The organism is Citrobacter sp. Cy070 (assembly GCF_030332245.1).
GTDB lineage: Bacteria > Pseudomonadota > Gammaproteobacteria > Enterobacterales > Enterobacteriaceae > Citrobacter > Citrobacter youngae.
In genome coordinates this window covers 1-57,671 of sequence record NZ_JAOWIG010000035.1, presented here as the reverse complement: position 1 = coordinate 57,671, position 57,671 = coordinate 1, and the positions used below count along the sequence as shown (strand labels likewise).

The window sequence follows — 57,671 nt, the reverse complement described above, 5'->3', positions numbered from 1 at the left end:
GAATCGTTAACAGTCAGTGGGAAGTGGTGCACAATTTTTGCAGATAAAATGAAGGTCAAAGGTGGGGTTGGAATAACACCATACACGCCGGGATGAAACTGAGCCTGTAGGCCGGATAAGGCGTCTGCGCCGCCATCCGGCAATGCCAAAATGCTGCAATGTTTTGCCTGATGGCGCTGCGCTTATCAGGCCTACAAAGCAAAAAAACCCTGCTCGCTGAGCAGGGTTTTGAATTTGGTCGGTGATAGAGGATTACTCGCCACTGCGTGGCTCGCCCTACGGGCCGTTGCTGACGCAACGTTCTCTCGCTCCGCTCGAGTCGAACCTCTTGCCCCCGGAGGTTCTCATCCTCGTGGATTCCGGAAAGCAAAAAGCCCGCTCAAAGAGCGGGCTTTTCTAATTTGGTCGGTGATAGAGGATTACTCGCCACTGCGTGGCTCGCCCTGCGGGCCGTTGCTGACGCAACGTTCTCTCGCTACGCTCGAGTCGAACCTCTTACCCCCGGAGGTTCTCATCCTCGTGGATTCCGGAAAGCAAAAAGCCCGCTCAAAGAGCGGGCTTTTCTAATTTGGTCGGTGATAGAGGATTCGAACCTCCGACCCCTTCGTCCCGAACGAAGTGCGCTACCAGGCTGCGCCAATCACCGAATGCGGGGCGCATCTTACTGCTCAGCTGCGCGCCCGTCAATCCCTTAGTATCAAAATGCCATTCGATCGGCGAGAAAGTCAGCAGCCCATTACTGGGTTACAATCTTCTTGTCGTCCGGGACATGACACCAGTTGTTATTCTCATTTATACCGCCGTTTGGCGAGGTATATCCAAGGCAACCGAGAATGGTGTCGTACAGTTCAACATGGCGACGCGGAATCTTCATATCAGCCTCCTGCTTAAGGTGGGCGAAGGCTTTCGCATGATCGGGGTCTTCCAGATACTTATCAGACATCCACACCATCATAGGAACGCGGAACTGCTCTGGCGGTGCCATTTTACGTGGCGTACCGTGCAGATGCTCACGCTCGTTGATCGACTCACCGTGATCGGCAGCATAGAACACAATCGCTTTCTTATCGCGCAGCTGGTCAAACACTTTGGTGATAAAGTGGTCAACATAGGTTACCGAGTTATCAAATGAGTTAATCATCTGCGCTTTCGAACAACCGCTATCAACATTGACACACTCCGGCTTCCACTGGGCGTACTCACGGGTATAGCGCTGCGTGTAGTTAAAGTGCGAGCCTTTGGTATGCAGGATAATCAGGTGTTTACCATTATCGTCCGGTTTGATTGATTGCTGCATCTCAGAGATCAGCAGCATATCGTCAACCGTTTTGCCACGGTTACGCGGCTCAGCGCCAATCTGCTCACGATATGCGATGTTCTCCGCCATCGTGTTGCTGTAAAACCACATCTCACTTTGCATCGCGTAGAGATCGGTATTAAAACCTAGCTGGCTGAGTACGGAAAAGACGTTTTGTTCTTTCAGCGTACGCTGCGGGTTATCGCTCGCCCCACCTTCACGAACAAACATACAGCGTAGCGAAAGTTTGGTTGCCGTATCACACGAATATCCGCGGAACGCGGCCAGGTTTTTTTCCTGAGCCAGCCTTGGCGTAGTATTTCTCTCGTAGCCAAAAATGCCCATATGATCCCAGCGGGTCGTTTCGCCGATAATAAACACGACGTAGGTATCATCAATATTCTTGGGGGCGACGTAGGTAAATTTCTTCGCCGGATTCATCAACGAATTGTTATCTGAAGATTCATCCACCTGCGCCCAGGCATACAGACCCAGCGCGGACAGCCAGTTTGAAGGCAAATATGAATTTGCCACTACGCCACCGTAGCTGGGCAAATCAATACCCGTTTCCCGTTCAACTGATTTCTGCTGTATTCCAAGTAAACGAATCGGCGCCCACACCATCAAGCCAGCCAACAGAACAACGGCCACACTACGCCATCTCATACCTGGCGTACGTATTTGTTTTAGCAGGGTATAGCGGCAACGGTTACTCCAGATAAGCAGCAGCGGCAAAATGCTGACCGACACCAGCCACACGATAAAATGCCAGCCCACGACTTCCTTTGATAAATCAATATCGGTTGTCATGACCGAGGCAATAATGCCGTAGCCAATGACCACATTCAGGAAGGTCATGTAATAGCTGGCACCAGCGGAACACAGCACCACCAAGGTAGCCAGTACGCGCCAGGCCCGCCGACCAAACAGAGACAGAAGACGAAGTAAAAAGAAGGTAACCAGCACGGTGCCGGCCAATTCAACAACCGCAGAGATTCCTTTCAACGCGGTAAATTCCTGCACATAGCTGCCGAAGCGGCGATAAAAAACTGCGCAGTTCATAAACAGACCGATATAGATCGCAAGCAAGAAGCTAAGCTTTTGCTGCGTCATCGATTTAATGTATCTCATGCAAAAAAACCCTGGGAATCGGGATAAAAACACCCTGTGAAGTGGTCAATCGACCAAACAGGGGAAAATGCGACAACAGCAGAGATGAAATGTCTACGGGCGCGGCTAAGTAGACCACAGGAGGGGAGAAAAGTGCTTATGGTGAATGCAAACGGCGCATATATTTTTGTAAATATATGCGCCGGGTATTAATCAGACCGCTAATAGATTCAGGCGTGAGCCTCAGTAAATACGCTACGTTGCGGCTGGCGAATGGTGGTAGAAAGCGCCAGCGAGATGATTAACAGCGCAAAGATAACGCAGAAGGTGACATAGAACCCACCAAACAGTGAAGCGATAATCGAACCACAAATACTGCCGATACCAAAGCCAAGATAGATAACACCGTAGTTTTTCGCCAGGTTATTCAGGCCGAAGAACTCACTCACCAGTGACGGGAAGACCGTAATGGTGCCACCGAAGTTGAAGGCAACACAGGCAATGGCTGCGAAGAATGTCACTTCATTCAGCGGGGCAAAAAGCAGCGCCGCCATGCCCACCAGCGAAACAACCTGACCAATGGTGATAACGCGAATACGGGAAATTTTGTCGGACAGAATACCCAGAACCAGACGACCTGACAGGTTCGCGATAGAAATAACGGTTACCGCATTCGCCGCTGTTGCCACATCCATTTTTGCCAGGCTTTGGGCGATATCTTTCGCGACACCAATCACGTAAAGCCCGCTCATGCACGCCGTCAGGAACATCACTGCCAGCATCCAGTACTGTGGTTTACGCATGGATTGTGCCAGCGTGTAGTCATTCTCTACCACGCCATTTACGGCTTTAACTTCCTGGTTTGGCGCATCTTTCATCAGCGTGGAGCCAAAGACAATCATCACCAGTACGATCGCGCCCCAAATCATAAAGGTCTTTTCCAGACCCACAGCGCTCAGCAGTTGGCTGTCGATAAATTTAAAACCAAGGCTACCCAGGCCGTAAGAACCGATCGCAAAGGCGGAAATCAGCCCTTTACGCTCAGGGAACCATTTTACACAGTTGGACAGGGTTAACAGGTAGCCTGCGCCATCCGCCAGACCAACCAGTACACCGGCACTCAGCCACAGCATAATCAGGCTGTCAGAATGCGCGGTTAAGAAGAAGCCCACACCCAGTAAGATACCCGATGCCATGGTGACGCGTTTCACACCGAAACGTTCCTGAAGCTTCCCGGCGACGGAAGAAGAGATCGCCAGACCCAGACTCAGCAAACCAAAGGAAAATGCAACCTGACTCACCGGCGCATCAAGCTTAGAAGAGAGCGCACCGTTAAACAGGCTCCAGGTATAAACAGAACCTAATGCAAATTGGGTAATGATGGTGCCGATCAGTGTCAGCCACCGGGTACGCTGATAATCAGAAGTTTTCATGGCAGTCTTCCTGCATAAACAAAATGGGAAATTCTCTGCCGACAACCATACCGAAGTGCTTTTATGACCAGGAGAAAACGGCATGAAATGCCATCAGGACGGAATGAAATGCCTGGATTGCGGAATGAATGACGAGACAAAAAGTCGGGTTACTGAATTTTATTGCCGGAGTTAGTGCACGCTATCGCTGGAATGCGTGTGATTATTGATCCCGATATGTAACGTAGATGTTTTATCCCGGCTTTCTTTCGTTAAAATTTAGCGCTCACTCCCATGGTGTACAGATAATCGCTGTTATTCGTACTATTTTCTGCCTGAGAAAGTGCCGCATAGGCAGCCATATGCTGATTCAGCAGCATATCTGCACCGACAGTGACATCGACCCAGTTACCATCCTGACTCGCCGCCGCCATACGATTGAGACCCGATTGCGCCTTCCAGATATTCTCGCCAAACTGCTGGTTATAGCTGATTTGCGCCCATGACCGTACATCGCCAAACTGCGAGTCGACCCGCCAGCCCAGGGTACTGACGCTGGCATGCCACATCGGATCGGTCAGCGTTAGCGAAGTCACACTGTCGCCAAATTCGTTGTAGGTAGAGGTGGCTGAACCATCATAATGCAGGGCTGCGACGGGTCCCGTCGTCACCTTACGGGAAAGGGGAAAATTCCAGCCCACGCTCATACCGCTGGTCGCATCCAGAGCCGTTTGGTCCGCCAGATTCACCACCGGCCCCGCCACGTTCTGGGTGGAGCGAATGCGCTCTTCCAGAATGTCGTTATAACGTGGTTGGTGATCGCTGTCCCATGTATAGCGTTCCGACGTATGACCGGACAGCGCATCAACGATATATTCTTGTTGCCAGCCATATGCCGTATTGGCAAACAGCGCACAGACGATGACGTTCGCCAGAGTTAACCTCTGACGACCACTACTGTTTCTTATAATCATCAACGCGACTCCAGAAAAGAGCCGAATACGGCGATATTATTGTCATTGTTTAAAGGATATCGGGCACATGAGGCCCTGTATTAAATATTGTCTTTTTAGCGGGCGCGTCAAGGCGGGCCGAATGAAATTTTTACGCCAGTAAAAACAGCGAGGAAGAGTATGCAACGTTGCGGCTGGGTCAGTCAGGATCCACTATACATTGCCTATCATGACAAGGAATGGGGCGTCCCGGAAACCGATGGTAAAAAGCTGTTCGAAATGATCTGCCTTGAAGGCCAGCAGGCTGGGCTGTCGTGGATAACGGTGCTGAAAAAACGGGAAAACTATCGCCAGGCATTTCACCACTTCGATCCTGCCACCGTTGCGGCGATGACCGAAGAGGATGTAGAAAGGCTGGTACTGGATGCCGGTATTATCCGCCATCGGGGAAAGATTCAGGCCATTATCGGCAACGCCCGCGCATGGCTGGCAATGGAGCAAAACGGTGAGCCGTTTAGCGAGTTCGTCTGGTCATTCGTCGATAACCAACCGCAGTTAACCCGTGCCGCCAGTCTGAGCGATATCCCTACTTCAACGCCCGCCTCTGACGCACTTTCTAAAGCGTTAAAAAAACGTGGATTTAAGTTTGTTGGCACCACTATCTGTTACTCCTTTATGCAGGCATGCGGTCTGGTCAACGACCATGTCACCGGCTGCATCTGTTACCCAGGAGAACAACATGATTCGTGAATCCAACGCTGACGATCTGGCACCAATTCTGGCACTGTGGATGGAAAGCACCATTTTTGCCCATCCTTTTATCGAAGAACGCTACTGGCGCGAGAGTGAGCCTATCGTACGTGATGTCTACCTGCCCGCTGCGCAAACCTGGGTGTGGGAAGAAAACGGTGTGCTCAAAGGTTTTGCCAGCGTGATGGAAGAGCGCTTTTTAGGCGCGCTGTTTGTCGCGCCTGCCGCCATCAGAAGCGGTATCGGTAAAGCGCTGGTGCAACATGTGCAGCAGCGCTTTTCGTTGCTCAGCCTGGAGGTCTACCAGAAGAACCAATCAGCGGTAAACTTCTACCACGCACTGGGCTTTCGCATTGAAGACAGCGCATGGCAGGAAGAGACTCACCATCCAACCTGGATTATGGGCTGGCAGGCGGATCAAACGCGGTAAGTGTCAGCGTGGGCCCACTGTACTTCTCCAGCCACGCCAGCGCAGTATTGCCCGCACAGCCGTTCCCCAGCTTCGAGCTGGGGAGATCTTTGGTCAGCACGTTGACAGCACCATTTTTACAAATCCCGTCGGCGGCCGGGTCCAAATCAGGCCAGGCCCCCTCATGAATACAAATCACGCCAGGTTTGATCCCTGTCGTCACGACAGCACCCGCCAGGATATGCCCGCGGTGGTTCCACACTCTGACCGTATCGCCATCGGTAATCCCCCGCGCTTGCGCATCCTGCGGATGAATTGTTACCGGCTCCCGATCCGCCACCGCATACTGTTCGCGTAACGCACTGTAGTTGAGCTGGCTGTGCAAACGGTGAGCCGGATGGGCGGAGAGCACCTGCAGTTGGTCGGGTTCGGCATTGCCGAACCACTCATCCGGCTCCAGCCACATCGGGTGTCCTGCACAATCCGCATAGCCGTAACCTGCAATTTTTGCAGAATAGATTTCAATTTTTCCACTGTCCGTTTTCAGCGGATGCGCCTGTGGATCACGGCGAAAATCAGCAAAACGGATGAACTGCGCATTGGCGGCGTTTTCCGGCATTTCGATCAGTGCATTCTTTTGCCAGAACTCAGCGAATGGCGGCAGTGTAACCTGCTGGCTGGCACCACGCTGCGCGGCAATGTCGTAAAAAGTTTCCAGCCACGCCAGCTCGCTTTTACCTTCGGTGAATCGCTCGTAACCGCCCTGTTCCCAGCGCTCGCTAAGCTCGGCAAAAACATCAAAATCGTTGCGTGCTTCAGCCTGTGGCGGCACGACCTGCTTCATCGGCACCAGATGCTGGTTGCTGTAGTCTCCGGTCATGGTCAAATCGTTACGTTCAAAAGAGGTTGTCGCAGGTAACACAATATCGGCATGCTTCGCCGCAGCGGTCCAGAAACACTCAGAGATAACCACCAACTCCGGTTTTTGCCAGGCGCGAATCAGACGGTTGGTATCCTGGTGATGCGTGAAGTTGGCGCCGCCCGCCCACCACAACATGCGGATGTCCGGGAAATGCCGATCCATACCGTTATGCTGATAGAAACCGCCGGGGTTTTCCAGCGCCTCAACGATACGCGCCACCGGGATTTTATCCACCGCGTCGGTACCGCCTTTGAGGCTCCCTTGCATCGAAGCCAGTACCGCTGCACGACGTGTCGGGTTCCCGCCGTTGGCAAAATGGTACGACAGCCCAAAGCCACCGCCGGGCGTGCCAATTTGACCGAGCATGGCGGCCAGCGTGACGATCATCCAGTGTTTTTGCTCGCCATACTGCTGACGCTGCATCCCCCAGCCGGCCATCAGCATGGTGGTATTTTGGTGAAATATTGCCGCAAGTTCGCGTATTTTCGCTGCCGGAATACCACAAATTTCAGCAGCCCATTCTGCCGTTTTCGCTATCCCATCGGATTCACCCAGTAGGTAGTCGGCGAACGAATCATATCCGGTTGTACAACGGGCGAGAAAATCCTCGTCGTGCCAGTCGTTTTCCACCAGCGTATGCGCGATACCCAGCATCAACGCTACATCGGTTCCCATATGCGGGGCGATCCATTCCATTTTGTCGCCAAAGAACGCCACACTTTCCGATCGCATTGGATCGATGCAGATCAATCGCTTACCGCTATCGCGCAGCGCTTCAAAGTAAGCAATACCCTGTTCGTCAGAAGCATTCCAGGCAATTTTCAGTGTATTCAGTGGATTAGCGCTCCACAGCACCACCACATCGCTATGCTCCAGCACCATCGGCCAACTGGTCTGCTGCTGGTAAACTTCGTTGCCCCCCACCACATACGGCATGATGGCCTGTGCAGCCCCCGTCGAATAATCCCCCAGGTGTCCGGTATACCCCCCTGCCAGCGCCATATAACGCTGTAGCAGGGTCGCCGCTTTGTGTAACACGCCATTAGATCGCCAGCCGTAGGAACCGGCAAAAATCGAGGCCGGACCGTAGCTGTCACGGATACGTTTATGCTGCGTATGGATAAGATTCAGCGCGTCGTCCCAACTAACGCGAACAAATTCATCCTGCCCACGCACGCCTTGCGGATTCTCCGGCGAGGCAAGGAATCCTTTACGCACCATGGGAAAACGTACCCGCGTTTTACTGTGAACCTGGTCGCGCACCACGGTTTGCAAAGAGTTGGGATGGGAAGTGGGCAGCGCGCCACGCGAGGAGAAAACCGTCTCACCATCGGTGTCGACGAGAATTGGTCCCCAGTGGGCGGCGGTTAACACCGAGTAATGTGCGGGTGAATTAGCCAAGATGGCGCTCCTGAATGCGATGTGACGGCTTATTTATTATGCCGTTCAATGTTACTTACAAATTTCAGAGTCTTCCCTGGAATTTTCTTCATGTTCACACGTCATAATCAACCGCCACGGTCGCTGTGGCAAAGAAGAAAAAGTCATTAAGGAATTAAGATGAAGAAACGTGTTTTTGTTATTGCTGCCATCGTGAGCGGCGCCCTGGCGGTTTCTGGCTGCACAACAAACCCTTACACCGGCGAACGCGAAGCGGGTAAATCCGGCATTGGCGCGGGTATTGGCTCTCTGGTCGGCGCGGGCATTGGCGCACTCTCTTCTTCGAAGAAAGATCGCGGCAAAGGCGCGTTGATTGGTGCAGCGGCAGGTGCGGCTGTGGGTGGCGGTATCGGTTATTACATGGACGTGCAGGAAGCCAAACTGCGCGAAAAAATGCAGGGAACGGGCGTCAGCGTGACGCGTAGTGGCGATAACATCATTCTGAATATGCCGAATAACGTCACCTTCGACAGCAGCAGCGCCAACCTGAAACCTGCTGGTGCCAACACCCTGACCGGCGTGGCAATGGTACTGAAAGAGTACAATAAAACAGCCGTCAACGTGCTGGGCTTCACCGACAGCACGGGCAGCCAGGATTTGAACATGCGTCTGTCACAGCAGCGTGCCGACTCCGTCGCCAGTGCATTGATTACCCAGGGCGTAGCAGCGAACCGCATTCGCACTCAGGGTATGGGTCCGGCGAACCCCATCGCCAGCAACAGCACGGCGGAAGGTAAAGCGCAGAACCGTCGCGTAGAGATTACGTTGAGTCCTGTGCAGTAATCGTTGAGCCGGGTGGCGGCTTCGCCTTACCCGGCCTACGTTCGACATGTAGGCCCGGTAAGCGCAGCGCCACCGGGCAAATTACTTGCTTCGTCAGATTTTCCCGCTAAGGTATTCACACGAAATTCAGGGAAATCAGCGATGAGCAAATCAACACGGGCAACTATCAGCGATGTGGCAAAGGCCGCAAAAACCGGCAAGACCAGCATTTCACGCTACCTCAACGGTGAAAAGCATCTGCTATCCGACGCGCTGTTAGCCCGCATTGAAAAAGCCATTGCCGAACTCGACTACCGTCCCAGCCTGATGGCAAGAGGCCTGAAGCATGGGCGTACCCGCCTGATTGGCCTGATCATCGCCGATATTACCAATCCCTACTCCGTCAACGTGTTAAGCGGCATTGAAGCCGCCTGTCGCGATAAAGGCTTTACTCCACTGGTGTGCAACACCAACAACGAAGTGGATCAGGAACTGCATTATCTCGACCTGCTGCGCAGCTACCAGGTCGAAGGGATTGTGGTCAACGCCGTCGGGATGCGCGAAGAGGGGCTGAACCGCCTGCAACAGTCTGCGCTGCCGATGGTGCTGATTGACCGTAAAATTCCCGATTTCGCCTGTGATATGGTCGGGCTGGATAACACTCAGGCGGCAACAGTTGCCACGGAACATCTGGTCGAACAAGGTTTTGAAGCCATCTTGTTCCTCAGCGAACCGCTGGGCATGGTGAATACCCGCCGCGAGCGCCTGAGCGCTTTTCGCGCCACCCTCGCACAGTACCCCGGCGTTATCGCGCAAAATGCCGAAGTCCCGCTCACGGACAATACGCAACTCGATGACACCCTGCGCCAGTTCCACCAGCAGCACCGGGGAATGCGCAAAGCCGTTATCTCAGCTAATGGCGCTCTCACACTGCAGGTTGCCCGCGCCCTGAAACGCATTGGCCTTAACTGGGGCAGCGATATCGGCCTGCTCGGTTTTGACGAACTGGAATGGGCCGAACTGGCGGGCGTTGGTATTACCACGTTGAAACAACCTACCTGGCAGATTGGCTATACCGCCGTTGAGCAGGTTGTACGCAGGATCGATGGCGGCTCTGCTGCCATTCAGGAACAGGTCTTCTCCGGCGAATTGATCGTTCGCGGCTCTACCGCCCGCTAAATTTCCTTCGTGATGGTGATCATAAATTCAACATCACAGCCTTTTCTTTGGAACCGGTTCCATCTAGCGTTATAGAAAGAACGCTAGTTTTGGAGTTTCCATGAAAAGAAAAATTATGGTGGTCACTGCCGCTTACGGCTACGACCAGGTACGCGCCGCAGGTGGGCAAACCGCCCTGCTGCCTATCATTGCCGAAGCCGGTGCTGACGGGGTTGAAATCCGTCGCGAGATGCTGACCGACGCCGAGCTGCAAACGCTGTCTACGGTGGCCTCTGCTATTGAAATTTTCGGTCTGCTGGCCTGTTACTCAGCACCTGAGCCGTTGTTCCTTGAGGACGGTAGCCTCAATCCCCAACTTCCTGCGCTACTTGAAGAAGCACAGGCCCTGCAGGCGCTGTGGCTAAAAGTCTCCCTCGGCCATTTCTCCCATACCGAACAGTTCAACGTGTTACGCGAATGGCTGGACAATAGCGGGATGGAGCTGGTTGTCGAAAACGATCAAACTTCCTGTGGGCGCCTGCAACCAATGAAGCGCTTTAATGATGCCTGCCAGACGCAAAATCTGCCGATATCTCTGACCTTCGATATGGGCAACTGGCTGTGGGTAGGCGACGTTCCGGAAGAGGCTGCACAGCAGTTGGGCTCAAGCGTTGGATACATCCATGTGAAAGCCGCCACATCACATCGCGACAGTTACCGTGCCGTGCCGCCTGATCACGCGGAACCACGCTGGCTGGCGCTGTTGGACACGTTGCCCGCAGATGTTCCACGCGGCATTGAGTTTCCCCTGGAAGGGCAGGATTTGGCGGCGGTTACCCGTCACTACGTCGCTCTGTTACGCAAGGAGTAACACATGAAAAATTCACTGGATGTGGTCACTATTGGTGAAGCGATGGCGATGTTTGTCGCCACGCAAACCGGTGATTTGGCGGACGTGGAGCAGTTTATTAAACGCGTTGCAGGCGCTGAACTTAATGTCGCAACCGGACTTGCTCGCCTGGGTCTGAACGTAGGCTGGGTAAGCCGCGTGGGTAACGACAGTTTTGGCCGTTTTATTATTAAGTCGCTGGAGAAAGAAGGGATTAATGCGCAGGGAGTTACTCTGGACGGGCGCTACGCTACCGGCTTTCAGCTTAAATCTAAGGTCGAAAATGGAACCGATCCCATTGTGGAATATTTCCGCAAAGGTTCTGCTGCCAGCCATCTCAGCGTTGAGGATTATCACGATGGGTATTTCTCCAGCGCACGCCACCTGCACCTGAGCGGCGTTGCAGCTGCGCTGTCTGCCAGTTCATATGAACTACTGGCGCACACCGCCCGCACGCTAAAAACACAAGGGAAGACCATCTCGTTCGATCCGAATTTACGCCCAGTGCTGTGGAAAAGCGAAGGCGAGATGGTGGAAAAACTCAACCGACTGGCATTCCAGGCTGACTGGGTACTGCCGGGGTTAAAAGAGGGCATGATTTTAACCGGTCAGCAGACACCAGAAGCCATTGCCGACTTTTATCTGCGCCATGGCGTGAAGGCCGTGATTATCAAAACCGGGGCTGATGGGGCCTGGTACAAAGCAGCGAGCGGCGAGCAAGGCTGCGTCGCACCGGTGAAAGTCGACAATGTGGTCGATACCGTCGGTGCGGGTGATGGCTTTGCCGTCGGCGTTATCAGCGCCCTGCTGGAAGGGCGCTCGCTGCATCAGGCGGTGACCCGGGGCAATAAAATTGGCGCTCTGGCCATTCAGGTCCAGGGCGACAGCGAAGGATTACCCACACGTGAACAATTAGGGGAATAAATTCCCGGCCAACTCTGTCTCTGTACCCTACATTCAGAGGCGGCGTATCAGCATAACCAGAGGGCAGTCTATGAATAGCTCAACCAATGCAGCAAAACGCTGGTGGTACATCATGCCAATCGTGTTTATCACGTACAGCCTGGCGTACCTTGATCGCGCGAACTTCAGCTTCGCTTCCGCAGCCGGCATCAACGAGGATCTCGGTATTACCAAAGGGATCTCTTCCCTGCTGGGGGCTCTGTTTTTTCTTGGCTATTTCTTCTTCCAGATCCCAGGCGCAATTTACGCCGAACGCCGCAGCGTACGTAAACTGATTTTTATCTGCCTGATTCTGTGGGGCGCCTGCGCGTCACTGACCGGGATGGTCAGCAACATTCCAATGCTTGCCGCCATCCGATTTATTCTTGGCGTCGTTGAAGCCGCGGTCATGCCCGCAATGCTGATTTATATCAGTAACTGGTTTACGAAGTCCGAGCGTTCGCGTGCTAATACCTTCCTGATCCTCGGTAACCCCGTCACCGTCCTATGGATGTCCGTCGTGTCCGGATACCTGATTCAGGCGCTGGGCTGGCGTGAAATGTTCATCATTGAAGGTTTTCCGGCCATCATCTGGGCGTTCTGCTGGTGGGTACTGGTAAAAGATAAACCGTCGCAGGTAGGCTGGTTGTCAGAATCCGAAAAAGCCGCGCTGCAGGCCCAGTTAGAAAAAGAACAGCAGGGTATCAAAGCCGTGCGTAACTACGGCGAAGCGTTCCGTTCACGTAACGTTATTCTGCTGTGCATGCAGTACTTTGCCTGGAGTATTGGCGTCTACGGTTTTGTTCTGTGGTTGCCGTCAATTATCCGCAGCGGCGGTGCCAACCTGGGTATGGTAGAGGTCGGCTGGCTTTCGTCCGTTCCGTATCTGGCCGCAACGGCGGCGATGATCCTGGTTTCATGGGCTTCCGATAAACTGCAAAACCGTAAGCTGTTTGTCTGGCCACTGCTGCTGATTGCCGCTTTCGCCTTTATTGGCTCCTGGGCCGTTGGCGCAGACCATTTCTGGATTTCTTACACACTGCTGGTTATCGCCGGTGCGGCCATGTACGCTCCTTATGGCCCCTTCTTCGCCATCATTCCTGAGATGTTGCCGCGCAACGTCGCTGGGGGAGCAATGGCATTAATCAACAGCATGGGCGCATTAGGCTCATTCTTTGGTTCCTGGTTTGTCGGCTACCTCAATGGCACCACCGGCAGCCCGTCCGCCTCATACATTTTTATGGGGGTAGCGCTTTTTGTCTCAGTATGGCTAACTCTGATCGTTAAGCCTGCTAATAATCAACAGCTACCTATTGGCGCACGCCACGCTTAAATTTTAACTTACGGAGATTCGCATGAAGCCGTCCATTATTCTCTATAAAGCGTTACCTGACGATTTACTGCATCGCCTGGAAGAGCATTTTACTGTCACTCAGGTGCCTAACCTGCGTTCAGAAACCGTAGCACAGCACGCCGAAGCCTTTGCCAGCGCGGAAGGCCTGCTGGGCTCCAGTGAAGCCGTCAATACCGCCCTGCTGGAGAAAATGCCGAAACTGCGCGCGACCTCCACCATTTCCGTAGGCTATGACAACTTCGATGTCGATGCCCTTAACGCACGTAAGGTGCTGCTGATGCACACGCCAACGGTGCTGACAGAAACCGTGGCAGACACGGTAATGGCGCTGGTGTTAAGCACCGCTCGCCGCGTGGTGGAAGTCGCCGAGCGCGTGAAGGCAGGCGAATGGACAAAAAGCATCGGAGCCGACTGGTTTGGTACCGATGTTCACCACAAGACGCTGGGCATTGTCGGCATGGGACGCATTGGGCTGGCGCTGGCGCAACGCGCGCATTTCGGCTTTAGCATGCCGATTCTCTACAACGCGCGTCGTCACCATCAGGAAGCGGAAGAACGTTTCAACGCGCGCTACTGCGACCTGGATACGCTGCTGCAGGAAGCGGATTTTGTTTGCCTGATTCTGCCGTTAACGGACGAAACCCACCATCTGTTCAGTACCGAACAGTTTGCCAAAATGAAGTCTTCTGCCATTTTCATTAACGCTGGGCGTGGCCCGGTGGTGGATGAAAACGCACTGATCGCCGCACTGCAAAGCGGGGAGATCCATGCCGCGGGCCTGGATGTGTTTGAACAAGAGCCGTTGCCGTCAGACTCACCGCTGCTGTCGTTGCCGAATGTGGTGGCGGTACCGCATATTGGTTCAGCCACGCATGAAACGCGCTATAACATGGCGGCTTGTGCTGTGGATAACTTAATTGACGCACTGCAGGGGAAAGTTGAGAAGAACTGCGTGAATCCGCAAGTGGCCAAATAACACAAAAGGCCGGGTAGCATTGATGCTCACCCGGCCTTTAATGTGTCTTACCGTTCGACGATTACTGCGCGGCATTCACCGCAGCAGTCCATGCCTGATTAAATGCCTGATGCTGCGCCGCCAGCGGGCCAATCAGCGTATTGTACTGACTGGCCTGTTGTGAGGTTGGGAACTGGATGCCGTTGGCGACAAAGCTCACCTGCGTATCCTGCTGCGCGATAAAATCGCCTACCTGCACCAACTGCTGCGTGAAAACTTGCGCGGCTGGGATCAGCGGCTGTAACGCCTCTGCCGGTGCGGTCACGACTTTGCTGTAAACCTGATCAAAGACAGGTTTCAGGTCATCACCCTGCTTCAGCGCGCCATGGGCAGCATCTGCCTGTAGCTTCGCATTCTGCAACTGTTGTCCTAACACACCCAGCGCGCCATTTGCCTGACGCAGCGGTTCACGCTGAGTCATATAATCCTGAGGAACACGGATTGCATTTACGCTATCAACAACCGGGCGCAGACCGGAGTCCATTGCCTGATTAACCTGCTGTGAATAGCCATAAAGAATCGCGTAATCGGACACAAACGGGCCAAACTGTTTTTTCTGATCGGCAGTCAGCGTCGGTAAACGCTCTCCGCTACGCATTGCAGTATTCTGCAGAAAATCGATAAACGCTTTGCGTTGATCGCCTTCTTTATCAAAACACCCACTCAGGCCAACTACCATTAAGAGCGCCAAAACAGGCGCAAACCAGCGAGAGCAGGACTTACCTGTCGCCATTTTAATACTCCTTTCACCCAAAAATGCGCACAACGACACCCGCGTGCCTGACGTTGACAAGGATAGTCCAGGTCAGCCCCGCAAGATACCCTTTCCGCGTAATCTTGTGGGGGAAAATAACGGTTTCCGCCGCCCTGTGTTTTGCTCAACAATGCTCCCTTCACATAGCGGCACTCTATTTTAGTCATCTTTACAATTGGAATGGTTCGATCGGAGATCCCGACCTTTATCAGTTCGTTAGCCAACTAAAGGTTGTCACCCGCGATTCGCTGAAACGAATCCACAACGCATACCTTAAATTCGCCTTCATTTTTTCCGACTACGCTTAATGAGCTTCGATGAAATTCACGATCCCGCTGTGTGATTTATAGGAGTTCTCAATGGAATACAAAGATCCTATGTTTGAACTGCTAAGCAGTCTGGAGCAGATTGTTTTTAAAGATGTATCGCAGACGGTTACCCAGACGCAAAAAACCAACCCTTTCGCTGAATTTGAACAACTACGACGAGGGACAGGTTTAAAAACAGATGATTTCGCCCGGGTGATGGGCGTAACGGTCGCGATGGTTCATGAATGGGAGTCTAAACGAGTGAAGCCATCCAGTACCGAATTGAAGTTGATGCGCCTGATTCAGGCAGACCCACGATTAAGTAAGCAGTTGATGGATTAAGTTATTTTCAAGTTTGACATAAGAGCGGTCCTGCAGAAGGGCCGTTCCTCCACTGCCAATATCCGCAAAAAAGAAAATAGTAGTTGCATCCACCTGCGTAAAATGAGTTAATGCCCTCAACGGTTTGACGTACAGACCATTACAGCAGTTAGTAAGGCAAGTCCCTTCAAGAGTTATCGTTGATACCCTCGTAGTGAGCATTTCCTTTACTGTTAAAAAATCTGTAAAGCACGCCATATCGCCGAAAGGCACACTTATTTTTTAAAAGGTAATACACTATGTCCGGTAAAATGACTGGTATCGTAAAATGGTTCAACGCTGACAAAGGCTTCGGCTTCATCACTCCTGACGATGGCTCTAAAGACGTGTTCGTACACTTCTCTGCTATCCAGAACGATGGCTACAAATCTCTGGACGAAGGTCAGAAAGTTTCCTTCACCATCGAAAGCGGCGCTAAAGGCCCGGCAGCTGGCAACGTAACCAGCCTGTAAGCTTAAAAAGCTCAAAATTCTGAATCCCTGCCCAACGGCGGGGATTTTTTTTATCTGTACTTCGAAAAACGCCTCGCCCACACGCGTCTTTGCATTACTTTACCCGCCGCCCCTTTGACCTTTCCCTAAGGGCAAGCTTTATAGTGAGCCAGTCTGTATTCCACAACGTTCACAAGGAATTGAAGCTATGTCGAAATCCTCATTGCTGCTGGTTTTAGGTTTACTCACCACCGGTAGCGCGTTCGCCGCAACCCCTGAAGCCACTTTTTTGGCGGAACACGGGCTCAGCGGGAAATCCGTCGAGCAAATCGTCGAGGCCATTGACCAGTCTCCCCAGAGCCGCCCACTGCCCTACTCGGCATCCGTCACCAGTACCGAACTGAAGCTCTCTTCGGGCGATCAGATCTATACCCTGCCGCTCGGTGACAAGTTCTATCTGTCATTTGCCCCTTATGAATGGCAAACACATCCTTGCTTCAACCACAGCCTTTCTGGCTGCCAGGGCGAAATGCCGGAGAAGACATTCAATGTCAAAGTGACGGATAACAAGGGTGATGTAGTGCTACAAAAAGAGATGAAGAGCGGTCGAAATGGCTTCGTCGGGGTTTGGCTACCGCGCAATATGGCAGGCACCATCGCAGTAAGTTACAACGGCAAAACGGCGGAATATCCCATTAAAACCATGGAAGACAGCCAGACCTGTCTGACTAAATTGCAGCTGCGCTAACAACATAAAAAAATGCCGGATGGCGCAATGCTTATCCGGCCTACTGGTGTTTATCTCGTAGACCGGATAAGGCGAAGCTGCCATCCGGCATTTTCTAAGTCAGCTCAGGACCGTTACTGCAGCAGCGAAATATCCGCCACGCGCAGGAACAGTTCACGCAGTTTTTCGAGCATAGACAGACGGTTAATACGCAGATCTTTATCTTCCACGTTAACCATCACTTTCTCGAAGAACGCATCGACCGGTTCACGTAGCGCAGATAGCTCAACCAGCGCTTCCTGGTAATGACCGGCAGCGAAGACAGGCTCCAGCTTATCGCGCAGCACCACAACCTGCATCGCCAGCGCAATTTCTTCCGGCTCTTTCAGCGTTGCCGCATTCACACGGTCATTCAGCGTTTCTTCAGACTTCGCCAGAATATTTGATACGCGCTTGTTCGCGGCAGCCAGTGCAGAAGCAGCTTCCAGCGTACGGAAGTGTGAAACCGCCTTCATACGTGCGTCGAAATCAGCCGGACGAGTCGGACGACGCGCCAGCACGGCCTGAATGGTATCGACGGTGTAACCTTCGTCCTGATACCAGGCGCGGAAGCGACCAAGCATAAAGTCGATAACGTCATCAACCACTTTCGCGTTGGTCAGCTTATCGCCATACAGACGAACAGCCTCTTCCGTCAGCGTTTGCAGATCCAGATTCAGGTTCTTCTCAACGATGATACGCAGCACGCCCAGCGCAGCACGACGCAGCGCAAACGGGTCTTTGTCGCCTTTCGGATGCTGACCAATACCGAAGATACCCGCCAGGGTGTCCATCTTGTCAGCAATCGCCACGGCACAAGCCACCGGGTTAGACGGCAGGTCATCACCGGCAAAGCGCGGCTGATACTGCTCGTTCAGCGCCACAGCAACATCTTCCGCTTCGCCATCGTGACGCGCGTAGTGCATACCCATCACGCCCTGGGTGTCGGTGAACTCGAAGACCATGTTGGTCATCAGGTCGCACTTGGACAGCAGGCCAGCACGCGTTGCGTGGTTAACGTCAGCGCCAATTTGACCAGCAATCCAGCCCGCCAGCGCCTGGATACGGTCAGTCTTATCGCGCAGCGTACCCAGCTGCTGTTGGAACAGCACGGTTTGCAGACGCGGCAGATGATCTTCCAGTCGTTTTTTACGGTCGGTATTGAAGAAGAATTCGGCATCCGCCAGACGCGGACGAACCACCTTCTCGTTACCGGAGATAATCTGGGTCGGATCTTTCGATTCGATGTTGGCCACGAAGATAAAGTTCGGCAGCAATTTGCCGTCGTTCGCGTAAACCGGGAAGTACTTCTGGTCACCTTTCATGGTGTGTACCAGCGCTTCAGACGGAACCGCGAGGAATTTCTCTTCGAACTTCGCGGTCAGCACGACCGGCCATTCTACCAGCGAGGTGACCTCTTCCAGCAGGCTTTCGCTCAGGTCAGCGTTGCCGCCAATCTTACGCGCCGCTTCTTCAGCATCGGCTTTGATTTTCGCTTTACGCTCGGCGTAATCGGCAATCACCTTGCCGCGCTCACGCAGGATTTCCGGGTACTGATCGGCAGTATCAATAGTAAATTCAGGCTCGCCCATAAAACGATGACCGCGGATCACGCGATCGGAGTGAATTCCCAGAATCGTTGCCGGAATGACTTTGTCGCCCAGCAGCAGGGTCACGGTGTGAACCGGACGCACGAAGTGAACGTCAGACGCGCCCCAGCGCATCAGTTTCGGGATCGGCAGCTTCGCCAGCGAAGTGGCGATCATGTTCGGCAGCAGCGTTTCAGCGCTTTCGCCTTTCACATGCGCGCGATACAGCAGCCACTCGCCTTTGTCGGTGGTCAGACGCTCAGCCTGATCAACCGTGATACCGCAACCGCGCGCCCAACCTTCTGCCGCTTTACTCGGTTTACCTTCAGCATCAAACGCCTGGGCAATGGCCGGCCCGCGTTTCTCAACTTCACGATCGGGTTGAGATTCTGCCAGGGCAGCGACTTTCAGCGCCAGACGACGTGGAGCGGCAAACCACTCAACATTGCCGTGCGCGAGGCCAGCGTTGTCCAGTTCCGCGGTAACGTTCGCAGCAAAGGACTCAGCCAGGCTGCGCAGTGCTTTTGGTGGCAGCTCTTCAGTGCCGATTTCCACCAGAAAAGTTTTCTCAGACATGGCCGCCTCTTATTTGTCTTTGTTGCACATCGGGAAGCCAAGGGCTTCACGGGAAGCGTAGTAAGCTTCTGCCACTGCTTTGGTCAGGGTGCGAATGCGCAGGATGTAGCGCTGACGCTCGGTGACGGAGATGGCTTTACGCGCATCCAGCAGGTTGAAGCTATGGGCGGCTTTCAGAATACGTTCATACGCAGGCAGCGGCAGCGGGTTTTCCAGCGCCAGCAGCTGCTGCGCTTCTTTCTCGTACTGCTCGAAGCAGGTGAACAGGAAGTCCACATCGGCGTATTCGAAGTTGTAGGTGGATTGCTCCACTTCGTTCTGATGGAACACGTCGCCGTAGGTTGTTTTGCCCAGCGGACCGTCGCTCCAGACCAGGTCGTAAACGCTGTCTACGCCCTGAATGTACATGGCCAGACGTTCCAGACCGTAGGTGATTTCCCCGGTAACTGGCTTACATTCCAGACCACCAACCTGCTGGAAGTAGGTGAACTGCGTGACTTCCATGCCGTTCAGCCACACTTCCCAACCCAGACCCCAGGCGCCCAGTGTTGGGTTTTCCCAGTTATCTTCCACGAAACGGATATCGTGAATGGTCGGGTCCATACCCAGCTCTTTCAGAGAACCCAGGTACAATTCCTGAATATTGTCCGGTGACGGCTTAATCACCACCTGGAACTGATAGTAGTGCTGTAAGCGGTTCGGGTTTTCGCCATAGCGCCCGTCGGTCGGACGACGAGAAGGCTGCACATAAGCAGTCGCCATCGGTTCCGGCCCCAGTGCACGCAGGCAGGTCATTGGGTGAGATGTCCCCGCGCCGACTTCCATGTCCAATGGTTGAACGATGGTGCAGCCCTGGCGAGCCCAGTAATCCTGTAAGGTCAGGATCAAGCCCTGGAAGGTCCTGGTATCAAACTTTTGCATATTATTTCGTGCTGGATACGTGTGGATTTAAAGGAAGCGATCAGTATACCCGCTGGCTGCAAGATATACAGTACGAAACGGGAAAAAGGGGGAACTTAGCGCATGGAAAGGTGCAAAAACTGCCCGTCTGCGTCAAATGAGCAGACAAAACTCTCTTTGCGGAAGGTAGAACCGCGCATCTCATAGCTACCCTGAAATTGCTCAAGACCGGTGATAGCAATTTTCTGGGCACCCGTATTATAAAGCTCCGATGCTTCACTTTTGCACAATGACTCCATATCCAGCGAACGCGTGGCAGTAATTTTGCCCTTTTGCGCTTTCTGCACGGGTGTTGACGATTGTGGATCGGCGCATCCCACCAGCAGCAGCGTGAGGATTGCGGGAAAGAAATACTTCATCATCATTTTATTACCGCCTGGTTTGCTGGTCAGTCTTATTATTAGTGTCTGGGAACGGATCCTATTGTGAGAATCTCCCCAGGCCATCACAAGCTTTAGCGTAATAACTCGGATTAATCCAGTGAGCGATGTTCGCAAATACTGGTCAGACTTTTTTTAATGAAAACAGAGGAACTGATGCAGCCCAAAATTTACTGGATTGATAATCTGCGCGGGATCGCCTGTTTAATGGTTGTGATGATTCACACCACGACCTGGTACATCACCAATGCGCAAAGCGTCAGCCCGGTAAATTGGGATCTGGCCAACGTGCTCAATTCCGCCTCTCGCGTCAGCGTCCCGCTGTTTTTTATGATCTCGGGTTATCTCTTTTTCGGCGAACGCAGCGCCAAACCGCGCCATTTCACGCGCATCGCGCTCTGCATTCTGTTTTACAGTAGCGTGGCGCTGGCCTACATCCTGCTGTTTACCTCGATCAACGCTGAGCTGTCGCTGAATAACCTGCTGCAAAAGCCGGTGTTCTACCACCTATGGTTTTTCTTCGCTATTGCCGTTATCTACCTGGTATCCCCGCTTATTCAGGTGAAAAATGTCAGCGGAAAAATGCTGCTGGCATTGATGGTGGTGATAGGCGTGATTGCCAATCCCAATACCGTCTCGCAAAAAATTGGCGGCTTTGAGTGGCTTCCCATCAACCTGTACATCAGCGGCGATACGTTCTACTACATTCTATACGGCATGCTGGGCCGGGCAATTGGTATGATGGAGACACAAAAGCGCTCACTCACCTGGCTCTGCTCAGCGTTGTGTATCGTCGCCGTGTTTGTTATTTCCCGCGGGACACTGCATGAGCTCCAGTGGCGAGGCAATTTTGCCGATACCTGGTATCTCTACTGCGGACCAGCGGTATTTATCTGTGCCGCCTCACTTCTGACGCTGGTCAAAAATACGCTCAGCACGCGCACTTTGCCGGTACTGGGCCTTATTTCCCGCCACTCATTGGGCATCTATGGCTTTCATGCGCTGATCATTCACGCGCTGCGCACCAACGGCATAGAACTCAAGAACTGGCCGCCGCTGGATATATTGTGGATTTTTAGCGCCACGCTGGCAGGAAGTTTACTGTTGTCCATATTGTTGCAGCGCATCGATACGCGCAGGCTGGTAAGTTAAAATGAAAAACCCCCGCTCGTTACCGAACGGGGGGCTACCGATTATTCCGTAAACTCTTCTGCAATCGCCACAGTTTCTTTTGAACGTTCAAAACCACCATCGCGAATGTTTTTCTGCACGGCAACTGCGCCAAACAGACTCAAAAAGAAAGCCAGACCGTAAAACCCTTTCTCACTAAGTAACAGGGTGGCGTTCCACAAACCAACAACCAGTAATGCTACCGCGATAACAAACGCGGCCAGGCAGGTTACATAGTAAATCGGCGTCGTAGGGATACCTTCATATTTATCCCGTACCGTCTTTTGATACGACGCAGCAGAAAACAAACCAAGCACCAACACAGCAAAGTAATAGCCCTTTTCATTCAACTGCATATCCGCATTCCACAGCCCCAGCAGATACGTCGCAATGCCGCCGAAAAGCGCTATCCATGACACAATGCTAAATGCGGGAGAATACGTTGAAGTTCTGTTATCCATTCAGAGTTCCTGTCCTTTAGGTGTATTTTCTGATGAGCGCAACAATAAAATTTGCCCCCATAAACAAATAAAGAATGCCGCCGGGTACAGCGCCTTTTCAATGGGCGCTAATGGAGCGTTCCACACACCCACCAGTAGCAATCCTATCGTGATGAGTGCCACCATCTGACACACAGAGGCGAAGCGTTCGTCGCTCTGATTGAGATTTTCACCACGCTGATAAACATATGTCACAAACATTCCCGCCATCAGCACGCCGAAAAAATAGCCTTTGCCACTCAATAACGGGCATGCTAGCCAAAAGCCAATAACGTAAATCAGCGCGCCAAAGAGGAATAATATCCAGGGCAACAGCCTTGTCGTCTTCATTGGGATCTCCTTATCCATCATGGATACAATATGAATAACCCGCTAAAGACAACACAGAAAAATGCCACTACGCCGGACTTTCAGAATAAATTCATGCACGCCAATTATTTATTAGATTGAAATATATATTTGATAAATCCCCTCTGTTTACCAGAGGGGATTTAGGGTCAGGACATCAGTGGTTGTAATTGCTGATAGATTCGGCGGAAGGTTTCTCGACGCTGTTGGTAAAGAGCATGACGCCCGGCGTCAGGATAATGCGCCTGCTCCAGCGTAAGCTGAGGCAACAGGTCAGATAATGGCCGTTGCGGATTGATGGCAATTTGCGCCAGGCGCGCCGCACCGAGTGCAGGGCCGACATCACCGCCGGTACGGTAATCCAGCTGCAATCCGCTGATGTCAGACAGCATTTGACGCCAGTATTCACTGCGCGCCCCACCGCCAATCAGTGTAATGCTGGCGGGCTGCACGCCACAGGCATGTACCACATCCATACCATCGGCTAAGGCAAATCCCACACCTTCCAGTACCGCTCGCGCCAGTTCTGCCGGACCATGCTGATGCGTCAGACCAAAAAAGACACCCTTCGCTTGCGGGTTGTTGTGCGGCGTACGTTCACCTGAGAGATAGGGTAAAAACCAGACCGGTTCAGCCTGCTCATTTGCCTGCTGTGCGGCATCAATCAGCGCAGGTACGCTTGCCATCCCGGTTAGTTTTGCCGCCCAGTCCAGGCAGGATGCCGCACTTAGCATCACGGACATCAGGTGCCATCTTTCAGGTAGAGCATGGCAAAAGCTATGGACAGCGCTTTCCGGTTTGCTGAGAAAACCCTCGCTGACCGCAAAATAGACCCCGGAAGTCCCCAGCGAGAGCATAGCCTGACCGGCATTCATCATGCCGACGCCAACCGCCCCCGCCGCGTTATCACCGCCACCCGCCACTACGGGAATCTCTGACATGCCCCAGGATTGCGCGACACCAGGCAACAGCGTTCCAGTAATCGCACTGCCCTCGTACAAGGTCGGCATATGTGCGCGAGTCAGTTGACACGCAGACAACATGACGTCACTCCAGTCACGTTTCGCGACATCCAGCCACATCGTACCTGCGGCATCCGACATATCGCTGGCAAACTCTCCGGTCATACGCAGACGCAGGTAATCTTTCGGCAGCAGAACTTTATCAACCCGGCTGAAAATGTCCGGTTCGTGGCGCTGCACCCACAGCAATTTAGGGGCGGTAAAGCCAGGCATCATCAGGTTGCCGGTGATGGCACGCGATTGCGGAACCCGCTCCTCAAGCATGACGCACTCTTCAGCACAGCGACCATCGTTCCACAGGATTGCCGGACGCAGAACCTTCTGTTGCTCATCCAGTAGCGTCGCACCGTGCATCTGTCCGGCAATCCCCAGCGCTTTCACCTCGCGAAGCGAATGTTGCTGACCCAACGTTTTCACAGCCCGATCCGTCGCCAGCCACCACTGTTCAGGATCCTGCTCCGACCATAACGGATGCGGGCGCGAGACGGTCAGTTTCTCCGTGTGCGAGGCCACCACATCGCCCTGCTCGTTGAGCAGAATGGTCTTTACGCCTGATGTACCAAGATCTATCCCGATATACATAGGGTATCGTTCCTTAAAGAAAGGCCCGGTAGCGAATCGCTATCCGGGCTTACGGACGTACTCAGCAGTCCGTTATTTGTCGAACAAATAATGGTTTACCAGATTTTCCAGCAATTCCTGATGACCGCTCTGGTGCACCGGTGCCAGGTTATGTTGTTCAGCGTACTGCGCAATTTCCGTCAGCGTCATCTGACCTTTCAGAATTTGCTGGCCCAGCTCACCATTCCAACCGGCATAACGTTTTGCCACGCGCTGATCCAGGCCACCGTCTTCAATCATACGGGCCGCAATTTTCAGCGACAGCGCCATGGTATCCATCGCACCAATATGACCATAGAACAGATCGTATTTATCAGTACTCTGACGACGGACTTTGGCATCAAAGTTCAGGCCACCAGTGGTAAAACCGCCCGCTTTCAGGATTTCGTACATGACCAGCGCATTCTCTTCTACGCTGTTCGGGAACTGGTCAGTATCCCAGCCCAGTTGTGCGTCGCCACGGTTCGCATCGACGGAACCAAATAGCCCCAGAGCAATCGCCGTAGCGATTTCGTGGTGGAACGAATGGCCTGCCAGCGTGGCATGGTTTGCTTCAATATTCAGTTTGATCTCTTTTTCCAGACCGAACTGCTTCAGGAATCCGTAAACAGTCGCGGCATCGTAGTCATACTGATGTTTAGTGGGTTCTTGCGGCTTCGGTTCGATCAGTAAGGTGCCCTGGAAACCTGTTTTGTGTTTATGCTCGACCACCAGTTGCATAAAGCGGCCAATCTGCTCACGTTCCTGACGCAGGTCGGTATTAAGCAGCGTTTCATAACCTTCACGGCCGCCCCACAGGACGTAGTTTTCGCCACCTAACTTATGTGTGGCATCCATGGCAGTCACGACCTGCGTAGCCGCCCAGCTGAAGACTTCCGGATCCGGGTTAGTCGCCGCACCCGCGCCGTAGCGTGGGTTGGTAAAGCAGTTTGCCGTACCCCACAGCAGTTTCACGCCGCTCTGTTCCTGTTTTGCCGCCAGCACATCCACCATCTGGGCAAAGTTATTTTTATACTCTTTCAGTGACGCGCCTTCAGGCGAGACGTCAACATCATGGAAGCAGTAGTAAGGCACATTCAGCTTATGGAAAAACTCAAATGCCACATCCGCTTTACGTTTTGCCAGCGCCAATGCTTCACCCGGCTGTTGCCACGGACGGTCGAATGCCCCCATACCGAACATATCCGCGCCGTTCCAGCAGAAAGTGTGCCAGTAGCAGGCGGCAAAGCGCAGATGCTCTTCCATGCGCTTGCCCAGCACGATTTCATCAGGGTTGTAATGGCGAAATGCGAGTGGATTAGTGGATTTTGTACCTTCAAAACGAACGCGATCGAGTTGGTCAAAATAAGCCTGCATAATAAGCTCCATAATCAGGTAATACGGCAAGTAAACTGCGATACAGTCATACTGGAATTTCCTGATTTATTGCTCAATTACGTTATTTCACACCGCCATTAAGAGAATACCCAAATGTGCGCTGGCTCCCAAAAATGCACACTGAATAAGCAATTAAAAAAGCGATCGTGATCGGCTCTTCATCAATAAACAAAAAACCGTAATACACAGATAAGAAATGACAATTGTCTTCCTGGTCGGGGTGTGTGAATTTTGCGTAGCGTTACGCAAATAAGAAATTTGTCACGCTTCATCAAGTAGTCGCACCTGCGGTTTTGGTAGTATTGACAGGCCACGTTAACCTTTCAGGACAGGCTCTTATGTTTGATAAACGACACCGCATCACCCTATTATTTAATGCTAATAAAGCCTATGACCGTCAGGTGGTAGAGGGCGTAGGTGAATATTTACAGGCATCGCAATCCGAGTGGGATATATTCATTGAGGAAGATTTCCGTGCCCGTATTGATAATATCAAAGACTGGTTAGGCGACGGTGTTATTGCTGATTATGACGATGATGACATTGCGCAATTACTTGCCGATGTCGATGTTCCGATCATCGGCGTTGGGGGTTCCTACCATCTTGAAAGCGATTATCCACCCGTCCATTACATTGCGACCGATAACCATGCACTGGTGGAAAGCGCTTTTTTGCATCTGAAAGAAAAAGGGGTCAACCGATTCGCATTTTATGGTCTGCCCTCTTCCAGCGGCAAGCGCTGGGCTGCCGAGCGTGAATATGCCTTTTGCCAGTTGGTCGCCAAAGAGAAGTACCGTGGTGTTGTCTATCAGGGGCTGGAAACCGCACCAGAAAACTGGCAACACGCCCAAAATCGACTGGCGGACTGGCTGCAAACTTTACCCCCGCAAACCGGTATTATCGCCGTGACCGACGCGCGTGCGCGGCATGTTCTGCAGGCCTGCGAGCATTTGCATATCCCGGTGCCGGAAAAACTGTGTGTTATTGGGATCGATAACGAAGAACTCACCCGTTACCTGTCCCGCGTCGCACTGTCATCCGTTGCTCAGGGCGCGCGACAAATGGGCTATCAGGCAGCAAAACTTCTGCACCGCTTACTGGCGAATGAAGAACTGCCGCTGCAACGTATTCTGGTGCCTCCGGTACGCGTCGTGAATCGTCGTTCAACCGACTATCGCTCACTGACCGATCCCGCTGTCATTCAGGCAATGCACTTTATCCGCAACCATGCCTGTAAAGGCATCAAAGTCGAGCAAGTGCTGGATGCAGTAGGGATTTCACGTTCGAATCTCGAGAAGCGCTTTAAAGACGAGGTCGGGGAAACCATCCACGCCGTGATTCATGCCGAAAAACTGGAAAAAGCGCGTAGCCTGTTGATCTCCACGACGCTCGCGATAAACGAAATTTCACAAATGTGCGGCTACCCGTCGTTGCAGTATTTCTATTCCGTTTTCAAGAAAGAATACGACACGACGCCAAAAGAGTACCGTGACATGAACAGTGAGGTGTTGCTGTAGGGGGAATTGTGCCGGATGACGGTTTCGCCTTATCCGGCCTGCAGAGCGGCTCACAGGCCTGATAAGCGTCGTGCCATCAGGCCTGTAGAATTACATATGCGCGGCGATTAAACGCTGGTTATCCTGGTACATCGCGAACAGATAGTTATTGTAACTCTGTCCTTTGGTGGAGTACCCCTTCAGCTTATGGATCATCGCGGTCGCTGTCACTTCCTGATCGGCTTTACGCAACTGCGCGCGCGATTTACGGAAGGAAGAGTATGCCGGATGCGTGTTCAGGTTAATGACATAGGCATTCACCGACTCTTTTACCGATTCAAACTGTGAGTAGCCTTTCACCTTACCGGGTGCATTGTTGCAGCGGCCTTTGACACATTTCATGCCAAACAGGTTGTTATTGCTACGCGCCAGTTTCGATGTGCCCCAACCGCTTTCAGCCGCAGCCATAGTCGCCACCATACTGGTAGGAATGATGTCTACGCGTTCAAGCAGCGTATTCCATGGAATCTTACGCGTGTTGCCAGACCAGCTCACCTTGTAGCGTTTCGCGATGTCTTTCATACGCGAACGCTCAGTCGGTGACCAGCGATTCTGGTACTGCTTTGAGATCAGCCAGTTACGGTCCGCCGTAATGGCAGCATTTTGACTGGTAATATAAGGCATAACCGTCCGGAGAAACGCTTTTTTCCTTGGTGTTCCGGAAGGGTATTTTCGCAAATCAGGAAGTGAACTACTCTTTGCACTATTGCGAGAATACTCTTGTTTACTGCTTACCTGTGTATTACTTGCCTTGATTACCTGGGGCTTATGACTCGTTGTCGCCGTGTGTGTCTTTGCCAGCACCTCACCCGAAAATGCAATGGTGAGTAACATAAGAATCATTGCCCCATATCGTCGAATGGGAGTCAATATCATTAGGTCTCCTGGTCGGATTTAAACATTCCAACACCTTATATTTTTCACAAAAATGAGAGATGAATCTCAAATCATATCAAAAATAGCCGTCAAGAGCACCCAAAGGAATAGTCCAATTCTGAAACTATGTCACGTACAAACCGTTCCGGGTGCGGTTAATTCGAAGAAAATGTGGAGGTTATCGCAAAATTAGGTCGTTTTTTGCGCGTGATCGCTCACCCTCATCTCTCATCCGGGCGGAATCGACGCTAAGGATGAGTTTCCGCTCTGATTTCACTGGCAAACTGGCGTAAATCGCAGCATCAAGGACAGCATTATGAAACTTGCCGCCGTTGCGCTGGCGCTGATACCCGGCATTGCCATCGCCTCATCATGGACTTCTCCAGAACTTCCCACCTTCGAAGCGGAAGGTACGGGTAAATTCGTCAGCCATGCAGCGTTGACGAAGGGTACTCGCCCTTTAATCCTGAATTTTGACCAACAGTGCTGGCAGCCTGCTAATGCGATAAAACTCAACCAGATGCTGTCGCTAAAACCGTGTGAAGGCGCGCCACCGCAGTGGCGCTTATTCAAAGACGGCGATTACACGCTGGAAGTCGACACCCGCTCCGGCACGCCGACCCTGATGCTCTCAGTCAAAAACGCCGCAGAGCCCGCCACCGTCCAGATTCGCCAGTGCCCGAAATGGGATGGTTCGCCGTTAACACTGGACGTGAGCCAGACTTTCCCGGAAGGCGCCGTGGTGCGCGATTTCTACAGTCAGCAAACGGCAACGGTGAAAAACGGGTCGATTACCTTACAGCCCGCCGCAACCAGTAACGGGCTATTGCTGCTGGAACGGGCAGAAACCGATGCCCCCGCCGCCTTCGACTGGCATAACGCCACGGTATATTTCGTCCTGACGGACCGCTTTGTGAATGGTGATCCGAGCAACGACCACAGCTACGGACGTCGCAACGATGGCATGCAGGAAATTGGCACTTTCCACGGTGGCGATTTGAGCGGGCTCACCAGTAAACTCGACTACCTGCAACAACTGGGCGTCAACGCCTTGTGGATCAGCGCACCGTTTGAGCAAATCCACGGCTGGGTTGGGGGTGGCGCCAAAGGCGATTTTCCCCACTACGCTTACCACGGCTACTACACCCAGGACTGGACAACGATTGATGCCAACATGGGTAACGAAGTGGATCTGCGTGCGCTGGTAGATGGCGCACACCAGCGCGGTATCCGTGTCCTGTTTGATGTGGTGATGAACCATACCGGCTACGCCACGTTGGCGGATATGCAGGAGTATCAGTTTGGGGCGCTTTACTTATCGGGCGATGAGCTGAAAAAAACGCTCGGTGAACGCTGGACGGACTGGAAACCCGCTGCCGGGCAGAGCTGGCACAGTTTTAATGATTACATCAATTTCAGTGATAAAGCCGGCTGGGAAAAATGGTGGGGGAAAAACTGGATCCGCACCGATATTGGCGATTACGACAATCCTGGCTTTGATGACCTAACCATGTCGCTGGCGTTCCTGCCCGATCTGAAAACCGAATCCACCACACCTTCCGGACTGCCAAACTTTTATCAGCACAAGCCGGATACGCACGCCAAAGCCATTGCTGGTTACACGCCCCGGGATTATCTGACGCACTGGCTCAGTCAGTGGGTACGTGATTACGGGATTGACGGTTTTCGGGTCGATACCGCCAAACACGTCGAGCTTCCCGCCTGGCAGCAGCTAAAAACACAGGCCAGCGCGGCGTTAGTCGAATGGAAGAAAGCCAACCCGGATAAAGCGCTGGATGATAAACCCTTCTGGATGACCGGCGAAGCCTGGGGTCACGGCGTCATGCAAAGCGATTATTACCATCACGGCTTCGACGCGATGATCAATTTCGACTATCAGGAGCAGGCGGCAAAGGCCGTCGATTGTCTGGCAAATATGGATCTCACCTGGCAGCAGATGGCGGATAAACTGCAGGACTTCAACGTCCTGAGCTATCTCTCCTCGCACGATACGCGTTTGTTCCGCGAAGGTGGAGATAAAGCCGCCGAGCTATTGCTGCTGGCGCCGGGCGCGGTACAACTCTTTTATGGCGACGAGTCGGCACGACCTTTCGGCCCAACCGGCTCAGACCCGTTACAGGGTACACGCTCGCAGATGAACTGGCAGGACGTTAGCGGAAAATCTGCCGCCAGCGTCGCTCACTGGCAGCGCATCAGCCAGTTCAGGGCCAGACATCCCGCCATTGGTGCCGGTAAACAAACCACGCTAACTCTGAAACAGGGATACGGATTTATCCGCGAACATGGCGACGATAAAGCCATGGTGGTGTGGGCCGGTCAACCCTGATCCCAACAGGCTTCTCATGCTCAACGGCACGGGAAGCCAGATTCAATATAAAAAACTATCCAGAAAAAAATCTGCAGCACAAAACATCAATTCTGCTCCGTGGGCCTGATTTGCACCCCGCCATAGGTAGCGCTATGGTTAGCCACTTTAATACTGAGTTCGACAGATCACCTGCTATGACATTCTCACTTTTTGGCAACAAATTTACCCGCCATTCAGGCATCACACGCCTGATGGAGGACCTCAACGACGGCTTACGCACCCCAGGCGCTATCATGCTCGGTGGCGGTAATCCGGCGCAAATACCAGAGATGCAAAATTACTTTCAGTCTCTGCTGGCAGAAATGCTGGAAAACGGCAAAGCCACTGATGCGCTTTGTAATTATGACGGTCCACAAGGTAAAACCGAGCTACTGTCTGAGCTGGCGAAATTACTACGTGAGAAGCTGGACTGGGATATCGAACCACAAAATATTGCACTGACAAATGGCAGTCAGAGCGCGTTTTTCTACTTATTCAACCTCTTCGCCGGACGTCGTGCCGATGGAACCACCCGAAAAGTGTTGTTCCCGTTGGCCCCGGAATATATTGGCTATGCCGATTCCGGCCTGGAAGAAGATCTCTTTGTCTCAGCACGCCCAAACATCGAACTGTTACCGGAAGGTCAGTTTAAGTATCACGTTGATTTTGAACACCTGCACATCGGTGAAGAGACGGGCATGATCTGCGTATCACGTCCGACCAACCCAACCGGCAACGTGATCACCGATGAAGAGCTGATGAAGCTGGATCGGCTGGCCAACCAGCATGGGATCCCGTTGGTGATTGATAATGCCTATGGCGTACCGTTCCCCGGCATCATCTTTAGCGAAGCACGCCCGTTGTGGAACCCTAACATTGTGCTGTGCATGAGCCTTTCCAAGCTGGGGCTGCCGGGCTCCCGCTGCGGCATCATTATTGCGAATGAAAAAATCATCACCGCCATCACCAATATGAACGGCATTATCAGCCTTGCACCTGGCGGAATGGGTCCGGCAATCATGTGCGAAATGATTAAGCGCAACGACCTGCTGCGTCTGTCTGAGACGGTTATCAAACCGTTTTATTATCAGCGTGTTCAGCAGACTATTGCGATCATTCGCCGCTATTTATCTGAAGATCGCTGCCTGATCCATAAACCAGAGGGCGCGATTTTCCTGTGGCTGTGGTTCAAAGATTTGCCCATCACTACTGAACTACTGTATCAGCGCCTGAAAGCACGCGGCGTGCTGATGGTTCCCGGTGATTACTTCTTCCCAGGGCTGGATAAACCCTGGCCGCATACGCATCAGTGCATGCGGATGAATTACGTACCGGAACCGGAAAAAATCGAGGCTGGCGTGAAGATTCTGGCTGAAGAGATCGAACGCGCCTGGCTGGAAGGCTGATGATAAACCCGACCCAGACACGGGTCGGGCTATTTTCACAGCGGCTGGGAGCGTAGACGTTGTTTCTGGATGCTGACCGCATCTATACACTGCAACGCGCTGGTCGGGCAGGCTTCGACACACGCGGGTCCCGCCTCACGGTGCCAGCACAGATCGCATTTTATCGCCTGCACCCGAGACGAGCGGGAGACGACATTCATCGCCCCAAACGGGCAGGCCAGCATACAGCTTTTACAGCCAATGCAACGCGCCTGTTCAACGAAGATATGCCCATGTTCACGACGAATGGCGTGCGTTGGGCAAACATTCGCGCAGGGAGCATCTTCGCATTGATGACAAGCGACCGCCGTCGTAAAGGCGTCGTCTTTGATCACGCGGATCCGCGGGGTAAACGCAGCAGAAGAAACAGACGCGCAGTCCTGGTTTTGCTGATGCGCGACGACACAGGCCACTTCGCAGGTACGACACCCAATACATTTTTCCGCATCCGCCATAATAAACGCGTTCATTGCCCCCCCCCTCTGCGTGAAAACCACAGAGTGCCAGAGAGATTCCCCCCGTCGCTTTGATCGGACAGGGGAAACGGTTAAATAGTGTCAGGTGCCTGAACGACGTCAGGCATGCGCCTAATCGCGAACGGTAAAGCCCAGCTCATTGGAAATGGCCTGCGCGGTTTCGCGCAGCGGCTTGAGTAAATTCTTTTCTCCGACCTGCTTCAGCCGCGAGGTAGAAAGTGAAATCGATACCGAGTACGGCACCCGCCCATGAATATCAAACACCGGCACGGCGATGCAGGAAACACCCAGCTCGTTCTCTTCCCGATCCATCGCCATACTGCTTTCGCGGATCTGCGCCAACTCATCGTACATGGCCGGTAAACCAGTAATCGTATTGCGGGTCAGCGGCTGAATCAGATCCTGATGGCTCTGCCAGTAAGATTCCACATAGTCCGGATGACCAAACGCCATATAAATTTTGCCCATCGCCGAGCAATACAGCGGCATATGCTGACCGATATAAGCGCGGGTACGCAGCATGCCCGTCGTCGGCTCCAGCTTATAAATCAAAATCGCATGGTCGTCTTCACGACTGGAGAAGTTGATGGTTTCACCGGTGGCGATATTCAGCGCTTCAAGGTGCGGCGCAGCAACATGGATGATGTTCAGTGACGACAACGCCTTCTGACCCACGGCAATAAATTTGGTGGTCAGGCGATAACTCCCTGCCGCGGGCGCGGGGGTGACATATCCGCAGGATTGCAGCCCTTGCAGCAGTCGATGCACGGTACTTTTGTTCAGCCCTGCCAGTTCAGACAAATGCGCCAACGGGCAACCATTCGGATAGTTGCTCAAAATCTCAATCAACATCAAACCACGGAACAGGCTCTGACTTCCGGCTGGCCGCTCTTTGTCTTGCGTCATCTCACTCTCTTTTGTGCCCATCGTTTCCGCTCCCCTTTTCGTCGCGCTCTGATGGTAGCGCAAAGTGTGTTTCAGTTCACGATCTGAACCGAAAAAACACAACCATTTGATTTTCATGATTTTAAAAAACAGGGTGCCCCGTTGATCTGTCAAAATTTGATCGCTATATTTGAAATCAGATTTCGCATAGTGAAATTTAGAGATAAAAAAGCGATCAAATTTAAACAAGGAAACAGGAATGAAAGTCACTTTTGAGCAGTTGAAAGATGCGTTCAATCGGGTACTGCTGGCACGCGGTATCGCCGTTGAAACCGCCGATGCCTGTGCCGAAATGTTTGCCCGTACCACCGAATCCGGTGTGTATTCGCACGGTGTTAACCGTTTTCCCCGTTTCATTCAGCAACTGGATAACGGCGACATCCTTCCTGAGGCCAAACCGCAGCGCATTACCAGCCTGGGGGCAATTGAGCAGTGGGATGCCCAGCGTTCGATCGGCAATTTGACGGCGAAAAAGATGATGGACCGAGCCATCGAACTGGCCTCCGATCACGGTATTGGCCTGGTCGCGCTGCGTAACGCCAACCACTGGATGCGCGGCGGCAGCTATGGCTGGCAGGCGGCGGAGAAAGGGTACATCGGTATCTGCTGGACTAACTCGATTGCCGTCATGCCGCCGTGGGGTTCGAAAGAGTGCCGCATTGGTACTAACCCGTTGATCGTCGCGATCCCCTCATCGCCAATCACCATGGTTGATATGTCGATGTCGATGTTCTCCTACGGCATGCTGGAAGTAAATCGCCTGGCCGGTCGCGAACTGCCGGTAGATGGTGGCTTTGATGATGAAGGCAATCTCACTAAAGAGCCGGGCGTTATCGAAAAAAACCGCCGCATTTTACCAATGGGTTACTGGAAAGGTTCAGGTCTGTCGATTGTGCTGGATATGATCGCCACCCTGCTTTCAGACGGTTCTTCCGTGGCCGAGGTCACCCAGGACAACAGCGATGAATATGGCGTTTCGCAGATTTTTATCGCCATTGAAGTAGATAAGCTGATCGACGGCGCCACCCGCGACGCCAAACTGCAGCGCATTATGGATTTCATCACCACCGCCGAACGCGCCGATGAAAACACGCCTGTCCGCCTGCCGGGGCACGAGTTTACCAGGCTGCTGGAAGAAAACCGCCGCAACGGTATCACCGTTGATGACAGCGTCTGGGCCAAAATTCAGGCGTTGTAAGGAGTCAGAGTATGATTTTTGGACATATCGCTCAGCCTAACCCATGTCGTTTACCCACGGCGATTGAAAGGGCGCTCGACTTTCTGCGCAGCACAGACTTCCGCAATCTGGAACCGGGCGTGGTGGAAATCGACGGTAAAAATATCTTCGCGCAGGTTATCGATTTAACCACGCGTGATGCTGCCGAAAATCGCCCGGAAGTGCATCGCCGCTATCTGGATATTCAATTTCTGGCCAGGGGTGAAGAAAAAATCGGTATCGCCATTGATACCGGGAATAACCCAATCAGTGAATCGTTATTAGAACAGCGCGATATTATTTTTTATCACGCCAGCGAACATGAATCGTTTATTGAAATGATTCCAGGAAGCTACGCCATATTTTTCCCGCAGGATGTTCACCGCCCTGCATGTCATAAAACTGTCGCCACGGCGATCCGCAAAATAGTCGTGAAGGTCGCTATTTCAGTTTTATAAAAAGGAGCACAACATGAGCGTTAATAATGCCGGTTATATTATCGGTGCGTACCCCTGTGCACCCTCATTTCACCAAAAGAGTGAAGAGGAAGAGAAGGAATTCTGGCGACAGCTCGCCGATACCCCGGATATTCGCGGTCTGGAGCAGCCCTGCCTTGAACATCTTCACCCGTTAGGCGACGAATGGTTATTGCGCCATACGCCGGGCGACTGGCAAATCGTGGTCACCGCCATTATGGAAACCATGCGCCGTCGCGGCGCAAACAGCGCTTTTGGGCTGGCTTCCAGCGACGAAGAACAGCGTAAAGCCTGCGTGGCGTATTACCGTCATCTGCAGCAAAAAATCAACCATATCAATGCGACCCACGCCGGAAAAGTGATTGCGCTGGAGCTGCATGCCGCACCCAATGCCAGCAATCCAAATGTTGCGCAGGCCACCGATGCGTTTGCCCGTTCGCTGAAAGAGATTACCTCCTGGGACTGGTCCTGCGATCTGGTGCTGGAACATTGCGATGCCATGACCGGCATTGCGCCGCGCAAAGGCTTTCTGCCGTTAGACAATGTGCTGGAGGTCATTGCCGGGTATGACATCAGCGTGTGCATTAACTGGGCGCGATCGGCCATTGAAGGACAGAACCCCGCCCTGGCGTTGACCCACACGCAGCAGGTCAAACGGGCTGGAAAACTGGGTGCGCTGATGTTCTCCGGTACCACTATCACAGGAGACTACGGTGAGTGGCAGGACTTACACGCCCCGTTTGCCCCATTCTGCCCACAAAGCCTGATGACCACCGACCATGCCCGCGAATTATTCGCCTGCGCAGAAGCCGAACCATTGCAATTTGCCGGTATTAAATTGCTGGAAATAAACGCCAATGCAGATGTGAACCATCGCGTAGCAATATTGCGCGACGGTATCGCGACGTTAAATAAAGCAAAAATATAAAAATAAAATACTACTCTACGAGAATATTAATATGAACATGACCTCTCGCCCTACACTCAAAGATATACCCCGTCAGCGCTGGCTGCGGATTATTCCACCTATTTTAATCGCCTGTATTATTTCTTATATGGACCGCGTCAATATCGCCTTCGCGATGCCGGGCGGAATGGATGCCGAATTAGGTATTTCCGCCACCATGGCGGGACTGGCTGGCGGTATTTTCTTTATCGGTTATCTGTTTTTACAAGTTCCCGGCGGAAAAATTGCCGTTCACGGCAGCGGCAAGAAATTTATCGGCTGGTCGCTGGTTGCCTGGGCGGTTATTTCCGTCCTCACGGGGTTAATCACTAATCAGTACCAACTGCTGGTTCTGCGCTTTTTACTCGGCGTTGCCGAAGGCGGCATGCTGCCGGTGGTGCTGACGATGATCAGTAACTGGTTCCCCGACGCCGAGCGTGGTCGCGCCAATGCGATTGTGATTATGTTTGTGCCGATTGCCGGGATCATTACCGCTCCGCTCTCGGGTTGGATTATCACCGTTCTCGACTGGCGCTGGCTGTTCATCATTGAAGGTTTGCTTTCCGTCGTTGTACTGGTGTTGTGGGCCTATACCGTTTACGACCGTCCGCAGGAGGCGCGCTGGATCTCTGAGGCCGAGAAAAATTACCTGGTCGAAACGCTGGCCGCCGAGCAAAAAGCCATTGCCGGAACGGAAGTCAAAAATGCCTCTCTGGGCGCGGTGCTTTCCGATAAAACCATGTGGCAGCTCATCGCGCTGAACTTCTTCTATCAGACCGGGATTTACGGTTACACCCTGTGGCTGCCGACCATCCTCAAAGAGTTGACGCACAGCAGCATGGGACAGGTCGGTATGCTCGCCATTCTGCCGTACGTCGGGGCCATTGCCGGAATGTTCCTGTTCTCGTCTCTCTCTGACCGCACCGGCAAACGCAAGCTGTTCGTCTGCCTGCCGTTGATTGGCTTTGCTCTGTGCATGTTCCTCTCCGTGGCGCTGAAAAATAACGTCTGGCTGGCTTATGCCGCGCTGGTCGGCTGCGGCTTCTTCCTGCAATCGGCAGCGGGCGTGTTCTGGACCATTCCGGCGCGTTTGTTTAGCGCAGAAATGGCCGGTGGCGCACGTGGGGTCATCAACGCGCTGGGCAACCTCGGCGGCTTCTGCGGTCCTTATGCGGTCGGCGTACTCATCACCCTGTACAGCAAAGATGCGGGGGTTTACTGCCTGGCTATCTCACTGGCTCTGGCCGCGCTGATGGCGCTGCTGCTGCCAGCCAAATGCGACGCCGGTGCCGCTCCGCTAAAGACACTGAATCCACATAAACGTACAGCATAAAACAATGCCCGGTGGCGCTTCGCTTACCGGGCCTACAGGTAGCAACCGTCGTAGGCCGGATAAGCGCAGCGCCATCCGGCAAAAATGAGATAACAAGATGAGTGAGAAAGAGACCTTCTGGCTGGGTATTGATTGTGGCGGTACGTATCTGAAAGCCGGGTTGTATGACGCCAAAGGTCATGAACATGGCATTAACCGGCAATCGTTGCAGACCGCATCGCCATTGCCCGGTTACGCCGAACGCGATATGCACCAGTTGTGGCAACAGTGTGTCGCCACGATCGCCGGGCTGTTAGCGCGCACCGGCGTCTGCGGCGATCAAATCAAAGGCGTCGGTATTTCCGCTCAGGGCAAAGGCCTGTTCCTTCTCGATAAGCAGGATAAACCGCTGGGCAATGCCATCCTCTCTTCCGACCGTCGGGCGATGGACATCGTTCAGCGCTGGCAGCAGGATGGGATCCCTGAGCAGCTCTACCCGGTCACCCGCCAGACGTTGTGGACCGGGCATCCGGCATCGTTGCTGCGCTGGGTGAAAGAGAATCAACCCCAACGTTACGCGCAAATTGGCTGCGTCATGATGGGCCACGACTATCTGCGCTGGTGCTTAACCGGCGTCAAAGGCTGCGAAGAAAGCAATATCTCCGAGTCGAACCTCTACAACATGACCACGGGTCAGTACGACTCGCGCCTGACCCAGTGGCTGGGCATCAGTGAAATCGACAATGCGCTACCGCCGATTGTCGGCTCAGCAGAAATATGCGGGGAAATCACCGCTCAGACAGCCGCCATAACCGGTCTGGCGGCGGGCACACCCGTCGTCGGTGGACTGTTTGATGTGGTTTCCACCGCACTCTGTGCCGGTATCGAAGATGAATACACCCTCAACGCGGTGATGGGAACCTGGGCCGTCACCAGCGGGATCGCTCACGGTCTGCGCGACCACGAGGCCCATCCCTATGTCTATGGGCGCTATGTCAACGACGGGCAGTACATCGTTCACGAAGCCAGCCCGACCTCTTCCGGCAATCTGGAATGGTTTACCGCCCAGTGGGGCGAACTCTCTTTTGCTGAGATCAATCAGGCCGTTGCCAGCTTACCGAAAGCTGGTAGCGATCTTTTCTTCCTGCCCTTTTTGTACGGCAGCAACGCCGGACTGGAGATGACCAGCGGCTTTTATGGCATGCAGGCGATACACACTCGCGCCCACTTATTGCAGTCGATCTACGAAGGCGTGGTTTTCAGCCACATGACCCACCTCAACCGCATGCGCGAACGTTTTACGCAGGCGCATACCCTGCGCGTCACCGGCGGCCCGGCGCACTCCGACATCTGGATGCAAATGCTGGCAGACGTCAGCGGTTTACGTATCGAATTGCCGCAGATTGAAGAGACCGGTTGCTTTGGCGCTGCGCTCGCCGCCCGCGTCGGCACCGGCGTTTATTCCAACTTCAGCGACGCCCAGCGCAGCCTGGAGCACCCGGTGCGCACGTTATTGCCGGACGCCGCCGCGCAGGCGAGCTACCAGCGTAAATACCGCCAATACCTGGATTTAATTACCGCACTACAGGGCTACCACGCCCGCATTAAGGAGCACGAATGATGAGTCGACCATTACTGCAACTGGCGCTCGACCACACCAGCCTTGAAGCCGCACAACGCGACGTCGCGCTGCTACATGAGAGCGTCGATATCGTTGAGGCGGGGACGATTCTCTGCTTAACCGAAGGGCTGAGCGCCGTGAAAGCCCTGCGCGCTCAGTGCCCGAATAAAATCATCGTCGCCGACTGGAAAGTGGCCGATGCGGGCGAAACCCTTGCACAGCAAGCCTTTGGAGCTGGTGCCAACTGGATGACCATCATCTGTGCTGCGCCGTTGGCGACGGTAGAGAAAGGTCATGGCGTCGCGCAGTCCTGCGGCGGCGAAATTCAGATGGAGCTGTTCGGTAACTGGACGCTGGATGATGCCCGCGACTGGTATCGCGTTGGCGTTCGCCAGGCGATTTACCATCGTGGCCGCGATGCGCAGGCCAGCGGACAACAGTGGGGAGAAGCAGACCTGGCGCGCATGAAGGCGCTTTCTGATATTGGTCTGGAACTGTCGATTACCGGTGGGATCACCCCCGCCGATCTGCCGTTGTTCCGCGATATTAACGTCAAAGCTTTTATTGCCGGGCGCGCGCTGGCGGGAGCGCAAAACCCAGCGCAGGTTGCAGGCGAATTTCATGCGCAAATCGACGCCATCTGGGGAACTCAGCATGCGTAATCATCCATTAGGTATCTATGAAAAAGCGCTGGCGAAAGACCTCAGTTGGCCAGAACGGCTGGTGCTGGCAAAAAGCTGCGGTTTTGATTTCGTCGAGATGTCGGTGGATGAAACCGATGAACGTTTGTCGCGCCTCGACTGGAGCCCTGCTCAGCGTGCATCGCTGGTGAGTGCGATGCTGGAAACCGGCGTGGCAATCCCTTCAATGTGCCTGTCAGCCCACCGTCGGTTTCCTTTTGGCAGCCGCGATGAAGCCGTGCGTGAGCGGGCGCGAGAAATAATGAGCAAAGCCATTCGCCTGGCGCGCGATTTAGGCATTCGCACCATTCAACTGGCAGGCTACGACGTCTATTACGAAGAACATGACGCAGGCACGCAGCAGCGCTTTGCCGAAGGACTGGCATGGGCAGTGGAGCAGGCTGCCGCTGCGCAGGTGATGCTGGCGGTAGAAATCATGGATACCGCGTTTATGAACTCGATCAGCAAGTGGAAAAAGTGGGACCAGATGTTGTCCTCGCCGTGGTTCACCGTCTATCCGGACGTGGGCAATCTAAGCGCCTGGGGGAATGATGTCACTGCCGAATTGACGCTGGGCATTGACCGCATCGCTGCTATCCACCTGAAAGACACGCTGCCGGTAACCGAAACCCATCCGGGCCAGTTTCGCGATGTGCCGTTTGGCGAAGGGTGCGTGGACTTTGTTGGCATCTTCAAAACGCTGCATCAGCTGAACTATCGCGGGTCGTTTCTGATTGAAATGTGGACTGAAAAAGCGAAAGAGCCGGTACTGGAAATTATCCAGGCACGGCGCTGGATAGAAGCACGCATGCAGGAAGGAGGATTTCCATGTTAGAACAACTGAAAGCCGAGGTGCTGGCGGCAAACCTGGCGCTCCCGGCTCATGGCTTAGTCACCTTTACCTGGGGCAACGTCAGCGCAGTGGATGAAACACGTAAACTGATGGTGATTAAGCCATCCGGCGTGGAATATGAGGTGATGACCGCCGACGACATGGTGGTGGTGGATATTGCCAGCGGCAACGTAGTGGAAGGCAGTAAAAAACCGTCGTCCGACACGCCAACCCATCTGGCGCTGTATCGTCGTTATCCACAGATCGGCGGGATCGTCCATACCCATTCTCGCCATGCGACGATCTGGTCGCAGGCGGGTCTGGATCTCCCTGCATGGGGCACCACGCATGCCGATTATTTCTATGGTTCTATTCCGTGTACGCGTCTGATGACTGCTGAAGAGATCAACGGGGAATATGAATATCAAACCGGAGAGGTGATCATTCAGACCTTCGAGCAGCGCGATCTCAATCCGCTGCAGGTTCCGGCGGTATTGGTGCACTCCCACGGACCATTCGCCTGGGGTAAAGACGCGGCAGACGCGGTGCATAACGCCGTGGTGCTCGAAGAGTGCGCCTACATGGGGTTGTTCTCTCGCCAGTTAGCCCCGCAGTTGCCGGATATGCAGTCTGAGCTGCTGGATAAACATTATCTGCGCAAACACGGAGCGAATGCCTATTACGGGCAATAACGGGTCAGGCGCTATTGATATGTTCTTTGCAATAGCGCCGTTTCCACGCCGCGGGCGTCAAGCTGGTGTGCTTGTGGAATATTTTGCGAAAATAACCCACGTCATTAAAACCACATTTCATTGCCACCTCGGTTAGCGACAGCGAGTCACTGATTAACAGTTTTTCTGCCGCCCTTACCCGCTGACGGTGCAACGCTTCGGTTAGCGTCAGCCGGAAAGCGCCACGGAAAACGCGCCCCAGATAATCCGCATTGCAATGCAGCTCTTTCGCCAACGTTGAGGCGGAAATCGGCAGGTGGAACCGGGTGTGAATGATTTGCTGCGCTTTCCAGGCCAACGCATTCCCGGGGCTGTCGACAGGTTGCTCGCTGGCGGCTGCGGATATTTGCTGCAAAATCAGCAGCAGGATCAGTTCCAGCGCCATGCTGCGATGTATATTTTCCTGCTCGCGTAAGAACTGGCGAAACAGCGAAATAATATATTGTGGCTCGCTCACCCGGGTATGTTGAGGGATAGCAAGTAACGGTTCCGTTATTGATGCGTCGCTTTCTGCCGTCACCTCAAAATGCAGCCAGTAAAATTTCAAATCAGCCGGAAATTGCCCAACGCCAATATGCAAGCGCTGCGGCCACAGCAGCAAACTTTCCCCAGCATTCACGCAAAAAACCGTATGGTCTTCGCGAATCGTTAATGTCCCTTTTTCAACAAAGATAATCTCCCAGGAGTGCAATTGCCGCGCCGGATGGCTACCCACGCCTCGGGAAATAAATAACCCACCATTTTGCACTTTAATCGGAAGAGACATGGACAATTCGAGCATATATATTCAAATTCCCACTTTTCGTATTATTAAAAATACCTTTATCATTGATTATTAATCATAAAATTACTTTTCACCGGATCGAAATCACATTTTCATTATAAAGTCGGAATTGTCATCTTTTTATACTTTTCCCTTCCCTTGTTGCGCTAAACATTTCGTGCAGAATAAATAACGTACTTTGCAAATTACCACTAAAAAACCCGCAATGTAGCGGGACACTTTCTGAACATCATCTCCGGGAGTTATTTATGACTTCGGCTCCGATTACAACATCTGATTTGGCACAGCGTGCCCAAGACGACAAATTATCCCTGCGTGAAAAAATTGGTTATGGGCTAGGCGATGCGGGCGGGACGGTAATTACCTGCCTGATCATGAACTTTCTGACATTTTTCTACACCGATGTCTTCGGGTTAACGCCTGCGCTGGTCGGCACATTATTTATTGCTTTGCGTGTATTTGACGCCATTTCCGACCCCATTATGGGCGTGCTGGCCGACCGCACACAAAGCCGTTGGGGGCGCTTTCGCCCGTGGCAACTGTGGGTCGCGGTTCCGATCGGTATTATTGGCGTGCTCACTTTTACCGTCCCGGACGCCAGCATGGGGGTCAAGATCGCCTGGGCATTCGGCACCTATCTCCTGCTCTCTGTCGGCTATACCGCCATCAACGTACCGTATTGTGCGCTGATCAACACCATGACGACTCGCCATAACGAGGTGATCGCCTGTCAGTCCTGGCGCTTTGTGCTGTGCGGCGTGGCGGGATTCCTGGTCTCTGTTGGCCTGCCGTGGATGGTGGATATTCTGGGTCAGGGCAATGCCGCACAGGGTTATCAGTTTGGCGTGGGCATCCTGTGTGCCATCGCGGTGGTGATGTTCCTGTGCTGCTTCTTCTGGGTACGCGAGCGTGTGCCACTGGCAATGATGGGAAAATTTACCCTGCGTGAGCACATTGGCGGGCTGCGCAAAAACGATCAGCTATTGTTGATGCTGGTAATGTCTTTCCTGTTGATCAACGTCTTCAATATTCGTGGCGGCGGGTACATGTATTTTATTACCTACGTGCTGGAAGGTAGCACCGCCTATACGTCGCTGTTTTTCACCATGGTGACCTTCGCGTCCATCATTGGTTCAGTGATCGTCAGCCCTCTGACCCGTCGCATCGATACCGTCAAACTCTATTACTACACCAACCTGGTACTGGCCGCGCTGGCGGTAATGATGTGGTTCCTGCCAACCGGCCCGGCTTATCAGACGCTGTGGCTGGCGGTGATCCTCGGTAATGGCATTATTTTAGGCTTCACGCTGCCGTTGCACTTCTCGCTGATGGCCTTCGCCGACGATTACGGCGAGTGGAAAACCGGCGTGCGTTCCTCCGGCATGAATTTCGCCTTTAACCTGTTTTTCATCAAGCTGGCCTGGGCCTCAAGTGCGGGGATCATCAGCCTGCTGTTTATTTTTGTCGCCTATCAGCCGGGCGCCGGTAATCAAACCGCCAGTTCGCTGCAAGGGATTACTGCGATGGAAACGCTGCTGCCCGCGCTGTTCCACCTGCTGCTGGCGCTATCTGTCCGCATCTGCAAACTCAATAACCCGATGATGTCGCGTATTTCCACCGATCTGCGTCAGCGTCATGTACAGCCTTAAGGAGCACGAAATGAACGTACTGGAAGTCGACCTGCATAAGCTCACCGTCAGCGATCCGTTCCTCGGACAATATCAGCAGTTGGTGCGTGACGTGGTGATCCCCTATCAATGGGATGCGCTCAATGACCGCATTGCAGAGGCGGAACCCAGCCATGCGATAGAGAATTTCCGTATCGCCGCAGGTCTGCAGGATGGCGAGTTTTACGGGATGGTTTTTCAGGATAGCGACGTGGCGAAATGGCTGGAGGCCGTTGCCTGGTCCCTGTGCCAGAAACCCGATGCGGAACTTGAAAAAACAGCCGATGACGTCATTGAACTGGTGGCGGCTGCGCAGTGTGAAGATGGCTATCTCAATACTTACTTCACAGTGAAAGCACCGGATGAACGCTGGACCAACCTCGCCGAGTGTCATGAGCTGTACTGCGCCGGTCATTTAATTGAAGCGGGCGTCGCGTTCTTCCAGGCGACGGGAAAACGCCGTTTGTTAGAGGTGGTGTGTCGCCTGGCGGATCACATCGACAGCGTGTTTGGACTCGGGGAGAATCAACTGCGCGGCTACCCCGGACACCCGGAAATCGAGCTGGCGTTAATGCGCTTATACGAAGTGACCCAGCAACCTCGCTATATGGCGCTGGTAAATTACTTTGTTGAGCAGCGCGGCGCACAGCCTCATTTCTACGACGAAGAGTACGAAAAACGCGGAAAAACCTCTTACTGGCACACCTACGGCCCGGCGTGGATGGTGAAGGACAAGCCCTACAGCCAGGCACATCAGCCTATTTCAGAACAGCAAACGGCTATCGGTCATGCGGTACGCTTTGTCTACCTGATGACCGGCGTGGCGCATCTGGCACGCTTAAGCCAGGACGAAGGCAAGCGTCAGGATTGCCTGCGTCTGTGGAAAAACATGGCCCAGCGCCAGTTGTATATTACCGGCGGGATCGGCTCGCAAAGCAGTGGTGAGGCATTTAGCAGCGATTACGATCTGCCCAACGACTCCGTGTACGCGGAAAGCTGCGCCTCAATCGGTCTGATGATGTTCGCCCGCAGAATGCTGGAAATGGAGGCCGACAGTCAGTATGCCGACGTGATGGAGCGCGCACTGTACAATACGGTACTTGGCGGCATGGCACTCGACGGCAAGCATTTCTTCTACGTTAATCCGCTAGAAGTGCACCCTAAATCATTAAAATTTAATCATATTTATGACCACGTGAAGCCCGTTCGTCAGCGCTGGTTCGGCTGCGCCTGCTGTCCACCGAATATCGCCCGTGTGTTAACCTCAATTGGTCATTACCTCTACACGCCACGTCAGGACGCGCTGTATATCAATATGTACGTGGGCAATAGCATGGAGGTCCCTGTTGCAAATGGCTCGCTTAAGCTACGTATTAGCGGGGATTACCCATGGCATGAACAGGTAAAAATCGCCATCGAATCACCGCAGTCGGTGTATCACACCCTCGCACTGCGCCTGCCAGACTGGTGCTCCGCGCCACAGGTTTTGTTGAATGGTCAGCCGGTTGAGCAGGATATTCGCAAAGGCTACTTGCACATCAGCCGGACCTGGCAGGAAGGCGATACGCTCAGTCTGACCCTGCCGATGCCGGTGCGCCGGGTGTACGGAAATCCACTGGTGCGCCATGTGGCAGGGAAGGTCGCTATTCAACGTGGGCCGCTGGTGTATTGCCTGGAGCAGGCCGACAACGGCGAGGAGTTGCATAACTTGTGGCTACCAAAAGAGAGTGAGTTCAGAGTATTCGAGGGTAAGGGGCTGTTCAGCCATAAGATGTTAATTCAGGCTGAAGGTGTGAAGCAAAGTCGCGCCGACGCGACGCAGCAATCCTTGTGGCACTATGATGTTTCACCGGCTTCGCGTCAGGCGCATACCCTGACGTTTATTCCGTGGTTTAGCTGGGCGAACCGTGGTGAAGGCGAAATGCGTATCTGGGTAAATGAGCGGTAAGTGAAAACGTGCCGGATGGCGACGCTTCACGTCTTATCCGGCCTGCAACACTGAAAAAATTGCCCTCCTCCATGAGGACAAACGGGTGAGAATCAGAAGCGCCAGCTCACCCCTGACAGGAAAGTGAAGCTGTCGTCGCGATCGACCATCGGGCTATTTTTAATATCATCCGGCAACACGCTATAGTTAGCGCTGGCCAACAGCGTCAGGTTGCTGGTCAATGCATATTTAGCGGACAAGCCAACATACGGTGTCCAGCTATCGCCTGGGGAATAACTTGATAACCCGCTACGGCGGGATTCATTGCCAGAGATGCCGTAATAATATTGGTTAAAGTTTTCGTCATAGTAGAGCACGCCAACAGCCGGGGTCAGCGTCAGCTTGCCCATCGGCATTTGGCGGAACAGAGACGCTTCTCCTACCCAACCGTTGCTGTTATCCAGCACATCTGCCGCCGCGGAGACTTTCACGCTGCCCCATTTTTCATGGTGATACCATGCTGCACCCGCCATCGCGGTAGCGTCACGCTTGTCCAGCTTTTTCATCGCCTGGTCGTCGTTATCACCTGGATCAAACTCAAGCGGCATATATGAGGCAGTAATGCTAAATTCATTGCTTTCGTTTTTTGAAAGAATATAACCTAACGTTGTTTGCCTAAAATAAAATGATTCACTTTCATAACTGACAAGCGGTACTGCGTGAACATTATCATTATATCCACGATAAGGAGATTCATTATATACAGCGCCACCGCCAATAGAAAATTCTGCGGCTGTCGCACTCGCCATAAAAGAAAAGGCAAATAGTGCCACAATATTGCTTTTAATTAACATGCCAACATTCCATTTTAAAATAAGCTACAAAGCGCGTGCATAATAATGCTTACAATTTCATCGGTGCAACATCCATATTTATATAGTAATATATAAAAAATTATATATATCGGGCTTGGCGATGAATAAATTACAACTTAAACACCGGGAACTGAAGATTATTTCGGTAATCGCTGCCAGTGAAAACATCAGCCACGCAGCGACCATCCTCGGCATTGCGCAAGCCAACGTCAGTAAGTATCTTGCTGATTTTGAATCAAAGGTTGGATTAAAGGTGTTTGACCGCACCACCCGACAGTTGACCCTCACGCCGTTTGGTACTGCGCTGCTCCCTTACATCAATGACATGCTAGACCGAAACGATCAGTTGAATAATTTCATTGCTGACTATAAGCACGAAAAACGCGGCCGGGTAACGGTATATGCGCCAACCGGGATTATTGCTTACCTGTCGCAACATGTTATCGCAAAAATTCAGAATATCGGCGACATTAGCCTCTCACTGAAAACATGTAATCTTGAACGGAAAGCATTTTATGAAGGCGTCGACTTTCCTGATGATTGTGATGTTTTAATCACCTATGCGCATCCCAAAGACGAATCATTGGTCGCCAGTTTTATTACTAAATATGCAGTAACGGCCTTTGCCAGCCCGGAATATATTAGCACTCATCCTATAAGCGGCCCTGAAGATCTTGAACAGCACTCTTGTATTCTGATTGATTCCATGATGATCGACGATGCCAATATTTGGCGATTTACCTCCACCGGTGGCAAAGAGATGCACGACTACCGCGTGACGGGAAATTACGTCTGCGACAACACACAGTCTGCACTGGCGCTGGCTCGAAACCATCTGGGCATTGTTTTTGCGCCGAATACGAGCGTGCAAAAGGATGTTCAGGTCGGGTTGCTGGTCCCGTGTTTTTCTGAACAACATGAATGGTGGCTGGATCTGGTAGCGATTTTCCGCAAGCGTGAGTATCAGCCCTGGCGGGTGCAGTATATTCTTGATGAGATGTTGGCTGAGATTCGCCGGCAGCTTACTCAGTCGCTGGAGCAGTAGACTGAGCAAGCAAAACAGCCTGGGTTTAATGATCGAGATACAGGTAATGCACCCAACTGGTCATTCGCAACAAGACTTTGCGCATGACTGACACATGTTCGAAGTGGTCAGAATAAACCGCGACCTGCGCGTAAATCCCGTCAGGTAACGCGCTAACCTCCGCATTATCATTCAGCTCAATCGTGGCGATCACCCCTTCAGAACCGGGCGTAGAATTTAAGGATTGCAGCGCCCCGTTCGACTGGTATGTACCACCCGGTACGGCCGGACTGATAGCAGCCAGTTTACCGCTAAATACTTTACCCGGCAGGGCGTTAAACACCACTTCCGCTTCATCGCCTGGCTCCAGTCGCAGCAGCGAGTTTTGCCGGAACTGGGCGATAATTTGCCGTTTTTGATCCGGGATAAACACCATCACCGGGCGCATAGGCAGTGCGGCGGCATAGGTTCCCGGACGCATCAGCACCTGCGTCACATAGCCATCGCTGGGCGCGCGAACCACGGTCTGGTCCAGATTGAACTCCGCTTCTGCTAACTGTGCTTTCAGGCTGGCAATTTGTGAATTTTCCCCCAGCACCAGGCTGTCTAACTGACTCTGGATTTGCTGTTGTTCCGCAATGGAGGACTTCACCGATGCTTCCTGCGCCAGATAGTTTTGCCGCGCCGCGTCGATATCGCGTTCAGAAAAAGGATTCACCTTCGCCTGGCTTCCCTGCGCATAGCGCTGATAATCTTTCGCCAGCTTGTCACGGGTAGCCTTTGCCCGTTGCGTGTTGGCTTGCATTTCATCCAGTTGCGCAGCAAGAGCCTGCTCTTTATGCTGTGCGGTGACAATATCGGCTTTCAGACGATCGACCCGCGCCTGATAACGCCCCGGATTAAGTTTGAATAGCACCTCGCCTTTTTTGATCAGTGTATTCTTCTTATCTGTCACTTCCGTCACGACACCCGTTACCTGCGGCACTACGGGAATAGAAATTACCGCCTTTTGCGCCTTAAAGGTATACGGATGATTATAATTCATCAGTAATATCAGTCCGCACACAATAAATATACCGCCCAATGCTGCGGTAGGTACTGTCCATTTATTGACAGGAATTTTAAAAATCTTAAATATTGACCATGCACACGCTACATAGGTCAGAACAATCAGTAAATCCATCGATATTACTCCGCCGCAGAGGTCTTCACCTCACCTAGTTTCTTTTCCAGATCGGCAACCCTTGCCTGCAGCTGGATCAGGGAAGAATCCGCGCTCTGCATGCCCCATCCGCGCTCCGGGCGATAAAGCGTTGCCCAGATCCATAAAAAGGGCCAAATAACATGTAAGGTAAACAAACTCACCCAACCCGCAACATGTATTGCGTCGGCATGAGGATGATTACGTTTTTTTGCAATCAGATAGGGAATATCATGCAGAATAATAACCCCATAAAAAATGACCAGGAATACAAAAATAAGCACTCCTAATGCAAAATAATCAAGAAACATATTTGCCTCAGAGATTGGAATAACAAGTAAGAATTCTATTTGGATTTAAAAATAGATTGGAGGATAGTAGATGAATATGTACATGGAGTGCAATTATCTTGTTTATATAACGACATATGGGTTTTTATATAACTGCAGAATAAAGATATGCCCGGCGAAAAACCGGGCAATAAGTGACGAGAAATTAAAACAGTCCCAGTGGTTTATCCGAGTAGCTCACCAGCAGGCACTTGGTTTGCTGATAATGCTCGAGCATCATTTTGTGTGTCTCGCGCCCGATGCCCGACTGCTTATAGCCGCCGAACGCGGCGTGAGCCGGGTAAGCGTGGTAACAGTTGGTCCAGACACGGCCAGCCTGAATACCGCGTCCCATCTTGTATGCCAGATTGCCGTTGCGACTCCAGACGCCAGCGCCGAGTCCATATTGCGTGTCATTGGCGATTTCCAGTGCCTCTTCCATGGTTTTGAAGGTCGTGACCGCCAGCACCGGGCCGAAGATCTCTTCCTGGAAAACCCGCATGTTGTTCTTACCAAACAGAATGGTTGGTTCGAGGTAATAACCCTCTTTTAACTCACCATCCAGGTGCTTACGCCGCCCGCCGGTGAGAACATCTGCACCTTCTTTCTTACCAATGTCGATGTAATTCAGAATAGTTTCCAGTTGACCATGCGACACCTGCGCGCCCATCTGCGTCACGCTGTCTAACGGATTACCGCTACGAATACTCTCCACGCGGCGAATGGCCCTTTCCATAAAACGTTCATAAATGGATTCCTGAACCAGCGCACGACTCGGACAGGTACACACTTCGCCCTGGTTGAAGGCAAACAATGCAAAACCTTCCAGCGCTTTGTCAAAGAACGCATCTTCTTCATCCATCACGTCCGCGAAGAAGATATTGGGTGACTTGCCGCCCAGTTCCAGCGTGACAGGAATAATGTTCTGCGTGGCGTACTGCATGATCTGCTGCCCAACTTCCGTTGAGCCGGTAAACGCCACTTTCGCAATACGTTTTGACGTCGCCAGATACTCACCAATTTCCCCACCCGCGCCGTTTACCACATTCACCACGCCAGGCGGGAGCAGATCGCCGATGACTTCCATCAGCAACAGCACGGACAGCGGCGTCAGGCGCGCGGGTTTCAGCACCACGCAGTTACCCGCCGCCAGCGCGGGTGCCATCTTCCAGCTGGCCATCAGCAGCGGGAAGTTCCACGGAATAATTTGCCCTACCACACCAAGAGGTTCATGGAAGTGATAAGCCACGGTTTCGCTATCAACCTCGCTGATTCCCCCTTCCTGCGCACGAATACAGGAGGCAAAATAGCGGAAATGGTCAATTGCCAGCGGCACATCTGCCGCGCTGGTTTCGCGGATGGGTTTACCGTTATCCCAGGTTTCTGCCGTCGCCAGCAGCTCCAGATTTTGCTCCATACGATCGGCAATTTTGAACAGAATCGCCGCCCTGTCCTGCACGGATGTCTGCGCCCACTTGTCTTTTACTTTGTGCGCGGCATCCAGTGCCAGATCGATATCTTTTTTGCCGGAAGAGGCCACTTCGCACAGTAATTGCCCGGTAACTGGCGTCAGGTTCTGGTAATACTCACCGTCCACTGGTGCAACCCAGTCGCCGCCGATAAAGTTATCGTATCGGGCCTTTAACTTCAGAGGGTAACCATACTCGCCGGGATAAATACGCGTTGAAGGGGGGTTGTTGGTCATGACCGTCTCCTTGCTGTAGGGGTACTACAAGGGTAGACGGGGCTGGCGAATTATTCGCCAGCCTTTTACTGCTTTACGACAGGTATCACGAATTACATGGCAGCACGATAAATCGCCATGATTTCTTCATGTGTCGCCTGGATCGGGTTAGTAAAACCACAGGCATCTTTCAGAGCGTTGGTCGCCAGAACAGCAAAATCTTCTTCCTTAACGTTCAGCTCACGCAAACCTGCCGGAATATTCACTTTCTGCGCCAGTTCGCGGATTGCCGCGATACAGGCTTCGGCTCCTTGCGCATCGTTCAATCCAGCCACGTCGACGCCCATTGCCGCAGCACAATCGCGCAGACGAGCTGCGGCCACCTTGCTATTGAAGACCTGAACGTGCGGCAGCAGTACCGCATTGCAGACACCGTGCGGCAGGTCGTAGAAACCACCCAACTGATGCGCCATCGCGTGAACGTAACCCAGAGAGGCGTTGTTGAATGCCATACCTGCGAGGAACTGTGCGTAAGCCATGGCTTCGCGCGCCTGAGCATTGGCGCCATCTTCCACGGCGATCGTCAGGTTCTCGGCAATCATCGTCACGGCTTTAAGCGCACATGCATCGGTGATCGGCGTTGCCGCAATCGACACGTAGGCTTCGATAGCGTGAGTCAGCGCATCCATACCGGTTGCCGCTGTCAGGGACTTCGGCATACCGACCATCAGCGAAGAATCATTGACGGACAGCAGCGGTGTAACGTGCTTATCGACAATCGCCATTTTGATGTGGCGTACTTCGTCGGTAATGATGCAAAAACGGGTCATTTCAGATGCCGTTCCCGCCGTCGTGTTAATGGCAATCATCGGCAACTGCGGTTTTGCAGAACGGTCGACGCCTTCGTAATCACTAATATCGCCGCCGTTAGCCGCCACCAGCGCAATCCCCTTCGCACAATCGTGTGGGGAACCGCCACCGAGGGAAATTACGCTATCACAGGCATTTTCTTTCAGCATTTGCAGACCTGCGGCAACGTTGCTGGTTGTCGGATTAGGATGCGTACCATCATAAATTACGCTGAAAATATCACGTTCCTGCAGCGCTTTTTGAATTTCACTCGCCATACCTAATTTCGCCAGCATGGCATCCGTGACAATTAACGTACGACGAAAACCATATTCCGCCATTGTATTCATTGCATCTTTTAATGAACCAGCGCCAATTACATTCACGGAAGGAATAAAAAATGTTGAAGCAGCCATTGTACGATCCTTAATTACTCAAAAGAGGCAGGAAGCATACGAGTGATAATCCCAACAAAATATGATCGTGGTTGTTATTTTAATAACATTGAAAATTAAAAAGCACATTAGGTTCATAATCTAATGTGCTTATTTCAATCAATATCTATTTTGTATTAATTCATTTAATTTTTGAATTAATTGTTTCATTACTTTTCGGGAAACAGTAATGCATCGCGTAATAAATGATCATTTCCCCGACGACGCGTAAAACCAATACGGTCAAAATATTCCAGAATCTGAATAGCCAATTTACGCCCGACGTTAAGCCTGTCGCGGAAATCGGCAGCGCAGGTCGATCCTCTCTCCTGATCCAGTTCGCGGATCAGATTGGCAAAGGCCACAATCCGATCGTTACGGTAATAACGATCTTTGACGATCGCCGTAATAATGCCCTGCTGCGCCGCCTGCCGTAGCGCCAGACGCATCGCCTGCTCGTCCGTAGCCGTGGTTTTCGCCAGATCCCGCACCCACCACGGCTCATCACCAAACAGAGGTTCTACTTTTTGCCAGATAGCCCGCTGCTCATCGCTAAAACCGGCCTTATGATCCGGCAAATGTAGCCAGCCATGATGGCTATCAATAGCGCCGCTATCGCGCATCTTTTCAATCAGCAGCAGGACCAGCGCTTCATCTTCCATCGGCAGGGCCATACGACGCAGGCGTTCACGTCCAGGTCCCGGCTCATCACGGTGCTGTTCATGGTAGGTCGCCAGCGTATCCAGAATCTTACGCTGCCAGCGTGCAGCAACGGGCGCATTCAACAGACTATACCCGGCGCGAATAAATCCATGTTGCTCAATCAACGGACGCATGCCGTCGCCATTGAGCTGGCGTGCCCATGCGAAATCGGGAATATTCACCGCCCCGCGAGTCAGATGCAATGCCAGCGCTTCGCCGTCATTCTGCGCATTTTCCAGCGCCGACAGCCACTGTAAATACTCCGGCTTACGCTTCCCACGACGCGGTGGATTCAGCGTCACGACACGTGCGCCTGCCAGCGTCGTACGGGCAGAAATATCACGCAGCACCAGCCTGTCGTTATCAGCCAGCCACAGCGGCGTATCAAACACCAGTTCCGCCAGCGTCCCTTCGAGCAGTGAGATACGTCCGGTCACGTGGCTGGCCGCGTGGTGGATATGCAGCGGCTGCCACTGCATCAGCGGAGCCGAGTGTTCTAAAGAGACAATGACGCGTGAGAAGGCCTCTGGCGGTGCATCTGCAAGCAGCCAGTCACCACGGTTAATCTCTTCTTTTTGCGCATCACCGGCAATGTTCAGCGCAATTCGCTGTCCGGCGTGAGCGTATTCGGTCGGCTGATTTTGCGCATGCAGGCTACGTACGCGCATCGGTTTGTTGACGCCCGTAAGCCACAACGCATCCCCGACGTTCACTTCTCCGCTGAGCGCCGTTCCCGTTACGACCAGACCTGCGCCTTTTACCGTGAAAGCGCGGTCAATCGCCAGGCGGAAGGTGTGATCGCGAGCCAGTTCACGCGGCGTCAACTGCAGCAAGTGGTCACGCAGCGCTTCGATACCACGGCCTTCACCGGCGGCAGTTACGAACAGTATCGCATCGGCAAAACCATAGTTACCCAGCGTGGTTTGCACCTCGGCACGTACTTCGTCAATGCGTGCTTCATCGACGCGATCGGCTTTTGTGAGCGCCACGGTAAGCTGTGGGTTGCCCGTCAGTTGCAGGATTTGCAAGTGTTCACGCGTTTGCGCCATCACGCCGTCATCACACGCCACCACCAGCAGCGCGTGGTCGATACCACCGACACCCGCCAGCATGTTGGACAGAAACTTTTCGTGACCAGGGACATCGATAAATCCCAGTACCCGCCCGTCCGGCTGCGGCCAGTAGGCATAGCCGAGGTCGATAGTCATGCCGCGCTTTTTTTCTTCCGGCAGCCGGTCGGCATTCACGCCGGTAATCGCCTGTAATAACGTTGTTTTTCCGTGGTCAACGTGTCCGGCGGTTGCAATAATCATTTCAGCATCATCTCCATAAACCGGGTCTCGTCTTCAAGGCAGCGCAGATCCAGCCACAAGCGGCCATCATAAATTCGCCCAATGACCGGCACGGGCAGCAAACGCCAGCGGGCGGCCAGCGCTTCGAGGCGGCTTCCACGCCCGTCATGGGGGGTAAAGGTTAATGCCGCGCTCGGCAGCCTATCAACTGGTAGCGAGCCGCTGCCAATCTGCGACAGGCAAGGCATGACAGTCAACGCAAACTCGGCACCATAATGTTCTGTCAATTGTGCTTGTAATCGTAGCGCCTGCGCGTGGACAGCCTCTTTCGTGCGGGTGAGCTGGCGTAACGTCGGCAACTTCTCCGCCAGCGCTTCCGGGTGCAGGTAGAGCCGCAGCGTTGCTTCCAGCGCTGCCAGCGTCATTTTATCAGCCCGTAACGCGCGTTTCAGCGGATGGCTCTGTAAGCGGGCGATCATCTCTTTTTTACCGACGATAATCCCGGCCTGCGGCCCGCCCAACAGTTTGTCGCCAGAGAAACTCACCAGGCTCACACCTGCGGCAATGAGCTGCTGCGGCATCGGTTCCTGCGGCAAACCATACTGACTGAGATCGACCAGCGAGCCGCTACCCAGATCCGCCACTACCGGCACATCCAGTTCCTGACCAATGGCGGCCAGCTCAGCTTCATCAACCGAGCTGGTAAAGCCTTCAATGCTGTAATTACTGGTATGGACTTTCATCAGCAGACCGGTGTTTTCATTCACCGCCTGACGGTAATCTTTCGCATGGGTCCGGTTGGTGGTGCCAACCTCGCGCAGGATACATCCGGCCTGGCACATCACGTCGGGAATACGAAACGCGCCGCCAATTTCTACCAGCTCGCCGCGCGAAACGACCACCTCTTTGCCGTTGGCCGTGGCGGCCAGCATCAGCAGAACCGCAGCGGCATTATTATTGACAATACAGGCATCTTCCGCGCCGGTCAGGCGGCAGAGTAGATCCGCCAGCGCCCAATCCCGATGTCCACGTCCGGCATCATCCAGGCTGTATTCCAGCGTCACCGGCGTACGCATCGCCTGCACCACCGCAGCAATCGCCTCCTCAGCTTGTGATGCACGCCCAAGATTGGTATGCAGCACCGTTCCGGTCAGGTTAATCACCGGACGTAGCGCGCTTTGCGATTCTCGTTCCAGCCGGGCGCTGGCCTCTTGCGCCCAGTCTTCCCCCCATGCTGGAAGCGCCTGCGTGTCGCGAATCGCCTCTCTGGCTTCATCGAGCATATGACGCAGCAGATCCACCACGCGGGTATGACCGTGGGACTCACGTAAGACCTGGAAAGCGCTATCGCGCAGTAAACGATCGATAGCAGGAAGCTGGCTGTAGAGTGAACGCATGTCGGTTGTCATGAAAGGGCCTGGCTGTTGGTGGCCCTCTCCACCGTGGAGAGGGATATCGATATAGGAAGGATTGTACCGTGACTTTGCTCAGGCGGGTATTATCTGCATCAAGCCTTTGGCGGTTCCGTACGGGCAAAACTTTCGCGTTGAAAGAGTGTTTCCACCAGTTTGACCAGACGTGGACGGTCCACACACCAGCCAGGCGCAACCCGACGAAAATTGAGATAGCCCACGGCACAGGCAATCGCAATCGTTGCCAGATTAACCGTATCCGTTTTCAGCGTACCGTCCGCCAGATAACCTTCCAGCACATCCAGGCTGCGGGTAATTTTTTCGCGCTGGCGTAGCAATTCAGTTTCTGACTGCTGCGCAGCGGGGCGAGCCTGCTCGCGCACCGAGACTAATCCCGCATCCATAATACCGTCTGCCAGCGCTTCCAGTTGACGAACTTTGAGCGCCGCCAACGGTTCACCCGGCAGCATTGCGGGTGCAATATCCAACAACTCTATATATTCAGCAATGATCGGAGAATCAAACCAGTACTCTCCCTTATCGGTGACCAGCGCGGGCACTTTTCCCAATGGATTGTATCGCGCCACGCCGCTATCCGCGTTATAGGGGAGTTCATTAACGAATTCGAAGGTGATGCCCTTTTCCAGCAACAGAATAGAAATTTTACGCACAAAAGGGCTGGTATAGCTGCCAATGAGTTTCATGCCGTGTCCTTTTTGCCAACAAAAAAGCGATGTCCAACGAATATCTGGACACCGCTTAGTATGGCTCAGGCCACGACAAATGGCAGGTGATGCTGGTCTCAATGATCCAAATAAAGATAATGCATCCAGCTGGTCATGCGCAGCAGCACTTTACGCATCACCGAAACGTGGGCGAAATGGTCGGAATAGACCGCCACCTGGGCATAGATACCGTCCGGTAGTGCATCCACATCTGCATTGGGAGCCAGTTCAATCGTCGCCAGCACGCCATCGGTACCCGGCACCACCGTCAGAGACTGCAATGCTCCCTGGGCCTGATAAGAACCGCCCGGTACAACCGGCAGAATGCTGGTGAGCTTGCCGGGGAATACCTGGCCTGGCAGCGCGTTGAAGACCACTTCCGCTTCATCACCCGGTTTAAGACGCAGCAACGAGTTCTGACGGAATTGCGCCACGATTTGCCGTTTTTGTTCCGGAATAAACACCATCACCGGGCGCAGAGGCAGCGCGGCGGCGTAGGTTCCGGGCCGAATAAGCACCTGCGTAACATAGCCGTTGCTGGGGGCTCGGACGATAGTCTGCTCAAGATTGTATTTGGCTTCAGCGAGCTGAGCGCGCAGGGACGCAACCTGAGATTGCTCCCCGTTGACCATACTGTCTAACTGAGTCTGAATCTGCGTCTGTTCGGCGACGGAGCCTTTTACCAGCGCGTCCTGGGCCAGATAGTTCTGCCGGGCGTTGTCGATATCGCTTTCAGAGAAGGGATTAACCTTCGCCTGGCTGCCCTTCAAATAGCGTTGATAATCTTTATACAGACGATCGCGTTCAGCGGAAACGCGAGTGGTATTGGCGACAGCTTCAGAAAGTTGGGCTTTCAGATTGTCGATATTGTGCGTGGCGGTCACCAGATCGGCTTGCAGTCGGTCCACTCGCGCCTGATAACGCACGGGATCGAGTTTAAATAACACCTCGCCTTTTTTAATCAGTTGATTATTTTTATCTGTCACTTCACTCACTATTCCAGTGACCTGCGGGGTAACAGGTATTGAAATAACCGCCTTTTGCGCCGTAAAGGTATACGGGTGGTTATAGTTCATTAATAAGATGAGTCCCGCCACAATAAACACCCCACCTAATGCGGCTGTGGCAAGCGTCCATTGGTTTACCGGAATACGGAATATTTTAAAGATGGCCCAGGCAAATGCCACGTAAGTCAGGACAATCAACAAATCCATGATCAAATCTCCGGAAAGGTGGAGTTATCGTCTTTTTTCTCCCCAGCCAGCCTTTTTTCTAACTGGGTAATGCGCGCTGCCAGCGCGGCAATTTCAGGGTCTTGTTCCTTTCCGGTCGGCGTAATGTGTGACTGCATCCCCCAGCCTCGTTCTGGCTGATAGAGCGTGGCCCAGATCCACAGGAACGGCCAGATAACGTGCAGCGTAAATAAGCTCACCCAACCTGCCGTATGGATGGCATCGGCATGGGGATGGTTGCGCTTCTTAGCCATGTTATAGGGAATATCATGGATGGCGATGATTCCGTAAAACAGAACCAGAAAAACGAAGATCAGCACACCTAACGCGAAATAGTTTAGAAACATACCCGCCTCGTATTCACGCTAATCAGAGCTTTGAATCGCCACAGGTTTAACAGACACCTCAGAGTCATTTAAGATGACTTAAAGAGAGGTGCCCATGAGCGGTAAGCGTTA

Annotated in this window: 53 protein-coding genes, 1 tRNA gene and 2 other RNA genes (1 of these 56 running past the window's edge); 26 read left to right on the top strand and 30 right to left on the bottom strand. The window is 53.0% G+C overall.

The window, feature by feature from the left end:
• From OGY19_RS02655 to OGY19_RS02625, 7 genes are all read right to left on the bottom strand, one after another.
• Window positions 1-149, bottom strand: partial view of a hypothetical protein gene (locus OGY19_RS02655; protein WP_048213651.1) — the 5' portion only. The gene continues 148 nt to the left of window position 1, outside the view; the window shows 149 of its 297 coding nt (coding positions 1-149); the start codon lies at window positions 147-149; the stop codon falls past the left edge of the window.
• An 86-nt stretch (window positions 150-235) separates the two neighbouring features.
• Window positions 236-368, bottom strand: a non-coding RNA gene (locus OGY19_RS02650) — RtT sRNA.
• Window positions 369-402: 34 nt separating this feature from the next.
• Window positions 403-535: non-coding RNA, RtT sRNA (locus OGY19_RS02645), on the bottom strand.
• A gap of 34 nt (window positions 536-569) precedes the next feature.
• A tRNA-Pro gene (locus tag OGY19_RS02640) sits at window positions 570-646 on the bottom strand.
• 90 nt (window positions 647-736) lie between these two features.
• Window positions 737-2,428 (bottom strand): kdo(2)-lipid A phosphoethanolamine 7''-transferase, encoded by a 1,692-nt coding sequence (gene eptB, locus OGY19_RS02635; RefSeq protein ID WP_048213652.1) that lies wholly within the window; start codon window positions 2,426-2,428, stop codon window positions 737-739.
• Window positions 2,429-2,637: 209 nt separating this feature from the next.
• Window positions 2,638-3,840 (bottom strand): L-lactate MFS transporter, encoded by a 1,203-nt coding sequence (locus OGY19_RS02630; RefSeq protein ID WP_115601324.1) that lies wholly within the window; start codon window positions 3,838-3,840, stop codon window positions 2,638-2,640.
• A gap of 251 nt (window positions 3,841-4,091) precedes the next feature.
• A complete protein-coding gene (locus OGY19_RS02625; RefSeq protein ID WP_048213654.1) occupies window positions 4,092-4,793 on the bottom strand; it encodes an autotransporter outer membrane beta-barrel domain-containing protein in 702 nt (233 codons plus the stop codon).
• Window positions 4,794-4,952: 159 nt separating this feature from the next.
• Here OGY19_RS02625 and tag point away from each other — a divergent pair, with 159 nt between their 5' ends.
• Window positions 4,953-5,522 (top strand): DNA-3-methyladenine glycosylase I, encoded by a 570-nt coding sequence (tag, locus tag OGY19_RS02620; RefSeq protein WP_061066787.1) that lies wholly within the window; start codon window positions 4,953-4,955, stop codon window positions 5,520-5,522.
• Window positions 5,512-5,952, top strand: coding sequence for an N-acetyltransferase (locus OGY19_RS02615; RefSeq protein WP_048213656.1), 441 nt, complete (start codon window positions 5,512-5,514; stop codon window positions 5,950-5,952). The genes tag and OGY19_RS02615 overlap by 11 nt, the downstream gene beginning before the upstream one ends.
• On the opposite strand, the gene OGY19_RS02610 is transcribed toward OGY19_RS02615, so the two are convergent.
• Entirely contained in the window at window positions 5,921-8,254 is a 2,334-nt protein-coding gene (locus OGY19_RS02610; RefSeq protein ID WP_286596219.1) for a molybdopterin guanine dinucleotide-containing S/N-oxide reductase, read from the bottom strand. The two genes, OGY19_RS02615 and OGY19_RS02610, sit on opposite strands and share 32 nt — an antisense overlap.
• A 159-nt stretch (window positions 8,255-8,413) precedes the next feature.
• On the opposite strand from OGY19_RS02610, the gene OGY19_RS02605 reads away from it, so the two are divergent.
• The 6 genes from OGY19_RS02605 to ghrB all read left to right on the top strand — a co-directional run bounded on the left by OGY19_RS02605 (window position 8,414) and on the right by ghrB (window position 14,374).
• Window positions 8,414-9,076: an OmpA family lipoprotein gene (locus OGY19_RS02605; RefSeq protein ID WP_101742802.1), complete on the top strand. Its 663-nt coding sequence runs from the start codon at window positions 8,414-8,416 to the stop codon at window positions 9,074-9,076.
• A gap of 141 nt (window positions 9,077-9,217) precedes the next feature.
• Window positions 9,218-10,234: a LacI family DNA-binding transcriptional regulator gene (locus tag OGY19_RS02600; RefSeq protein ID WP_115601322.1), complete on the top strand. Its 1,017-nt coding sequence runs from the start codon at window positions 9,218-9,220 to the stop codon at window positions 10,232-10,234.
• 100 nt (window positions 10,235-10,334) lie between these two features.
• Complete coding sequence (locus OGY19_RS02595; RefSeq protein ID WP_115601321.1) at window positions 10,335-11,084, top strand: sugar phosphate isomerase/epimerase family protein; 750 nt, start codon at window positions 10,335-10,337, stop codon at window positions 11,082-11,084.
• A 3-nt stretch (window positions 11,085-11,087) separates the two neighbouring features.
• Complete coding sequence (locus OGY19_RS02590) at window positions 11,088-12,026, top strand: sugar kinase (RefSeq protein ID WP_048213660.1); 939 nt, start codon at window positions 11,088-11,090, stop codon at window positions 12,024-12,026.
• A gap of 70 nt (window positions 12,027-12,096) precedes the next feature.
• Window positions 12,097-13,377, top strand: a complete 1,281-nt coding sequence (locus OGY19_RS02585; protein WP_040231622.1) for an MFS transporter — start codon at window positions 12,097-12,099, stop codon at window positions 13,375-13,377.
• 22 nt (window positions 13,378-13,399) lie between these two features.
• Window positions 13,400-14,374: a glyoxylate/hydroxypyruvate reductase GhrB gene (gene ghrB / locus OGY19_RS02580; protein ID WP_048213662.1), complete on the top strand. Its 975-nt coding sequence runs from the start codon at window positions 13,400-13,402 to the stop codon at window positions 14,372-14,374.
• 61 nt (window positions 14,375-14,435) lie between these two features.
• On the opposite strand, the gene OGY19_RS02575 is transcribed toward ghrB, so the two are convergent.
• Window positions 14,436-15,146: a DUF3053 domain-containing protein gene (locus OGY19_RS02575; RefSeq protein WP_048213663.1), complete on the bottom strand. Its 711-nt coding sequence runs from the start codon at window positions 15,144-15,146 to the stop codon at window positions 14,436-14,438.
• Window positions 15,147-15,526: 380 nt separating this feature from the next.
• Between OGY19_RS02575 and OGY19_RS02570 the strand changes: the two genes are divergently transcribed.
• The 3 genes from OGY19_RS02570 (at window position 15,527) to cueP (ending at window position 17,035) form a co-directional block, all read left to right on the top strand.
• Window positions 15,527-15,817 (top strand): HTH-type transcriptional regulator, encoded by a 291-nt coding sequence (locus tag OGY19_RS02570; protein WP_048213664.1) that lies wholly within the window; start codon window positions 15,527-15,529, stop codon window positions 15,815-15,817.
• Window positions 15,818-16,095: 278 nt separating this feature from the next.
• A complete protein-coding gene (gene cspE / locus OGY19_RS02565) occupies window positions 16,096-16,308 on the top strand; it encodes a transcription antiterminator/RNA stability regulator CspE (protein ID WP_000014594.1) in 213 nt (70 codons plus the stop codon).
• Between the two features lie 187 nt (window positions 16,309-16,495).
• Entirely contained in the window at window positions 16,496-17,035 is a 540-nt protein-coding gene (gene cueP / locus OGY19_RS02560; RefSeq protein ID WP_115601320.1) for a copper-binding periplasmic metallochaperone CueP, read from the top strand.
• Window positions 17,036-17,148: 113 nt separating this feature from the next.
• On the opposite strand, the gene glyS is transcribed toward cueP, so the two are convergent.
• The 3 genes from glyS to OGY19_RS02545 all read right to left on the bottom strand — a co-directional run bounded on the left by glyS (window position 17,149) and on the right by OGY19_RS02545 (window position 20,543).
• Complete coding sequence (glyS, locus tag OGY19_RS02555) at window positions 17,149-19,218, bottom strand: glycine--tRNA ligase subunit beta (protein ID WP_061066791.1); 2,070 nt, start codon at window positions 19,216-19,218, stop codon at window positions 17,149-17,151.
• 9 nt (window positions 19,219-19,227) lie between these two features.
• On the bottom strand, window positions 19,228-20,139 hold the full coding sequence (glyQ, locus tag OGY19_RS02550; protein WP_001168551.1) for a glycine--tRNA ligase subunit alpha: 912 nt from the start codon (window positions 20,137-20,139) through the stop codon (window positions 19,228-19,230).
• 95 nt (window positions 20,140-20,234) lie between these two features.
• Window positions 20,235-20,543 carry a YsaB family lipoprotein gene (locus OGY19_RS02545; RefSeq protein WP_061066792.1) on the bottom strand — a complete coding sequence of 103 codons (309 nt, stop codon included), beginning with the start codon at window positions 20,541-20,543 and terminating at the stop codon, window positions 20,235-20,237.
• Window positions 20,544-20,714: 171 nt separating this feature from the next.
• Here OGY19_RS02545 and OGY19_RS02540 point away from each other — a divergent pair, with 171 nt between their 5' ends.
• Window positions 20,715-21,710, top strand: coding sequence for an acyltransferase (locus tag OGY19_RS02540; RefSeq protein ID WP_115602371.1), 996 nt, complete (start codon window positions 20,715-20,717; stop codon window positions 21,708-21,710).
• Between the two features lie 41 nt (window positions 21,711-21,751).
• Here OGY19_RS02540 and yiaA read toward each other — a convergent pair whose 3' ends face one another.
• The 4 genes from yiaA to xylA all read right to left on the bottom strand — a co-directional run bounded on the left by yiaA (window position 21,752) and on the right by xylA (window position 25,575).
• The gene (gene yiaA / locus OGY19_RS02535) at window positions 21,752-22,189 is read right to left on the bottom strand and encodes an inner membrane protein YiaA (protein ID WP_116360385.1); all 438 of its coding nucleotides are present in this window, start codon (window positions 22,187-22,189) and stop codon (window positions 21,752-21,754) included.
• A complete protein-coding gene (yiaB, locus tag OGY19_RS02530; protein WP_115601318.1) occupies window positions 22,190-22,558 on the bottom strand; it encodes an inner membrane protein YiaB in 369 nt (122 codons plus the stop codon).
• A 167-nt stretch (window positions 22,559-22,725) separates the two neighbouring features.
• Window positions 22,726-24,180 carry a xylulokinase gene (gene xylB / locus OGY19_RS02525; RefSeq protein WP_286596218.1) on the bottom strand — a complete coding sequence of 485 codons (1,455 nt, stop codon included), beginning with the start codon at window positions 24,178-24,180 and terminating at the stop codon, window positions 22,726-22,728.
• A 72-nt stretch (window positions 24,181-24,252) separates the two neighbouring features.
• Entirely contained in the window at window positions 24,253-25,575 is a 1,323-nt protein-coding gene (xylA, locus tag OGY19_RS02520) for a xylose isomerase (RefSeq protein ID WP_048213670.1), read from the bottom strand.
• A 359-nt stretch (window positions 25,576-25,934) separates the two neighbouring features.
• Here xylA and xylR point away from each other — a divergent pair, with 359 nt between their 5' ends.
• Complete coding sequence (xylR, locus tag OGY19_RS02515; protein ID WP_048213671.1) at window positions 25,935-27,113, top strand: D-xylose utilization transcriptional activator XylR; 1,179 nt, start codon at window positions 25,935-25,937, stop codon at window positions 27,111-27,113.
• Between the two features lie 90 nt (window positions 27,114-27,203).
• Here the strand turns inward: xylR and OGY19_RS02510 are convergent, their stop codons facing one another.
• On the bottom strand, window positions 27,204-28,028 hold the full coding sequence (locus OGY19_RS02510) for a protein bax (RefSeq protein ID WP_086523491.1): 825 nt from the start codon (window positions 28,026-28,028) through the stop codon (window positions 27,204-27,206).
• A 316-nt stretch (window positions 28,029-28,344) separates the two neighbouring features.
• Between OGY19_RS02510 and malS the strand changes: the two genes are divergently transcribed.
• Together malS and avtA are read left to right on the top strand one after the other, a co-directional pair.
• Window positions 28,345-30,375, top strand: a complete 2,031-nt coding sequence (gene malS, locus OGY19_RS02505) for an alpha-amylase (protein WP_115601316.1) — start codon at window positions 28,345-28,347, stop codon at window positions 30,373-30,375.
• A 176-nt stretch (window positions 30,376-30,551) separates the two neighbouring features.
• On the top strand, window positions 30,552-31,802 hold the full coding sequence (gene avtA / locus OGY19_RS02500) for a valine--pyruvate transaminase (protein ID WP_115601315.1): 1,251 nt from the start codon (window positions 30,552-30,554) through the stop codon (window positions 31,800-31,802).
• A 35-nt stretch (window positions 31,803-31,837) separates the two neighbouring features.
• Here avtA and OGY19_RS02495 read toward each other — a convergent pair whose 3' ends face one another.
• Window positions 31,838-32,311: a 4Fe-4S dicluster domain-containing protein gene (locus tag OGY19_RS02495; protein WP_115601314.1), complete on the bottom strand. Its 474-nt coding sequence runs from the start codon at window positions 32,309-32,311 to the stop codon at window positions 31,838-31,840.
• 117 nt (window positions 32,312-32,428) lie between these two features.
• The gene (yiaJ, locus tag OGY19_RS02490; protein ID WP_048213806.1) at window positions 32,429-33,244 is read right to left on the bottom strand and encodes an IclR family transcriptional regulator YiaJ; all 816 of its coding nucleotides are present in this window, start codon (window positions 33,242-33,244) and stop codon (window positions 32,429-32,431) included.
• Between the two features lie 217 nt (window positions 33,245-33,461).
• Between yiaJ and yiaK the strand changes: the two genes are divergently transcribed.
• The 8 genes from yiaK to araD all read left to right on the top strand — a co-directional run bounded on the left by yiaK (window position 33,462) and on the right by araD (window position 41,037).
• Window positions 33,462-34,460 (top strand): 3-dehydro-L-gulonate 2-dehydrogenase, encoded by a 999-nt coding sequence (gene yiaK / locus OGY19_RS02485; protein WP_286596217.1) that lies wholly within the window; start codon window positions 33,462-33,464, stop codon window positions 34,458-34,460.
• A gap of 11 nt (window positions 34,461-34,471) precedes the next feature.
• Window positions 34,472-34,936, top strand: coding sequence for a YhcH/YjgK/YiaL family protein (locus tag OGY19_RS02480; protein ID WP_115601312.1), 465 nt, complete (start codon window positions 34,472-34,474; stop codon window positions 34,934-34,936).
• Between the two features lie 13 nt (window positions 34,937-34,949).
• Window positions 34,950-35,882, top strand: coding sequence for a DUF4862 family protein (locus tag OGY19_RS02475; RefSeq protein WP_115601311.1), 933 nt, complete (start codon window positions 34,950-34,952; stop codon window positions 35,880-35,882).
• 31 nt (window positions 35,883-35,913) lie between these two features.
• Entirely contained in the window at window positions 35,914-37,233 is a 1,320-nt protein-coding gene (locus tag OGY19_RS02470; RefSeq protein WP_005120509.1) for an MFS transporter, read from the top strand.
• A 97-nt stretch (window positions 37,234-37,330) separates the two neighbouring features.
• Complete coding sequence (locus OGY19_RS02465) at window positions 37,331-38,833, top strand: FGGY-family carbohydrate kinase (protein WP_115601310.1); 1,503 nt, start codon at window positions 37,331-37,333, stop codon at window positions 38,831-38,833.
• Window positions 38,833-39,495: a 3-keto-L-gulonate-6-phosphate decarboxylase UlaD gene (ulaD, locus tag OGY19_RS02460; RefSeq protein ID WP_115602370.1), complete on the top strand. Its 663-nt coding sequence runs from the start codon at window positions 38,833-38,835 to the stop codon at window positions 39,493-39,495. Before OGY19_RS02465 ends, ulaD begins: the two co-directional genes overlap by 1 nt.
• Window positions 39,488-40,348 (top strand): L-ribulose-5-phosphate 3-epimerase, encoded by an 861-nt coding sequence (locus OGY19_RS02455; RefSeq protein WP_048213680.1) that lies wholly within the window; start codon window positions 39,488-39,490, stop codon window positions 40,346-40,348. Before ulaD ends, OGY19_RS02455 begins: the two co-directional genes overlap by 8 nt.
• Window positions 40,342-41,037, top strand: coding sequence for an L-ribulose-5-phosphate 4-epimerase (gene araD, locus OGY19_RS02450; RefSeq protein ID WP_048213681.1), 696 nt, complete (start codon window positions 40,342-40,344; stop codon window positions 41,035-41,037). The genes OGY19_RS02455 and araD overlap by 7 nt, the downstream gene beginning before the upstream one ends.
• Before the next feature lie 4 nt (window positions 41,038-41,041).
• Here araD and OGY19_RS02445 read toward each other — a convergent pair whose 3' ends face one another.
• On the bottom strand, window positions 41,042-41,857 hold the full coding sequence (locus OGY19_RS02445) for a helix-turn-helix domain-containing protein (RefSeq protein WP_115601309.1): 816 nt from the start codon (window positions 41,855-41,857) through the stop codon (window positions 41,042-41,044).
• Between the two features lie 251 nt (window positions 41,858-42,108).
• Between OGY19_RS02445 and OGY19_RS02440 the strand changes: the two genes are divergently transcribed.
• Entirely contained in the window at window positions 42,109-43,509 is a 1,401-nt protein-coding gene (locus OGY19_RS02440) for an MFS transporter (protein WP_115601308.1), read from the top strand.
• 10 nt (window positions 43,510-43,519) lie between these two features.
• Window positions 43,520-45,475: a glycoside hydrolase family 127 protein gene (locus OGY19_RS02435; RefSeq protein ID WP_115601307.1), complete on the top strand. Its 1,956-nt coding sequence runs from the start codon at window positions 43,520-43,522 to the stop codon at window positions 45,473-45,475.
• A gap of 92 nt (window positions 45,476-45,567) precedes the next feature.
• On the opposite strand, the gene OGY19_RS02430 is transcribed toward OGY19_RS02435, so the two are convergent.
• On the bottom strand, window positions 45,568-46,308 hold the full coding sequence (locus tag OGY19_RS02430) for a MipA/OmpV family protein (protein ID WP_101743231.1): 741 nt from the start codon (window positions 46,306-46,308) through the stop codon (window positions 45,568-45,570).
• 121 nt (window positions 46,309-46,429) lie between these two features.
• Here OGY19_RS02430 and OGY19_RS02425 point away from each other — a divergent pair, with 121 nt between their 5' ends.
• Complete coding sequence (locus tag OGY19_RS02425; RefSeq protein ID WP_048213686.1) at window positions 46,430-47,374, top strand: LysR family transcriptional regulator; 945 nt, start codon at window positions 46,430-46,432, stop codon at window positions 47,372-47,374.
• A gap of 25 nt (window positions 47,375-47,399) precedes the next feature.
• Here the strand turns inward: OGY19_RS02425 and OGY19_RS02420 are convergent, their stop codons facing one another.
• From OGY19_RS02420 to OGY19_RS02380, 9 genes are all read right to left on the bottom strand, one after another.
• Window positions 47,400-48,536: an HlyD family secretion protein gene (locus tag OGY19_RS02420; RefSeq protein WP_061066812.1), complete on the bottom strand. Its 1,137-nt coding sequence runs from the start codon at window positions 48,534-48,536 to the stop codon at window positions 47,400-47,402.
• A gap of 5 nt (window positions 48,537-48,541) precedes the next feature.
• Window positions 48,542-48,865, bottom strand: coding sequence for a DUF3302 domain-containing protein (locus OGY19_RS02415; RefSeq protein WP_101742495.1), 324 nt, complete (start codon window positions 48,863-48,865; stop codon window positions 48,542-48,544).
• A 184-nt stretch (window positions 48,866-49,049) separates the two neighbouring features.
• Entirely contained in the window at window positions 49,050-50,588 is a 1,539-nt protein-coding gene (gene aldB / locus OGY19_RS02410; protein ID WP_048213689.1) for an aldehyde dehydrogenase AldB, read from the bottom strand.
• 92 nt (window positions 50,589-50,680) lie between these two features.
• Complete coding sequence (yiaY, locus tag OGY19_RS02405) at window positions 50,681-51,832, bottom strand: L-threonine dehydrogenase (RefSeq protein WP_048213690.1); 1,152 nt, start codon at window positions 51,830-51,832, stop codon at window positions 50,681-50,683.
• A 188-nt stretch (window positions 51,833-52,020) separates the two neighbouring features.
• Entirely contained in the window at window positions 52,021-53,865 is a 1,845-nt protein-coding gene (selB, locus tag OGY19_RS02400) for a selenocysteine-specific translation elongation factor (protein WP_115601306.1), read from the bottom strand.
• Complete coding sequence (gene selA / locus OGY19_RS02395) at window positions 53,862-55,253, bottom strand: L-seryl-tRNA(Sec) selenium transferase (protein ID WP_115601305.1); 1,392 nt, start codon at window positions 55,251-55,253, stop codon at window positions 53,862-53,864. The genes selB and selA overlap by 4 nt, the downstream gene beginning before the upstream one ends.
• Before the next feature lie 98 nt (window positions 55,254-55,351).
• On the bottom strand, window positions 55,352-55,960 hold the full coding sequence (locus tag OGY19_RS02390) for a glutathione S-transferase (RefSeq protein WP_115601304.1): 609 nt from the start codon (window positions 55,958-55,960) through the stop codon (window positions 55,352-55,354).
• A 98-nt stretch (window positions 55,961-56,058) separates the two neighbouring features.
• On the bottom strand, window positions 56,059-57,195 hold the full coding sequence (locus tag OGY19_RS02385; protein WP_048213694.1) for an HlyD family secretion protein: 1,137 nt from the start codon (window positions 57,193-57,195) through the stop codon (window positions 56,059-56,061).
• A 2-nt stretch (window positions 57,196-57,197) separates the two neighbouring features.
• Window positions 57,198-57,560, bottom strand: a complete 363-nt coding sequence (locus OGY19_RS02380; RefSeq protein WP_061066819.1) for a DUF3302 domain-containing protein — start codon at window positions 57,558-57,560, stop codon at window positions 57,198-57,200.
• Window positions 57,561-57,671 lie beyond the last annotated feature (111 nt).

Coding starts and splice junctions, on each gene's coding strand:
- OGY19_RS02605 (WP_101742802.1), top strand. CDS start 8,414: ATGAAGAAACGTGTTTTTGTTATTGCTGCCATCGTGAGCGGCGCCCTG.
- OGY19_RS02590 (WP_048213660.1), top strand. CDS start 11,088: ATGAAAAATTCACTGGATGTGGTCACTATTGGTGAAGCGATGGCGATG.
- xylA (WP_048213670.1), bottom strand. CDS start 25,575: ATGCAGGCTTATTTTGACCAACTCGATCGCGTTCGTTTTGAAGGTACA.
- OGY19_RS02480 (WP_115601312.1), top strand. CDS start 34,472: ATGATTTTTGGACATATCGCTCAGCCTAACCCATGTCGTTTACCCACG.
- glyQ (WP_001168551.1), bottom strand. CDS start 20,139: ATGCAAAAGTTTGATACCAGGACCTTCCAGGGCTTGATCCTGACCTTA.
- OGY19_RS02455 (WP_048213680.1), top strand. CDS start 39,488: ATGCGTAATCATCCATTAGGTATCTATGAAAAAGCGCTGGCGAAAGAC.
- malS (WP_115601316.1), top strand. CDS start 28,345: ATGAAACTTGCCGCCGTTGCGCTGGCGCTGATACCCGGCATTGCCATC.
- OGY19_RS02420 (WP_061066812.1), bottom strand. CDS start 48,536: ATGGATTTACTGATTGTTCTGACCTATGTAGCGTGTGCATGGTCAATA.
- OGY19_RS02385 (WP_048213694.1), bottom strand. CDS start 57,195: ATGGATTTGTTGATTGTCCTGACTTACGTGGCATTTGCCTGGGCCATC.
- cspE (WP_000014594.1), top strand. CDS start 16,096: ATGTCCGGTAAAATGACTGGTATCGTAAAATGGTTCAACGCTGACAAA.
- selA (WP_115601305.1), bottom strand. CDS start 55,253: ATGACAACCGACATGCGTTCACTCTACAGCCAGCTTCCTGCTATCGAT.
- aldB (WP_048213689.1), bottom strand. CDS start 50,588: ATGACCAACAACCCCCCTTCAACGCGTATTTATCCCGGCGAGTATGGT.
- cueP (WP_115601320.1), top strand. CDS start 16,496: ATGTCGAAATCCTCATTGCTGCTGGTTTTAGGTTTACTCACCACCGGT.
- OGY19_RS02510 (WP_086523491.1), bottom strand. CDS start 28,028: ATGATATTGACTCCCATTCGACGATATGGGGCAATGATTCTTATGTTA.
- OGY19_RS02435 (WP_115601307.1), top strand. CDS start 43,520: ATGAACGTACTGGAAGTCGACCTGCATAAGCTCACCGTCAGCGATCCG.
- yiaJ (WP_048213806.1), bottom strand. CDS start 33,244: ATGGGCACAAAAGAGAGTGAGATGACGCAAGACAAAGAGCGGCCAGCC.
- OGY19_RS02465 (WP_115601310.1), top strand. CDS start 37,331: ATGAGTGAGAAAGAGACCTTCTGGCTGGGTATTGATTGTGGCGGTACG.
- tag (WP_061066787.1), top strand. CDS start 4,953: ATGCAACGTTGCGGCTGGGTCAGTCAGGATCCACTATACATTGCCTAT.
- araD (WP_048213681.1), top strand. CDS start 40,342: ATGTTAGAACAACTGAAAGCCGAGGTGCTGGCGGCAAACCTGGCGCTC.
- OGY19_RS02415 (WP_101742495.1), bottom strand. CDS start 48,865: ATGTTTCTTGATTATTTTGCATTAGGAGTGCTTATTTTTGTATTCCTG.
- OGY19_RS02470 (WP_005120509.1), top strand. CDS start 35,914: ATGAACATGACCTCTCGCCCTACACTCAAAGATATACCCCGTCAGCGC.
- yiaA (WP_116360385.1), bottom strand. CDS start 22,189: ATGGATAACAGAACTTCAACGTATTCTCCCGCATTTAGCATTGTGTCA.
- OGY19_RS02440 (WP_115601308.1), top strand. CDS start 42,109: ATGACTTCGGCTCCGATTACAACATCTGATTTGGCACAGCGTGCCCAA.
- yiaY (WP_048213690.1), bottom strand. CDS start 51,832: ATGGCTGCTTCAACATTTTTTATTCCTTCCGTGAATGTAATTGGCGCT.
- ghrB (WP_048213662.1), top strand. CDS start 13,400: ATGAAGCCGTCCATTATTCTCTATAAAGCGTTACCTGACGATTTACTG.
- OGY19_RS02545 (WP_061066792.1), bottom strand. CDS start 20,543: ATGATGATGAAGTATTTCTTTCCCGCAATCCTCACGCTGCTGCTGGTG.
- OGY19_RS02430 (WP_101743231.1), bottom strand. CDS start 46,308: ATGTTAATTAAAAGCAATATTGTGGCACTATTTGCCTTTTCTTTTATG.
- xylB (WP_286596218.1), bottom strand. CDS start 24,180: ATGTATATCGGGATAGATCTTGGTACATCAGGCGTAAAGACCATTCTG.
- xylR (WP_048213671.1), top strand. CDS start 25,935: ATGTTTGATAAACGACACCGCATCACCCTATTATTTAATGCTAATAAA.
- OGY19_RS02475 (WP_115601311.1), top strand. CDS start 34,950: ATGAGCGTTAATAATGCCGGTTATATTATCGGTGCGTACCCCTGTGCA.
- OGY19_RS02575 (WP_048213663.1), bottom strand. CDS start 15,146: ATGGCGACAGGTAAGTCCTGCTCTCGCTGGTTTGCGCCTGTTTTGGCG.
- selB (WP_115601306.1), bottom strand. CDS start 53,865: ATGATTATTGCAACCGCCGGACACGTTGACCACGGAAAAACAACGTTA.
- OGY19_RS02625 (WP_048213654.1), bottom strand. CDS start 4,793: ATGATTATAAGAAACAGTAGTGGTCGTCAGAGGTTAACTCTGGCGAAC.
- OGY19_RS02445 (WP_115601309.1), bottom strand. CDS start 41,857: ATGCTCGAATTGTCCATGTCTCTTCCGATTAAAGTGCAAAATGGTGGG.
- OGY19_RS02595 (WP_115601321.1), top strand. CDS start 10,335: ATGAAAAGAAAAATTATGGTGGTCACTGCCGCTTACGGCTACGACCAG.
- OGY19_RS02600 (WP_115601322.1), top strand. CDS start 9,218: ATGAGCAAATCAACACGGGCAACTATCAGCGATGTGGCAAAGGCCGCA.
- glyS (WP_061066791.1), bottom strand. CDS start 19,218: ATGTCTGAGAAAACTTTTCTGGTGGAAATCGGCACTGAAGAGCTGCCA.
- OGY19_RS02585 (WP_040231622.1), top strand. CDS start 12,097: ATGAATAGCTCAACCAATGCAGCAAAACGCTGGTGGTACATCATGCCA.
- OGY19_RS02380 (WP_061066819.1), bottom strand. CDS start 57,560: ATGTTTCTAAACTATTTCGCGTTAGGTGTGCTGATCTTCGTTTTTCTG.
- avtA (WP_115601315.1), top strand. CDS start 30,552: ATGACATTCTCACTTTTTGGCAACAAATTTACCCGCCATTCAGGCATC.
- yiaK (WP_286596217.1), top strand. CDS start 33,462: ATGAAAGTCACTTTTGAGCAGTTGAAAGATGCGTTCAATCGGGTACTG.
- ulaD (WP_115602370.1), top strand. CDS start 38,833: ATGAGTCGACCATTACTGCAACTGGCGCTCGACCACACCAGCCTTGAA.
- OGY19_RS02540 (WP_115602371.1), top strand. CDS start 20,715: ATGCAGCCCAAAATTTACTGGATTGATAATCTGCGCGGGATCGCCTGT.
- yiaB (WP_115601318.1), bottom strand. CDS start 22,558: ATGAAGACGACAAGGCTGTTGCCCTGGATATTATTCCTCTTTGGCGCG.
- OGY19_RS02570 (WP_048213664.1), top strand. CDS start 15,527: ATGGAATACAAAGATCCTATGTTTGAACTGCTAAGCAGTCTGGAGCAG.
- OGY19_RS02615 (WP_048213656.1), top strand. CDS start 5,512: ATGATTCGTGAATCCAACGCTGACGATCTGGCACCAATTCTGGCACTG.
- OGY19_RS02630 (WP_115601324.1), bottom strand. CDS start 3,840: ATGAAAACTTCTGATTATCAGCGTACCCGGTGGCTGACACTGATCGGC.
- OGY19_RS02495 (WP_115601314.1), bottom strand. CDS start 32,311: ATGAACGCGTTTATTATGGCGGATGCGGAAAAATGTATTGGGTGTCGT.
- OGY19_RS02390 (WP_115601304.1), bottom strand. CDS start 55,960: ATGAAACTCATTGGCAGCTATACCAGCCCTTTTGTGCGTAAAATTTCT.
- OGY19_RS02425 (WP_048213686.1), top strand. CDS start 46,430: ATGAATAAATTACAACTTAAACACCGGGAACTGAAGATTATTTCGGTA.
- eptB (WP_048213652.1), bottom strand. CDS start 2,428: ATGAGATACATTAAATCGATGACGCAGCAAAAGCTTAGCTTCTTGCTT.